The sequence below is a fragment of the Mycobacterium scrofulaceum genome, from assembly GCF_002086735.1.
GTDB classification, from domain to species: Bacteria; Actinomycetota; Actinomycetes; order Mycobacteriales; family Mycobacteriaceae; genus Mycobacterium; species Mycobacterium scrofulaceum.
Map to the genome: position 1 here is coordinate 1 of NZ_MVIJ01000033.1, position 57,191 is coordinate 57,191.

At 69.1% G+C, this 57,191-nt stretch carries 55 protein-coding genes and 1 pseudogene (1 of these 56 running past the window's edge); 22 read left to right on the forward strand and 34 right to left on the reverse strand.

Annotated elements, in window-relative coordinates; all coding sequences use genetic code 11:
* Positions 1–73: 73 nt before the first annotated feature.
* From BST44_RS19715 to BST44_RS19725, 3 genes are read right to left on the reverse strand one after another with little or no spacing between them, the layout of a single operon-like run.
* The gene (locus BST44_RS19715) at positions 74–430 is read right to left on the reverse strand and encodes a DoxX family protein (protein ID WP_083178788.1); all 357 of its coding nucleotides are present in this window, start codon (positions 428–430) and stop codon (positions 74–76) included.
* A 9-nt stretch (positions 431–439) separates the two neighbouring features.
* Complete coding sequence (locus BST44_RS19720) at positions 440–1,585, reverse strand: SPFH domain-containing protein (RefSeq protein ID WP_083178789.1); 1,146 nt, start codon at positions 1,583–1,585, stop codon at positions 440–442.
* A gap of 36 nt (positions 1,586–1,621) precedes the next feature.
* A complete protein-coding gene (locus tag BST44_RS19725) occupies positions 1,622–2,059 on the reverse strand; it encodes an NfeD family protein (protein WP_083178790.1) in 438 nt (145 codons plus the stop codon).
* A gap of 57 nt (positions 2,060–2,116) precedes the next feature.
* Here BST44_RS19725 and BST44_RS19730 point away from each other — a divergent pair, with 57 nt between their 5' ends.
* A complete protein-coding gene (locus tag BST44_RS19730; protein ID WP_083178791.1) occupies positions 2,117–3,046 on the forward strand; it encodes an Rv1486c family protein in 930 nt (309 codons plus the stop codon).
* A gap of 4 nt (positions 3,047–3,050) precedes the next feature.
* Here BST44_RS19730 and BST44_RS19735 read toward each other — a convergent pair whose 3' ends face one another.
* From BST44_RS19735 to BST44_RS19775, 9 genes are all read right to left on the reverse strand, one after another.
* Entirely contained in the window at positions 3,051–4,061 is a 1,011-nt protein-coding gene (locus tag BST44_RS19735; protein WP_083178792.1) for a ferrochelatase, read from the reverse strand.
* 22 nt (positions 4,062–4,083) lie between these two features.
* A complete protein-coding gene (gene inhA, locus BST44_RS19740) occupies positions 4,084–4,893 on the reverse strand; it encodes an NADH-dependent enoyl-ACP reductase InhA (protein WP_083178793.1) in 810 nt (269 codons plus the stop codon).
* Between the two features lie 45 nt (positions 4,894–4,938).
* Positions 4,939–5,706: a 3-oxoacyl-ACP reductase FabG1 gene (fabG1, locus tag BST44_RS19745; protein WP_083178794.1), complete on the reverse strand. Its 768-nt coding sequence runs from the start codon at positions 5,704–5,706 to the stop codon at positions 4,939–4,941.
* 175 nt (positions 5,707–5,881) lie between these two features.
* Positions 5,882–6,889: a VWA domain-containing protein gene (locus BST44_RS19750; protein ID WP_083178795.1), complete on the reverse strand. Its 1,008-nt coding sequence runs from the start codon at positions 6,887–6,889 to the stop codon at positions 5,882–5,884.
* Positions 6,886–7,797 (reverse strand): DUF58 domain-containing protein, encoded by a 912-nt coding sequence (locus tag BST44_RS19755; protein ID WP_083178796.1) that lies wholly within the window; start codon positions 7,795–7,797, stop codon positions 6,886–6,888. The genes BST44_RS19750 and BST44_RS19755 overlap by 4 nt, the downstream gene beginning before the upstream one ends.
* A gap of 38 nt (positions 7,798–7,835) precedes the next feature.
* Complete coding sequence (gene moxR1, locus BST44_RS19760; protein WP_083178797.1) at positions 7,836–8,969, reverse strand: chaperone MoxR1; 1,134 nt, start codon at positions 8,967–8,969, stop codon at positions 7,836–7,838.
* 152 nt (positions 8,970–9,121) lie between these two features.
* Positions 9,122–9,856 (reverse strand): NlpC/P60 family peptidoglycan endopeptidase RipB, encoded by a 735-nt coding sequence (ripB, locus tag BST44_RS19765; RefSeq protein ID WP_083178798.1) that lies wholly within the window; start codon positions 9,854–9,856, stop codon positions 9,122–9,124.
* Positions 9,857–9,866: 10 nt separating this feature from the next.
* Positions 9,867–11,303: an NlpC/P60 family peptidoglycan endopeptidase RipA gene (ripA, locus tag BST44_RS19770; RefSeq protein WP_083178799.1), complete on the reverse strand. Its 1,437-nt coding sequence runs from the start codon at positions 11,301–11,303 to the stop codon at positions 9,867–9,869.
* A gap of 240 nt (positions 11,304–11,543) precedes the next feature.
* Positions 11,544–12,086, reverse strand: a complete 543-nt coding sequence (locus tag BST44_RS19775; protein ID WP_083178839.1) for an Rv1476 family membrane protein — start codon at positions 12,084–12,086, stop codon at positions 11,544–11,546.
* Between the two features lie 229 nt (positions 12,087–12,315).
* Here BST44_RS19775 and BST44_RS19780 point away from each other — a divergent pair, with 229 nt between their 5' ends.
* Positions 12,316–15,132 carry an aconitate hydratase gene (locus BST44_RS19780; protein ID WP_167380231.1) on the forward strand — a complete coding sequence of 939 codons (2,817 nt, stop codon included), beginning with the start codon at positions 12,316–12,318 and terminating at the stop codon, positions 15,130–15,132.
* 12 nt (positions 15,133–15,144) lie between these two features.
* Positions 15,145–15,726, forward strand: a complete 582-nt coding sequence (locus BST44_RS19785) for a TetR/AcrR family transcriptional regulator (protein ID WP_083178800.1) — start codon at positions 15,145–15,147, stop codon at positions 15,724–15,726.
* Between the two features lie 13 nt (positions 15,727–15,739).
* On the opposite strand, the gene BST44_RS19790 is transcribed toward BST44_RS19785, so the two are convergent.
* The 3 genes from BST44_RS19790 to BST44_RS19800 all read right to left on the reverse strand — a co-directional run bounded on the left by BST44_RS19790 (position 15,740) and on the right by BST44_RS19800 (position 18,488).
* Positions 15,740–15,937: a helix-turn-helix domain-containing protein gene (locus BST44_RS19790; protein WP_083178841.1), complete on the reverse strand. Its 198-nt coding sequence runs from the start codon at positions 15,935–15,937 to the stop codon at positions 15,740–15,742.
* Positions 15,938–16,028: 91 nt separating this feature from the next.
* Complete coding sequence (locus BST44_RS19795; RefSeq protein ID WP_083178801.1) at positions 16,029–17,657, reverse strand: ABC-F family ATP-binding cassette domain-containing protein; 1,629 nt, start codon at positions 17,655–17,657, stop codon at positions 16,029–16,031.
* 21 nt (positions 17,658–17,678) lie between these two features.
* A complete protein-coding gene (locus BST44_RS19800; protein ID WP_083178802.1) occupies positions 17,679–18,488 on the reverse strand; it encodes an enoyl-CoA hydratase in 810 nt (269 codons plus the stop codon).
* A gap of 149 nt (positions 18,489–18,637) precedes the next feature.
* Between BST44_RS19800 and BST44_RS19805 the strand changes: the two genes are divergently transcribed.
* The gene (locus BST44_RS19805) at positions 18,638–18,937 is read left to right on the forward strand and encodes a hypothetical protein (RefSeq protein ID WP_083178803.1); all 300 of its coding nucleotides are present in this window, start codon (positions 18,638–18,640) and stop codon (positions 18,935–18,937) included.
* A gap of 36 nt (positions 18,938–18,973) precedes the next feature.
* Here the strand turns inward: BST44_RS19805 and trxA are convergent, their stop codons facing one another.
* Positions 18,974–19,327 carry a thioredoxin gene (gene trxA, locus BST44_RS19810; protein ID WP_007171854.1) on the reverse strand — a complete coding sequence of 118 codons (354 nt, stop codon included), beginning with the start codon at positions 19,325–19,327 and terminating at the stop codon, positions 18,974–18,976.
* Between the two features lie 278 nt (positions 19,328–19,605).
* Here trxA and BST44_RS19815 point away from each other — a divergent pair, with 278 nt between their 5' ends.
* The 3 genes from BST44_RS19815 to BST44_RS19830 all read left to right on the forward strand — a co-directional run bounded on the left by BST44_RS19815 (position 19,606) and on the right by BST44_RS19830 (position 23,152).
* Positions 19,606–21,432 carry an acyl-CoA dehydrogenase gene (locus BST44_RS19815; protein WP_083178804.1) on the forward strand — a complete coding sequence of 609 codons (1,827 nt, stop codon included), beginning with the start codon at positions 19,606–19,608 and terminating at the stop codon, positions 21,430–21,432.
* An 87-nt stretch (positions 21,433–21,519) separates the two neighbouring features.
* On the forward strand, positions 21,520–22,305 hold the full coding sequence (locus BST44_RS19825; RefSeq protein ID WP_208619842.1) for a DUF5666 domain-containing protein: 786 nt from the start codon (positions 21,520–21,522) through the stop codon (positions 22,303–22,305).
* 109 nt (positions 22,306–22,414) lie between these two features.
* Positions 22,415–23,152 (forward strand): DUF5666 domain-containing protein, encoded by a 738-nt coding sequence (locus BST44_RS19830; RefSeq protein WP_083178844.1) that lies wholly within the window; start codon positions 22,415–22,417, stop codon positions 23,150–23,152.
* A gap of 31 nt (positions 23,153–23,183) precedes the next feature.
* Here the strand turns inward: BST44_RS19830 and BST44_RS19835 are convergent, their stop codons facing one another.
* Genes BST44_RS19835 through BST44_RS19865 form a run of 7 tightly spaced genes read right to left on the reverse strand, consistent with a single transcriptional unit; the run spans position 23,184 to position 29,518 of the window.
* On the reverse strand, positions 23,184–23,531 hold the full coding sequence (locus BST44_RS19835; protein ID WP_083178805.1) for a metal-sulfur cluster assembly factor: 348 nt from the start codon (positions 23,529–23,531) through the stop codon (positions 23,184–23,186).
* The gene (gene sufU, locus BST44_RS19840; RefSeq protein ID WP_142274587.1) at positions 23,506–24,006 is read right to left on the reverse strand and encodes a Fe-S cluster assembly sulfur transfer protein SufU; all 501 of its coding nucleotides are present in this window, start codon (positions 24,004–24,006) and stop codon (positions 23,506–23,508) included. The genes BST44_RS19835 and sufU overlap by 26 nt, the downstream gene beginning before the upstream one ends.
* Positions 24,003–25,250, reverse strand: a complete 1,248-nt coding sequence (locus tag BST44_RS19845) for a cysteine desulfurase (protein ID WP_083178807.1) — start codon at positions 25,248–25,250, stop codon at positions 24,003–24,005. Before BST44_RS19845 ends, sufU begins: the two co-directional genes overlap by 4 nt.
* 2 nt (positions 25,251–25,252) lie before the next feature.
* Positions 25,253–26,074: a Fe-S cluster assembly ATPase SufC gene (gene sufC, locus BST44_RS19850; RefSeq protein WP_083178808.1), complete on the reverse strand. Its 822-nt coding sequence runs from the start codon at positions 26,072–26,074 to the stop codon at positions 25,253–25,255.
* Positions 26,071–27,258, reverse strand: a complete 1,188-nt coding sequence (gene sufD, locus BST44_RS19855) for a Fe-S cluster assembly protein SufD (RefSeq protein WP_083178809.1) — start codon at positions 27,256–27,258, stop codon at positions 26,071–26,073. The genes sufC and sufD overlap by 4 nt, the downstream gene beginning before the upstream one ends.
* A complete protein-coding gene (sufB, locus tag BST44_RS19860) occupies positions 27,258–28,706 on the reverse strand; it encodes a Fe-S cluster assembly protein SufB (protein ID WP_083178810.1) in 1,449 nt (482 codons plus the stop codon). Before sufB ends, sufD begins: the two co-directional genes overlap by 1 nt.
* Complete coding sequence (locus BST44_RS19865; RefSeq protein WP_208619843.1) at positions 28,703–29,518, reverse strand: helix-turn-helix transcriptional regulator; 816 nt, start codon at positions 29,516–29,518, stop codon at positions 28,703–28,705. Before BST44_RS19865 ends, sufB begins: the two co-directional genes overlap by 4 nt.
* A 68-nt stretch (positions 29,519–29,586) precedes the next feature.
* On the opposite strand from BST44_RS19865, the gene mptB reads away from it, so the two are divergent.
* The 5 genes and pseudogenes from mptB (at position 29,587) to BST44_RS19885 (ending at position 34,164) form a co-directional block, all read left to right on the forward strand.
* Positions 29,587–31,308 (forward strand): polyprenol phosphomannose-dependent alpha 1,6 mannosyltransferase MptB, encoded by a 1,722-nt coding sequence (mptB, locus tag BST44_RS19870; RefSeq protein WP_083178845.1) that lies wholly within the window; start codon positions 29,587–29,589, stop codon positions 31,306–31,308.
* Between the two features lie 2 nt (positions 31,309–31,310).
* Positions 31,311–31,385: pseudogene (locus tag BST44_RS31710) on the forward strand (16S rRNA (guanine(966)-N(2))-methyltransferase RsmD); the annotation flags it as partial.
* Positions 31,382–32,317 (forward strand): ABC transporter ATP-binding protein, encoded by a 936-nt coding sequence (locus BST44_RS19875; RefSeq protein ID WP_083178812.1) that lies wholly within the window; start codon positions 31,382–31,384, stop codon positions 32,315–32,317. The pseudogene BST44_RS31710 and the gene BST44_RS19875, both read left to right, overlap by 4 nt.
* Entirely contained in the window at positions 32,314–33,093 is a 780-nt protein-coding gene (locus BST44_RS19880; protein ID WP_083178813.1) for an ABC transporter permease, read from the forward strand. Before BST44_RS19875 ends, BST44_RS19880 begins: the two co-directional genes overlap by 4 nt.
* 117 nt (positions 33,094–33,210) lie before the next feature.
* Positions 33,211–34,164 carry a COX15/CtaA family protein gene (locus BST44_RS19885; RefSeq protein WP_083178814.1) on the forward strand — a complete coding sequence of 318 codons (954 nt, stop codon included), beginning with the start codon at positions 33,211–33,213 and terminating at the stop codon, positions 34,162–34,164.
* On the opposite strand, the gene BST44_RS19890 is transcribed toward BST44_RS19885, so the two are convergent.
* A complete protein-coding gene (locus BST44_RS19890) occupies positions 34,114–34,755 on the reverse strand; it encodes a DcsG N-terminal domain-containing protein (RefSeq protein WP_083178815.1) in 642 nt (213 codons plus the stop codon). The two genes, BST44_RS19885 and BST44_RS19890, sit on opposite strands and share 51 nt — an antisense overlap.
* Before the next feature lie 19 nt (positions 34,756–34,774).
* On the opposite strand from BST44_RS19890, the gene BST44_RS19895 reads away from it, so the two are divergent.
* On the forward strand, positions 34,775–35,749 hold the full coding sequence (locus BST44_RS19895) for a quinone oxidoreductase family protein (protein ID WP_083178816.1): 975 nt from the start codon (positions 34,775–34,777) through the stop codon (positions 35,747–35,749).
* Between the two features lie 100 nt (positions 35,750–35,849).
* Here the strand turns inward: BST44_RS19895 and BST44_RS19900 are convergent, their stop codons facing one another.
* Positions 35,850–36,833 (reverse strand): heme o synthase, encoded by a 984-nt coding sequence (locus BST44_RS19900; RefSeq protein WP_083178817.1) that lies wholly within the window; start codon positions 36,831–36,833, stop codon positions 35,850–35,852.
* Positions 36,834–37,091: 258 nt separating this feature from the next.
* Between BST44_RS19900 and tkt the strand changes: the two genes are divergently transcribed.
* From tkt to BST44_RS19930, 6 genes are read left to right on the forward strand one after another with little or no spacing between them, the layout of a single operon-like run.
* Positions 37,092–39,182: a transketolase gene (gene tkt / locus BST44_RS19905; RefSeq protein WP_083178818.1), complete on the forward strand. Its 2,091-nt coding sequence runs from the start codon at positions 37,092–37,094 to the stop codon at positions 39,180–39,182.
* Positions 39,183–39,197: 15 nt separating this feature from the next.
* Entirely contained in the window at positions 39,198–40,316 is a 1,119-nt protein-coding gene (tal, locus tag BST44_RS19910; protein ID WP_083178819.1) for a transaldolase, read from the forward strand.
* Positions 40,313–41,857 carry a glucose-6-phosphate dehydrogenase gene (zwf, locus tag BST44_RS19915; RefSeq protein ID WP_083178820.1) on the forward strand — a complete coding sequence of 515 codons (1,545 nt, stop codon included), beginning with the start codon at positions 40,313–40,315 and terminating at the stop codon, positions 41,855–41,857. Before tal ends, zwf begins: the two co-directional genes overlap by 4 nt.
* Before the next feature lie 49 nt (positions 41,858–41,906).
* Entirely contained in the window at positions 41,907–42,818 is a 912-nt protein-coding gene (gene opcA, locus BST44_RS19920) for a glucose-6-phosphate dehydrogenase assembly protein OpcA (protein WP_083178821.1), read from the forward strand.
* Complete coding sequence (pgl, locus tag BST44_RS19925) at positions 42,815–43,561, forward strand: 6-phosphogluconolactonase (protein WP_083178822.1); 747 nt, start codon at positions 42,815–42,817, stop codon at positions 43,559–43,561. The genes opcA and pgl overlap by 4 nt, the downstream gene beginning before the upstream one ends.
* A 27-nt stretch (positions 43,562–43,588) precedes the next feature.
* Positions 43,589–43,978, forward strand: a complete 390-nt coding sequence (locus tag BST44_RS19930; RefSeq protein WP_083178823.1) for an ATPase — start codon at positions 43,589–43,591, stop codon at positions 43,976–43,978.
* A gap of 20 nt (positions 43,979–43,998) precedes the next feature.
* Here BST44_RS19930 and BST44_RS19935 read toward each other — a convergent pair whose 3' ends face one another.
* Genes BST44_RS19935 through secG form a run of 3 tightly spaced genes read right to left on the reverse strand, consistent with a single transcriptional unit; the run spans position 43,999 to position 47,914 of the window.
* Positions 43,999–44,811: a DUF1206 domain-containing protein gene (locus tag BST44_RS19935; protein WP_083178824.1), complete on the reverse strand. Its 813-nt coding sequence runs from the start codon at positions 44,809–44,811 to the stop codon at positions 43,999–44,001.
* A 16-nt stretch (positions 44,812–44,827) separates the two neighbouring features.
* Positions 44,828–47,635 carry a phosphoenolpyruvate carboxylase gene (gene ppc / locus BST44_RS19940; protein ID WP_083178825.1) on the reverse strand — a complete coding sequence of 936 codons (2,808 nt, stop codon included), beginning with the start codon at positions 47,633–47,635 and terminating at the stop codon, positions 44,828–44,830.
* A 45-nt stretch (positions 47,636–47,680) separates the two neighbouring features.
* A complete protein-coding gene (gene secG, locus BST44_RS19945; protein WP_040624202.1) occupies positions 47,681–47,914 on the reverse strand; it encodes a preprotein translocase subunit SecG in 234 nt (77 codons plus the stop codon).
* Positions 47,915–48,100: 186 nt separating this feature from the next.
* Between secG and BST44_RS19950 the strand changes: the two genes are divergently transcribed.
* Positions 48,101–48,787 carry a PAS and ANTAR domain-containing protein gene (locus tag BST44_RS19950; RefSeq protein ID WP_083178846.1) on the forward strand — a complete coding sequence of 229 codons (687 nt, stop codon included), beginning with the start codon at positions 48,101–48,103 and terminating at the stop codon, positions 48,785–48,787.
* A gap of 4 nt (positions 48,788–48,791) precedes the next feature.
* Here the strand turns inward: BST44_RS19950 and tpiA are convergent, their stop codons facing one another.
* The 6 genes from tpiA to BST44_RS19980 all read right to left on the reverse strand — a co-directional run bounded on the left by tpiA (position 48,792) and on the right by BST44_RS19980 (position 55,831).
* Entirely contained in the window at positions 48,792–49,577 is a 786-nt protein-coding gene (tpiA, locus tag BST44_RS19955; protein ID WP_083178826.1) for a triose-phosphate isomerase, read from the reverse strand.
* Positions 49,574–50,812 (reverse strand): phosphoglycerate kinase, encoded by a 1,239-nt coding sequence (locus tag BST44_RS19960; RefSeq protein WP_083178827.1) that lies wholly within the window; start codon positions 50,810–50,812, stop codon positions 49,574–49,576. Before BST44_RS19960 ends, tpiA begins: the two co-directional genes overlap by 4 nt.
* Before the next feature lie 13 nt (positions 50,813–50,825).
* Complete coding sequence (gene gap / locus BST44_RS19965; protein WP_083178828.1) at positions 50,826–51,845, reverse strand: type I glyceraldehyde-3-phosphate dehydrogenase; 1,020 nt, start codon at positions 51,843–51,845, stop codon at positions 50,826–50,828.
* A 134-nt stretch (positions 51,846–51,979) separates the two neighbouring features.
* Positions 51,980–53,401 (reverse strand): phytoene desaturase family protein, encoded by a 1,422-nt coding sequence (locus BST44_RS19970; protein WP_083178829.1) that lies wholly within the window; start codon positions 53,399–53,401, stop codon positions 51,980–51,982.
* Positions 53,398–55,218, reverse strand: coding sequence for a DUF3556 domain-containing protein (locus BST44_RS19975; RefSeq protein WP_083178830.1), 1,821 nt, complete (start codon positions 55,216–55,218; stop codon positions 53,398–53,400). Before BST44_RS19975 ends, BST44_RS19970 begins: the two co-directional genes overlap by 4 nt.
* 154 nt (positions 55,219–55,372) lie before the next feature.
* Positions 55,373–55,831 carry a hypothetical protein gene (locus tag BST44_RS19980; RefSeq protein WP_083178831.1) on the reverse strand — a complete coding sequence of 153 codons (459 nt, stop codon included), beginning with the start codon at positions 55,829–55,831 and terminating at the stop codon, positions 55,373–55,375.
* 191 nt (positions 55,832–56,022) lie between these two features.
* On the opposite strand from BST44_RS19980, the gene BST44_RS19985 reads away from it, so the two are divergent.
* Positions 56,023–56,832 (forward strand): lysophospholipid acyltransferase family protein, encoded by an 810-nt coding sequence (locus tag BST44_RS19985; protein ID WP_083178832.1) that lies wholly within the window; start codon positions 56,023–56,025, stop codon positions 56,830–56,832.
* A gap of 69 nt (positions 56,833–56,901) precedes the next feature.
* Positions 56,902–57,191, forward strand: partial view of an acyl-CoA ligase FadD12 gene (fadD12, locus tag BST44_RS19990; RefSeq protein ID WP_244184883.1) — the start only. Its footprint extends 1,276 nt past the window's final position; the window shows 290 of its 1,566 coding nt (coding positions 1–290); its start codon is at positions 56,902–56,904; its stop codon lies off the right edge, out of view.

A 57,191-nucleotide genomic window follows, 5' to 3' on the forward strand; every position in this document is an offset into this window, starting at 1 on the left:
GTTCACTCGATACAGGCAACCCACGTCCGATTGCAGCCCGAGGCCTTCGGCCTCACGCCGCCCCCCATACCGTCTAGCCGCGGTCGGGCCCCTTCGCCGTCATCACCGCGAACGTGGCCAGGAAAACCGCCGCCGGGAGCGCGTTGACGGCCTTGTCGCGCACCCGGATGTGCGCACCCAGCGCGAGAACGAAATAGACCGTCAGCATCGCCGTCGTCACCCGCGCCAGCGCCGGGAAGCGGGTGACCGACAGCAGGCCCACGGCGGCGGCCGCCTTCACCACCGGCAGCACGGGCCGCACGTTCTCCGGCAGCCCGACGTCGTCGAGGACCTTCTTGATGGGGGCCACCTGGACACCGCACGCCACCGCGTCCACGGCGTGGAAGACGCCGAGCGCCGCGTAGGTCTTCGGCGAAGTGAAAACGCTCATGGAGCAATCCTATTGGCCCAACTGCGGCGGCGCCCCCGGCGGTGTGCCGTCCACCGGCTGGCGGGCGATCGCCTCGGCCTTGGCCACCGCCTGCGCGATCGCCGGGTCGGTCTCGGTGGAGAACCAGTCGGCGACGTCGGCGTCGTCGTCGGCGCTGCGCTTGGGTGCGTCCTCGACCGGCGACGGCTCGAACCGGAACACACCGTCCTCGCCCGGGGCGCCCAGCAGCTTGGTGAAGCCCTGCAGCGCCGCGTTGAAATCGCTGGGCACGACCCAGACCTTGTTCGCGTCGCCGCGGGCCATCTCCGGCAGCGTCTGCAGGTACTGGTAGGCCAGCATCTCCGGGGTGGGCCTGCCGGCCTTGATCGCGGCGAATGTCTTCTCGATGGCCTTGGCCTGCCCCTGCGCCTGCAGGTACGCCGCGGCGCGCTCGCCCTGGGCCCGCAGCATGCGGGACTGCCGCTCGGCCTCGGCCGCCAGGATCGCCGCCTGCTTGGCGCCCTCGGCGGCCAGGATCTGCGCCTGCTTGTTGCCCTCGGCCTCCTTGATCGCGGCCTCGCGCATGCCTTCGGCGGTCAGGATCATGGCCCGCTTCTCGCGGTCGGCCTTCATCTGCTTTTCCATCGAGGCCTGGATGGACGGCGGGGGGTCGATGCTGCGCAACTCGACCCGCGCGACCCGCAGGCCCCAGCGACCGGTCGCCTCGTCGAGCACGCCGCGCAACTGGCCGTTGATCTGGTCGCGGGAGGTCAGCGTCTGCTCCAGCGTCATGCCGCCCACCACGTTGCGCAGCGTGGTGGTGGTCAGCTGTTCGACGCCGACGATGTAGTTGCTGATCTGGTAGACGGCGGCCTGCGGATTGGTGACCTGGAAGTAGACCACGGTGTCGATGTTCAGCGTCAAGTTGTCCTCGGTGATCACCGGCTGCGGCGGGAACGACACCACCCGTTCCCGCAGGTCCACCCGGGCACGGACGCGGTCGATGAACGGCACCAACAGCGTCAGCTGACCGCTGACCGTCCGGCTATATCGGCCCAGCCGCTCGATCACCGCGGCCTCCGCCTGCGGAATCAGCGCGACGGACTTGGCCACCACCACGATGGCGAAGATCACCAGGACGACCAGCAACACCAAACCAGCAACCGCACCTTGCACCCGAGTTCCTCTCTCTCACAGCGTCTCTCGCGGCCATCAAGGACCGCTCTTGAACACCACCGCCGTGGCGCCGTCGATCTGCAGGACGGTCACCGACTCCCCCGGTTCGTACACGTCGGCCTCGTTGAGCGGCCGCGCCGTCCACACCTCGCCGTCGAGCTTCACCTGGCCCTCGTCCCGGGAGATCCGCTCCAGCACCAGTGCGTTCCTGCCCTCCAGCGCCTCGATGCCCACCTGCGGCACGCGCGCCGGTGTGAGGCGGCGGCGCAGCGCGGGCCGAACCAGCACCAGCAGCAGCACCGAGACGATCAAAAACACGGTTCCGTCGGCCCAGACCGGCCAGTCCGTCAGCCAGCTGGTGATTGCCGCCGCCAGCGCACCGCCGCCGAGCATCACCAAAAACAGATGCCCGGTAAGGGCCTCCGCACCGGCGAGCACCAGCGCGAATATTAGCCAAAGCACCGCGGCGTGCATGCGGCCAGAATACGCGTGATCCGCCTTTGCCGGGCAAAACAACTACACTGCGGAATCGTGTGGTGTCCCAGTGTCTCGCTGTCCCTGTGGGCCAACGCCTGGCTCGCAGGCAAGGCCGCGCCCGACGACGTCCTCGACGCGTTATCAGTATGGGCGCCAAAGCAATCGGTCACCGCGTATGATGCGGTCGCCGCCGGCCACACCGGGCTGCCGTGGCCCGATGTGAACGACGCCGGGGCGGTGACGCTGCTGCAGACGCTGCGCGCCGCGGTCGGCCGGTCGGCACCCGGCGCGGACGGGTGGGGCCGCCTGTGCGGGACGATCAACGTGCTTTTGCCGGTGCCCGGCGACGTGCGCGGGCTGGCGCCCGGCACGCAATTCGAGCGTGACGCGTTGGCCGCCGGCGAGGCGATCATCATCGCCAACCCCCACGATCCCGCCGCCGCCGTCGGGCTGGTCCCCGAGTTCTGCTACGACGACGAGGAGGACTTCCCCGAACTGTGCGCGCTGTCCTGGACGGTGTATTCGCTGCCGGGCGCGCCGGTGCTCGACCACTACGAGCTCGGGGATGCCGAATACTCGCTGCGGTCGGCGGTGCGGTCGGCCGCCGACGCGCTCGGCGCCGTCGGGCTGGGTTCGGCCGCCGCCGACATCGACGATCCCCGCGGGCTCGTCGAGCAGCTGCTGGAATCCGCACGGCAGCACCGCGTTCCCGACCATGCGCCGTCGCGCGCGTTGCGCGTGCTGGAGAACGCCGCGCACGTCGACGCCATCATCGCGGTCAGCGCCGGGCTCAGCCGGTCACCCGACTCACCCGAGCGGTTCACCGCGCCCATCGTCGCGGGGCCCGAACCGTTCGGGACTCAATCGTCTTCGGAGGCCCGCATCGCCAGCGACGCGCTGCGGCCGCTGACCGCCGTGGTGCGTTCGGCACGCATGGCCGCCGTCACCGCGATCCTGCACTCGGCCTGGGCCGACTGGTCGTGACCCGTTAGGCGCATTGGGCCGCAACGCAGTGCGGCGGACGGCACGGCGCGCCGTTCACGCCGGCCAGACAACCGGGCACCGGGTCGCTGCCGCTCACCCGCGCCGGCGGGCGCCCGGTGCGCATCTCGTCGATGAGATCGGCGGCCAGCCGGGCGAATCGGCGGTCGGCGTTGGGCGTGGCGGCCCGGGCGAAAGCCACCCCCGCCGCGTCGGCCTGCGCCCGCAACTCCTCGTCGAGATCCCACACCACCTCGATGTGGTCGGCGACGAACCCGACCGGGCAGACGATCACGGCCTCGGTGCCCGAGGCGGCCAGCCCAGCGAGATGGTCCTCGACGCTGGGCTCGAGCCACGGCACCTGCGGCGGTCCCGAACGCGACTGCCACGCCAGGTCGTAGTCGGCGTACCCGGCGGCGGCCGCGACAAGCCTTGCGGCGTAAGCGACTTGGCGGCTGTAGAGCTGCGGGCCGAGGCGCTGGTCGGCGGCCACCGGGACGGAGTGGGCGGTGAACACCAGCCGCGCGCCGGCGGGCACGGTCCGCGCCGCGGCCGCGACGGCCTCGGCGAACATCTCGACGAAGAGCGGGTGATCGAAATAGCGTCGCAGCTTGACCAGCTCGGGTGCGCCCGGCCCCGCGGCCTCGCGCGCGCGGGCGATGTCCTCGGAGTACTGCGTGCAGCCGGAGTAGCCGCTCCACGCCGACGTGGTGAATACCGCGGCGCGGCGAACGCCGTTGTCGCGCATGGCCGCAACCGTGTCCTCGACATAGGGTTCCCAGTTGCGGTTGCCGAAGTAGATCGGCAGGTCGAGTTCCGCCCGTAGCTCGGCGATCAGCGCGCGGTTGATCCCGTTGATCGGCGACACCCCGCCGAAATGCAGGTAGTGCTGCGCGACGTCGTCCAGGCGTTCGGGCGGCACGTTGCGCCCGCGGGTGACGTTCTCCAGGAACGGCCGCACCTGGTCGGGCCCTTCCGGCCCGCCGAAGGACAGCAGCAGGACGGCGTCGAATTCCATTTGGGCTAGCGCAATTCCGCTTTTAGAGCAACTGGGTGCTGGCGCCGCCGTCGGCGAAGATGATGGTGCCCGTGGTGGCGGGCAGCCAGTCCGAGAGCACGGCGCACACCGTCTTGGCGACGGGGGTGGGGTCCTTCATGTTCCAGCCGATCGGCGCGCGCTGGTCCCAGCCCTCTTCGAGCAGCTGCATCTGGGCGCCGGCCTCCTCGCCGAGTGCACCGCCGACGATCGCCGACATCGCCAGCGTTCGGATAGGCCCCGCCGCAACGAGATTGGACCGTACCCCGAACTTGCCGGCCTCGCGGGCGACGAACCGGTTGACCGATTCCAGCGCGCTCTTGGCCACCGTCATCCAGTTGTAGGCGGGCATGGCGCGGCTGGGGTCGAAGTCCATCCCGACGATCGACCCGCCGGGGTTCATGATCGGCAGCAACGCCTTGGCCAGCGAGGCGTACGAGTACGCCGAGATGTGGATGCCCTTGGAGACGTCCTCGTAGGGCGCGTCGAAGAACGGGTTGATGCCCATCCCGGTCTGCGGCATGAAGCCGATGGAGTGCACCACGCCGTCCAGCTTGTTGCCCTCACCGATCTCGGCGGTGACCCGCTCGGCCAGGGTCTTCAGGTGCTCCTCGTTCTGCACGTCGAGTTCGATCAGCGGGGCCTTCTCCGGCAGCCGGTCGGCGATGCGCTGGATCAGCCGCAGCCGGTCGAATCCGGTCAGCACCAGCTGCGCCCCGGCTTCCTGGGCCGCCTTGGCGATGTGAAACGCGATCGACGAGTCGGTGATGATCCCGCTGACCAGAATCCGTTTGCCGTCGAGCAGTCCTGCCATGTCCGTCCTTCAATGTCGGGGTTGACGTCCTTGTCGTGGTTGAACTCAGTGGCCCATGCCCATGCCGCCGTCGACCGGGATGACCGCGCCGGCGATGTAGCCCGCATCCTCGGACGCCAGGAAGCTGACCGCCCCGGCGACGTCCTCGGCGGTGCCGACGCGCTTGGCCGGGATGAATTCCAGTGCGCCCGCCTGGATCCGCTCGTCCAGCGCGCGGGTCATCTCGGTGTCGATGTAACCCGGGGCGACGACGTTGGCGGTCACGTTGGCCTTGGACAGCTCGCGGGAGATCGAGCGGGCCATCCCGATCAGGCCGGCCTTGGCGGCCGCATAGTTGGCCTGGTTGCCGATGCCCCACATGCCGGACACCGACCCGATGAAGATGATGCGGCCGAACCGCTTGCGCTGCATGCTGCGCGAGGCCCGCTGGGCCACCCGGAATGCCCCGGTGAGGTTCGCGTTGATGACCTCGGTGAAGCGCTCCTCGGTCATCCGGATCAAGAAGGCGTCCTTCGAAATGCCGGCGTTGGACACCAGCACCTCGACCGGACCCTGGTGCTCCTCGACCTCTTTGAACGCGCGGTCGACGGCCTCGTTGTCGGTGACGTCGCACACGACACCGAACAGCCCTTCGGGCGCCCCGGAGCCGCGGTGCGTGACGGCCACCTTGTGGCCGTCGGCGGCCAGCCGCTGTGCGATCGCCAGACCGATCCCCCGGTTTCCGCCCGTCACGAGGACCGAGCGGGACACGAAGGCGGGTTTGCCGCCGTCGGCGGCACTTTCGGTGGTGTTCTCGGTGGCCGTGTCAGTCACCCCGTCAACCTATCGCCTGGGGTTGGCCTGGTTGAAATCTCCCCCTGGGATGTCGCCCGCGTCACGCTGGTGTGACGCTGGGGGGCAAGCGTGACGCTCGAGGCAGCGAGCGTGAAGCTACCGCGAAAAATCTGGCCGAATCTCGCAATAGCTGCACACTCGGCGAGAGAAACCGCTAAGTCGGCAGGCGGCGGTTGATGAGCAGCGCCGCCAGCGCGGCCAACGTCAGCACCAGCGCACCCAGCCGGACCCAGCCCACGCTGGCATCGCCCTTGATCGTCTCGTAGCCGATCTGCTGCTGCAGCGTCGCGTACACGGATTTCAGCTCCTGCAACGAGGCCGCGTTGTAGGCGTTGCCGCCCGAGAGCTGGGCCACCTTCTTCAGCGTCTCGTCGTCGACGGGGACCGGCTGGCGCTGGTCGTTGATCTCGACGAAGCCATACGGCGTGCCGAACGAGATCGTCGAGATCGGCACGCCCTGGTCCTTGGCGGTGCGCGCCGCGGTGAAGGCGCCCTTCGGGTTGTCCGGGTTGGTCGGCATCGTCTCCTTGCCGTCGGAGAACAACACGATGCGCGCGGGCGGCGGCGCGTCGCCGCCGCCGATCACCGCGCCGACCGTGGCGATGGCCTGCAACGCGGTGAAGATGCCCTCGCCGGTGGCGGTGCGGTCGGCGAACTGCAGCTTGTCCAGGGCGCGCTTGGTCGAGTCGCGGTTGGTGGTCGGCGACACCAACACGGTCGCGGTCCCCGCGTAGGCGATCAGCCCCAGGTTGATGCCCGGGGTCAGCTCGTCGGCGAACTGCTTGGCCGCCTCCTGCGCGGCCGCCATCCGGTTGGGCTGCACGTCGGTGGCGCGCATCGACTGCGACACGTCGATCACCAGCATCACCACCGCGCGGTTGCGGGGAATGCGGACGTCGTTGGTCGGCCCCGCCATCGCGATGGTGAGCAGCACCAGCGACGCCACCAGCAGGATCGCCGGCACGTGCCGCCACTTGGGCGGCCGCTTGGGGGCGACGCTTTCCAGCAGCTCCATGTTGGCGAACCGCAGCATCCGCCGCTGCCGCGCCAGCTGCATCACGATGTAGAGCGCGGCCAGCCCGGCGACGATTAAGAGGAACAGGAAGAACCACGCATGTTCGAAGCCCGACAACGACATCGGGCCCAGCAGCGGCAATGTCACTGCCGCCCCGCCAATGCACCGCGCCGGCGGGACTCGACGAAGCGGACGATGTCGGCGATCCAGTCCCGGTCGGTGCGCAGGGTCAGCACCGGGGCCCCGCAGCTGCGGATGGTGCGCGCCACCTCGGCGCGGTGCGCCGCGGCAGCCTTGGCGAAGTCGTCACGCAGCTGGGCGTCGATGGTGAACTCGCGGGTGACGCCGGACTCGGCGTCCTGCAGCACGACGTCGCCGATGTCGGGCAGCTCGACGTCGCGGGGGTCGAGCACCTCGATGGCCAGCACCTCGTGCCGCGCCGCGATCGCCCGCAGCGGGCGCATCCAGTTGATCGGACCCAGGAAGTCGCTGATGATCACCGCCATGCCGCGGCGGCGTTCCGGTCGCCGCAGCGCGTCGATGGCCGTCGCCAGATCCCCGCGCACCCCGACCGGCGCCCTGGGGGTGGTGGCGATGGTGCGCAGCAGCGTCTGCTCGTGCTGGCGCCCGGAGCGCGCCGGGACCCGGACCATGGTCTGGCCGTTGGCGATCAACGCCCCGAGCCGGTTGCCGCCGCCGCTGTTGAGGAAGGTGATCGCCGCCGCGGCCGCCACCGCCAGGTCGCGCTTCTCGCACCCGACGGTGCCGAAGTCCAGGCTCGCCGACATGTCCACCACCAGCCACGTCTCCAGCTCGCGGTCGGCGATCATCTGCCGGACGTGGGGGTGCATGGTGCGCGCGGTGACGGCCCAGTCCATCCGCCGGACGTCGTCGCCGGGCTGGTATTCGCGGGACTCCCCCGGCTCCGAGCCCGGCCCCGGGATCAGGCCGAGGTGGTCGCCGTGCAGGACGCCGTCGAGCTTGCGCTTGACCGTCAGTTCGAGTTGCCGCAGCGCCGCCGCCAGCTTCGGGTCCACGATCTGCCCGCGCTGCATCGATGGCGGATGTGACACCGCCGGCTGCTGGGGCTGCGTCACCGACCGCTGGCCGCGCCGGCGGGCTGCATCACCGGGGGCACCGATTGCCCTTGCTGCGGAATGGCGTTGACCTGCGGCAGGGCAACGGTCTGCAGGACCCGGTTGATGACGATCTCCGGCGAGATCTCGTCGGCGAGGGCGTCGTAGGTGAGCACCAGGCGGTGCCGCAGCACGTCGGGGATGACGTCCACGACGTCCTGCGGGATGACGTAGTCGCGGCCGCGCACCAGCGCCAGCGAGCGGGACGCGGCGATGATGCCCAGCGAGGCACGCGGGGACGCACCGAACGAGATCCAGCTCTTGACGTCGTTCATGCCGAGCTGCTCGGGATGGCGGGTGGCGGTCACGACGCGCACCACGTAATCGACCAGCGCGTGGTGGACGAAGTTGTTGGCCGCGATGTCCTGCAGCCGCAACAGGTCGCCGGTGTTCAGGATCTGCTTGGGCTCCGGCGGCCGCACGCCCATCCGGTAGATGATCTCCCGCTCCTCTTCGGGCGAGGGGTACCCGACGTTGATCTTGAACAGGAAGCGGTCGCGCTGCGCCTCGGGCAGCGGGTACACGCCCTCGTGCTCGATCGGGTTCTGCGTGGCCATCACCAGGAACGGGTTGGGCAGGTCGAAGGTCTTGCCACCGATCGACACGTGCCGTTCCTGCATCACCTCCAGCAGCGCCGACTGCACCTTGGCCGGCGCGCGGTTGATCTCGTCGGCGAGCAGGAAGTTCACCACCACCGGGCCGAGCTCGGTGTCGAACTCCTCTTTGCCCTGCCGGTAGATGCGGGTACCGATGATGTCGGTGGGCACCAGGTCGGGCGTGAACTGGATGCGGGCGAACGTGCCGCCGACGACCTTGGCGAAGGTCTCGACGGCCAGCGTCTTGGCCACGCCGGGAACACCCTCGAGCAGCACGTGCCCCTTGGAGAGCAGGCCGACGAGCATCCGCTCGACGAGCTGGTCCTGGCCGACGATGATCCGCTTGACCTCGAAGATGGCCCGCTCCAGGGTGTGCACCTCGGCGGCCAGGCCGTTGCCGCCGCCGGACGGCGCTTCATGGGCCGGCGCGCCGGCAGGACCTCCCGGGCCCGAGTAACCGCTGGCGCCCGGAGGCGGCCCACCTGCTGCTGTCATCAATAACCCTCCACAGCTCATTCGGACACGACTGCTTGCACCACCACTGTCGTGGGGCCGCGACGTGCCCGCGTCCAACTATTCCAGGCCCGCCGGATTCCGTCGACGCTGGTGGTTCGCCCCCGGGATACGGCCGGGCGGGCGGACCTGGATCAGTACTCGATGATCCTAGTCAGGAACGGCGTCATGCCGGGCTTGCGAACCGGGCTGACGGTGACGTGACCGGCCAGGCTGGACGCCTCCAGCATCTGGCCGTTGCCCAGATACATCGTCACGTGCTGGCCGCCGTTCGGGCCGTAGAAGATGAGGTCGCCGCGCCGGGCCTGGTCCTGCGGGATGTGCCGGCCGGCGTTGTACTGGTCGCCGGAGAACCGCGGGATCAGCACCCCGACGCCGGCGAAGCCGTACCGCATCAGGCCCGAGCAGTCGAACCCGGTGATGTTGGCGCCCTCGCCGACGCCCTTGCTGGGGCCGTCCAGCGATCCGCCGCCCCAGGAGTACGGGACACCCATCTGCGATCCCATCCGCTTGATCACGTACTCGATGGCCTGCCGGCCGTAGACGCGCGGGATCTTGCCGCCGGGGTTGGTGGGGGCGGCCGCGGTGGGCGCGGGATCGCCCAGGATGTTGATTCCGAGGCCGCCCAGGAATTGCCTGCCCAGGTTCATCGTCGTTTGGGTGGCCTGCGCGGTGGCCTGCAGCGAGGCGTTGGCGACGGCAAGCGGGTCCCCGGGGGCGCCGGCGCTGATGGTCGCCGGCAGGGTGGGGTCCCACCCGCCGGGGTCGGCCGTGGCGACGGGCGTCGGGGCGGCGACAGACAGCGTCAGCCCGGCCACCACCGCGGTGATCCAGGCGAAGTTGATGAGACGAATCCGCTTGCGGCGCATGGCTCCCCGTTCAGTATTCGATGTAGCGGACGACGTAGGGGGTCATGCCGCTGGTGCGCACCGGCGCGACGCGGACCTTCAGCCCGATGTCGGGCGCCTCGAGCATCTGGCCGTTGCCCAGGTAGATCGTCACGTGCTGGGACCCGCCCGGCCCGTAGAAGATGACGTCGCCCCGGCGCATCTGCGAGGACGGGATCTTGCGGCCCAGGTTGTACTGCGAGCCCGAGTAGTGCGGCAGCTTGATGCCCACCCCGGCGAACGAGTAGAGGACCAGGCCCGAACAGTCGAAGCCGGTGATGCCGGCGCCGGAGTCGATGCCCTTGCTGGGGCCGGCCGCGTTGCCGCCGCCCCAGGAGTAGGGCACGCCGATCTGTGATAAGCCGCGCCGGATCACGTATTCGCTGGCCTGCCGCCCGTACACCCGCGGGATCCGCCCGGCCGTCGCTCCCGGGGACGCGTTGGTGATGCCGGTGTCGTCGGGCTTGAGGATGCCGAGTTGCTGCAGGAAGTTGCGGCCGAGCCCGGCGGTGACCTGGGTCGACGTGGCCGAGATGCCCAGCACCTGGTTGATCACCGCGATCGGGTCGCCGGGAACGTTGGCGCTGGGGATCATCGGCAGGGTCGGGTCCCAGACGCCGTCCCACCGGCGCGCCCCGCCCTGCGGCGCCGGGGCGCCCGACGAGCCGGTCTCCCACCGGTCCCCCGACGCCGGTGCGGCGGGCCCGCCCCGGCCGGCCGACCATTCCCGTTGCGCCGCTTCGAGTTTGGCCTGCGCCTCGTCGCGCTCGGCGGCCAGGCGGGTGATTTGCTGGCGCTGTTCGTCGAATTTGCGCCTGGAGTCGGTCAGTGCCGCCACCGCGGCGTCCTGGCTGCCCTTGGCGTCGGCCGCGGCCTTGTCGGCCTTCTGCTTGGCCAGCCGTGCCGCCGACTCCCTGTTCACCTGTTCGGTCCGCGCCCGCTGCAGCTTGGCCATCACCGTTTGGGAGCTCGCCGAAAGGGTCTTGGCGGCGGCTTCGGTGGCGATGATGTCGTCAGGGCTGGCGGCGGTCAGGTAACTGCTCGACGGGCCGTTCATATAGGTGGCCGCCGCGAAGGTGTCGAACCGCTGTTGCGCCGCGGCGATCGCGGCGTTGGCGTCCTTGACCGCCTGCTGGCTGGCCTCCAGGTCGTGTTGGGCCGCGGCGGCGTTGTCCCGCGCGGTCTCGACGTCGACCAGGGCCTTGTTGACGCTCTCCTGTTCCGTCTGGATTTCGGCGCCGAGATTTTCCAGCCGCTGGTTGGCCTTGGCGACGTTGGCGATCAGCCCGGCCAGGCTGTCGGCGGCGGGATCACCGTGCGCCAGGCCCGGCGTGCAGAGCAGCAGTGCCACGCTCAGGACCGAGGGCACGACCGGCCGGACCAGCCTCGCGACCGGCCGCGCAGCGGAGCCCCGGCGTGTGCGTCTCATTCGACTCAGGTCTCCTACGGCTCAACGCGACGGGCGGCGCCGGCCACAGAGTTCACTAACGGCGCCAAAGACAACACCAGCATCATTTGCTCCGTACGTCACACTATTGGGCGTGCAAACGCTCCACAGAAATCGCACTCTCTACGTGCGTTTAATGTGACCGAACGGTGACCTACCGTGTTTGCCGTTGAGCCCGCCCCAGCGACGGCCGACCGGACCGGCGGAGCCGGATACGGGTGGCTAAGCCGTGTTGGTGGGCGTCACTTCCTGCGCTCCCGGCGAATCCGTCGGCGTTGCTGGGCGCCGGCAGCGCACCTGCAGGACGCGCGTCGCGACGGCCGCCGCGAACACGGCGAGCAACAGGAAGATGGTCAGCCCGGTCCAGGGGAATTCCGGCGTGCTGAGCTCGTTCACGAAGTGCTGCGCCGAGACCACCGGATTGCCCGTCTTGGCGATGTCCTCGCCGGCCTCCAGGGTGACGCGCGGGAACTGGGTGCTGTAGCAGCCGACGTAACTCGGGCTCAGCGTCAGAACGGTGGCGTCGTGATAGTCGGCGCCGACGACGGTGGAGATGTCGCGCAGCGGGGTGTCGTTCGGGGGGTTGTGGTCGAGCAGCACGATCTTGAGGTTGATGCCCTTGGCGTGGGCCTCGTCGACGATGTGCAGCAGACCCGGCATATCCGCCGCGGGCGCGCTGACACCGGTGGCGGCGACCTGGGCCTTGACCGCGGTCATGTCGACGTCTTGCGGGATGTAGACGGGTAGCACCGGGTGCGACGTCATGGTTCCCTCCTGCTCCACCGTCACGCTGGCGTGGCGCTCGGCCACCGCGGTCACTCTAGCGTGACGGTCGCCGCGCATTCGGGGGTCGCGGGGGGTTTAAACCACCGACTCAGGCGACAAGACTGGACCTACGGGCGCCCCGTCATAATGCAGGACAAGCGTACTGTTAAAGTAGCACCGCACCGCCGGCACGGCCCGTCGGCGGGAGAACTTAATCCCGGGAGTTGAAGTGACCAAAGAAGATTCTGTGAACTCGTTCGGAGCACGCGACACCCTCGAGGTCGGCGACAAGAGCTATCAGATCTACCGTCTCGACGCCGTCCCCAACACCGAGAAACTCCCCTACAGCCTCAAAGTCCTCGCCGAGAACCTGCTCCGCAACGAGGACGGCAGCAACGTCACCAAAGACCACATCGAGGCCATCGCGAACTGGGATCCCAAGGCGGAGCCCAGCATCGAGATCCAGTACACGCCCGCCCGGGTCGTGATGCAGGACTTCACCGGGGTGCCGTGCATCGTCGACCTGGCCACCATGCGGGAGGCCATCGGCGACCTCGGCGGCAAGGCGGAGAAGGTCAACCCGCTGGCGCCGGCGGACCTGGTGATCGACCACTCGGTGATCGCCGACCTGTTCGGCACCGCCGACGCCTTCGAGCGCAACGTCGAGATCGAGTACCAGCGCAACGGCGAGCGCTACCAGTTCCTGCGGTGGGGCCAGGGCGCTTTCCGCGACTTCAAGGTGGTGCCGCCGGGCACCGGCATCGTGCACCAGGTCAACATCGAGTACCTGGCCAGCGTGGTGATGGAGCGCGACGGCGTGGCGTACCCGGACACCTGCGTGGGCACCGACTCGCACACCACCATGGTCAACGGCCTGGGCGTGCTGGGCTGGGGCGTCGGCGGCATCGAGGCCGAGGCCGCGATGCTCGGGCAGCCGGTGTCGATGCTGATCCCGCGGGTCGTCGGGTTCAAGCTGACCGGTGAGATCCAGGCCGGCGTGACCGCCACCGACGTCGTGCTGACCGTCACCGAGATGCTGCGCAAGCACGGCGTGGTCGGCAAGTTCGTCGAGTTCTACGGCGAGGGCGTGGCCGAGGTGCCGCTGGCCAACCGCGCCACCCTGGGCAACATGAGCCCCGAATTCGGCTCCACCGCAGCGATTTTCCCGATCGACGAGGAGACCATCTCCTACCTGCGGTTCACCGGCCGCTCCGAGGAGCAGCTGGCGCTGGTCGAGGCGTACGCCAAAGAGCAGGGCATGTGGCACGACCCCAAGCACGAGCCCGCCTTCTCCGAATACCTCGAACTCGACCTGTCCGACGTGGTGCCGTCGATCGCCGGGCCGAAGCGCCCGCAGGACCGGATTCCGCTGTCGGACGCCAAGTCCACCTTCCGCGGTCAGATCGGCGACTACGTCGGTGACGACCCCGACAAGAAGGAGTACTCCAAGCTCGACGAGGCGGTCGACGAGTCCTTCCCGGCCAGTGACCCCGGGGCGCTGGAGAACGGTCACGCCGACGACGCACCGAAGTTCGAATCGGCCGCGGCACATGCCAAGGGCCGAGTCAGCAGCCCGGTTCGTGTCAAGTCCGAGGACCGCGGCGAATTCGAACTCGACCACGGCGCGGTCGTCATCGCCGCGGTCACGTCGTGCACCAACACCTCCAACCCGGAGGTGATGCTGGGTGCGGCGCTGCTGGCCCGCAACGCCGTCGAGAAGGGCCTGAGTTCCAAGCCGTGGGTCAAGACCACGATGGCGCCCGGCTCCCAGGTGGTCCACGACTACTACGACAAGGCCGGCCTGTGGCCGTATTTGGAGAAGCTCGGCTTCTATCTGGTCGGCTACGGCTGCACCACGTGCATCGGCAACTCGGGGCCGCTGCCCGACGAGATCTCCAAGACGATCAACGACAACGACCTGTCAGTGGCCGCGGTGCTGTCCGGCAACCGGAACTTCGAGGGCCGGATCAACCCCGACGTGAAGATGAACTACCTGGCGTCGCCGCCGCTGGTGGTCGCCTACGCGCTGGCGGGAACCATGGACTTCGACTTCGATCAGCAGCCGCTCGGGACAGATAAAGAGGGCAACGACGTCTACCTGAAGGACATCTGGCCGTCGCAGAAGGACGTCTCGGACACCATCGCCTCGGCGATCAGCCAGGAGATGTTCACCAAGAACTACGCCGACGTGTTCAAGGGCGACGAGCGGTGGCGTAACCTGCCCACCCCGAGCGGCAATACCTTTGAGTGGAACCAGGATTCGACGTATGTTCGCAAGCCCCCGTACTTCGAGGGGATGTCCGCCGACCCCGAGCCGGTCAAAGACATCGAAGGCGCCCGGGTGTTGGCGCTGCTGGGCGACTCGGTGACCACCGACCACATCTCCCCCGCCGGCGCTATCAAGCCCGGCACCCCGGCCGCGCAGTACCTCGACGAGCACGGCGTCGAGCGCAAGGACTACAACTCCTTCGGTTCGCGGCGCGGCAACCACGAGGTGATGATCCGCGGAACGTTCGCCAACATCCGGCTTCGTAACCAATTGCTCGACGACGTCTCCGGTGGCTACACCCGCGACTTCACCCAGGACGGCGCCCCGCAGGCGTTCATCTACGACGCGGCGCAAAACTATGCGGCGCAGAACATTCCGCTGGTGGTGCTGGGCGGCAAGGAGTACGGCTCCGGGTCGTCGCGGGACTGGGCGGCCAAGGGCACGCTGCTGCTGGGCGTGCGGGCGGTCATCGCCGAGTCGTTCGAGCGCATCCACCGCTCCAACCTGATCGGCATGGGCGTGATCCCGTTGCAGTTCCCCGAGGGCAAGTCCGCCAAGGAACTGGGGCTGGACGGCACCGAGGTGTTCGACATCACCGGCATCGAGGCGCTCAACGACGGCAAGACGCCAAAGACGGTGCGCGTCACGGCAACCAAGGAGTCCGGCGATCCGGTGGAGTTCGACGCCGTGGTGCGCATCGACACCCCCGGCGAGGCCGACTACTACCGCAACGGCGGCATCCTGCAGTACGTGCTGCGCAACATGTTGAAGTCTTAGCCGTCACCGCCGGTGCCCAAAGTCAGCGAGGACCATCTGGCGGCGCGCCGCCGCCAGATCCTCGACGGCGCTCGCCGCTGCTTCGCCGAATACGGCTACGACAAGGCCACGGTGCGGCGGCTGGAGACGGCCATCGGAATGTCGCGGGGTGCGATCTTCCACCACTTCCGCGACAAGGACGCGCTGTTCTTCGCGCTGGCGCACGAGGATGCCGAGCGGATGGCCGACGTGGCGTCGCGCGAGGGCCTCATCCAGGTGATGCGCGACATGCTCGCCGCGCCCGATCAATTCGACTGGCTGGCCACCAGGCTGGAGATCGCACGCAAGCTGCGCAACGACCCGGACTTCAGCCGCGGTTGGGCGGAGCGGTCGGCGGAACTGGCCGCGGCGACGACCGATCGGTTGCGCCGGCAGAAGGAGGCGCACCGGGTGCGCGACGACGTTCCCGGCGACGTGTTGCAGTGCTATCTGGAGTTGGTGCTCGACGGGCTGGTGGCCCGGCTGGCCTCGGGCGAAGACCCGCGGCGGCTGTCGGCGGTCCTCGACCTGGTGGAGAAGTCGGTGCGCCGCAACGATTCTGGGCCGCAGGAATAGCTGCGCCCCGGCGCTACACCCGCGCGGATCGCGAGGTGTGGTTGGGACCACCGCGGGCGCGCATCGTGGTGCCCGCCTGCAGCAGCATGCTGTGAATCGATCCGTATGACCTGCCGGTGGACGCGACCAGCGTGCGGATGCTGGCCCCGCCCTCGTAGGCGTTGCGCAGCTCGAACAACAGCTGCTCGCGGGTCTTCTTCGACCTTTGCAGTGTCCTTTTCATGGATGCCCTCCGCGCCCGAACACGATCGCAAGCACCCAGAGTAGGAACCCGCCGCCGGCCGCGGGCGATTTCGAACAAATCAGGCGAGCTCGATCAGGTCCCGGTATTCGGCGGACCAGAAATCCTCGGTGCCGTCGGGCAGCAGCACGACGCGCTGGGGGTCGAGGGCCTCGGCCGCCCCGGGATCGTGCGTCACCAACACCACCGCACCCTGGTAGCTGCGCAGCGCGTCGAGGACCTGCTCGCGCGAGGCGGGGTCGAGGTTGTTCGTCGGTTCGTCGAGCAGCAGGACGTTGGCGGTGGACGCCACCAAGCCGGCCAGCGCGAGCCGGGTCTTCTCGCCGCCCGACAGGGTGCCCGCCGGCTGGTCGAGTTGCGGTCCGCTGAACATGAACGCGCCCAGCAGGCCGCGCAGGTCCTGCTCGCCGGAGTCGGGCGCGGCGTGGCGGATGTTCTCCCAGACGCTGGCGTCGTTGTCGAGGGTGTCGTGCTCCTGCGCGAAATAGCCCATCCGCAAACCGTGTCCGGGCTCCAGGCCGCCGGTGTCGGGCTCCTCGGTGCCGGCCAAGAGGCGCAGCAGCGTGGTCTTGCCGGCGCCGTTCAGCCCCAGCACCACCACCCGCGAGCCGCGGTCGATGGCCAGATCGACACCGCTGAACACCTCCAGCGACCCGTAGGACTTGCTCAGCCCCTTGGCGACCAACGGCGTGCGCCCGCACGGTGCCGGGATGGGGAACTTGATCCGGGCCACCTTGTCGGCGACCCGCTCGTCGTCGAGCGCGGCCATCATCCGGTCGGCACGGCGCAGCATGTTCTGGGCGGCAACGGCTTTCGTGGCCTTGGCGCCCAGCTTGGCGGCCTGCGTGCGCAGCGCGGCGGCCTTGCGTTCGGCGTTGGTGCGCTCCCGGCGGCGCCGCTGCTCGTCGGTGGCCCGGGCGTCGAGGTATTTCTGCCAGCCCATGTTGTAGACGTCGACCTCGCCGCGCACGGCGTCCAGGAACCACACCCGGTTCACCACGTCGGCGAGCAACTCGACGTTGTGGCTGATGATCACCAGCCCGCCGGTGTGCGACCGCAGGAAGTCCCGCAGCCAGCCGATCGAATCCGCGTCCAGGTGGTTGGTCGGCTCGTCGAGGAGCAGGGTGGTCGAGGACCCCGCACCGGTGTCGGACGCCGCGAACAGGATGCGCGCCAGCTCCACCCGGCGGCGCTGGCCGCCGGAGAGCGTGCGCAGCTTCTGGGTCAGCACCCGGTCCGGCAGGCCAAGGCTCGCGCAGATGCGGCTGGCCTCGCTCTCGGCGCCGTAGCCGCCCAACGCGACGAACCGCTCCTCCAGCTGTCCGTAGCGGCGGATGGCGCGGTCGCGGGCGTCGTCGTCGGCGACCTCGGCCATCAGCGCCTGCTGTTTTTCCAGGTCGGTGAGCAGAACGTCGAGGCCGCGGGCCGAGAGCACGCGGTCGCGGGCCAGCACCTCGAGGTCGCCCTCTTTGGGATCCTGTGGCAGGTAACCGATTTCACCGGCGCGCGCGACCGACCCGGCGTAAGGCTCGGTCTCCCCCGCCAGGATGCGCAGGGTCGTGGTCTTGCCGGCGCCGTTGCGGCCGACCAGCCCGATCCGGTCGCCGGGCTGCACGCGCAGGTCCGGGCCGTCGGGTGAGAGCAGGATGCGCGCACCAGCGCGGACCTCGAGGTCCGTGGCCGTGATCACATCGTCTCCCTCGTGTCGTGGCTACTTGTCGTCGGTGAACACCGGCGGGCGTCGCTCCGCGCGCGCGGCAACCGCCTCTTCGAAGTTGGCGGTGAGCAGACGAACGAACAGCTGACCCAAGCCTTCGGCTTGCATGTGCCCTTCCAGGCTACCGGCGTCCAGGCCACTCCACAGTGTGCGCTTGGTCAACTCGATTCCCGGCCGCGAGAACGCGGCTATCCTCGCCGCGATCGCGTAGCAGGTGTCCAGCAGCTGCTCGTCGGGCACCTGGCACGACACCAGCCCGATGCGCTCGGCCTCCTCGGCGGTGACGTCGCGGCCGGTCAGCATGATTTCGAACGCCCGCGAGGAGCCGATGGCCCGGGGCAGCAGGTAGCTCAGCCCCAGTTCGCTGGCGGTCAGCCCGTTGTTGATGCCGGCCGCGCGAAAGTACGCACCCGTGGCGGCGACCCTGATGTCCGCGGCCAGCGCCAGACACAGCCCGCCGCCGATGGCCGGGCCGTTGACCGCGGCGATCACCGGCTGGTGCAGGCGCCGCAGCCCCAGGATGACCTCGTCGAGTACCTCCATGGAGCGCAGCGCATACGTCGGGCGGGTCAGCCCCTCGACGTGCGGCACCGAGCCCGCGGACTTGTGGTCGGCACCCGACGAGAACCCCCGCCCCGCCCCGGTCAGCACGACGACGCGCACCGAATTGTCGTATCTGACCTTCTCCAGCGCCTCCTTGAGCGGCACCATGACGTCGAACGCCATGGAGTTCATCCGCTCGGGCCGATTGAGGGTTATCAGCGCGACGCCGGGCCGCGGGTGCTCTACCAGTACCAGACTCACTCAAGCAACCTAGCGCGTGCCGGCGGACGGCCCGGCCGCTGGCGGGATCCTCTAGTTTCGGGCTCACGGTTTGGAGAGGGCTCCAAGTTTGCCGGCGACGGCGGCCGGGTAATCATGACCGCCCCTCGCTTTAGCTTTTAAGGAAGCTCATGCTCAGAGCACGCATCGACAGCTTCAAAGAGGATTGCCTGCTGTTCGTGGGCGCGCTGGCCGCTCTGCCCGCGTCACAGTTGGGCCTCAAATCGTGCGCCGCCACCAGGGCGGAGACCGAGGGACCTCGCAGCGGGTCCGCTTCCGGCGAGGCGCTGTCGGCCGCGGTGGGCGCGTGGGTTGCCACTCCCACGAACGGGGCGGCTTGGACGCCGCGCGCTCGCCAGCCGCATGCCTTGCGGTCGCACGATTCGGCGCGCGTCACGGCGGCAGAGGGCACGCGACTTCCGACCCCGTGACCGTCCACTGGGACGGCGGGTCGCCACGGGACGGTTCTATTCGCCTTGCTCGGCGATCGCCGCGTCGACGTCGAACGCCTTGACTTGCTGCACCAGGTCTTCGAGGGCGGCCGGCGGCAGCGCCCCCGGCTGGTTGAAGAGCAGTTTGCCCTTCTTGAAGGCCATCAGCGTGGGGATCGAGCGGATCTGGGCGGCGGCGGCCAACTGCTGTTCGGCCTCGGTGTCGACCTTGGCGTGCACGATGTCGGGGTGCTTCTCCGAGGACGCCTGGAAAGTGGGCCCGAACTGGCGGCACGGGCCGCACCAGGACGCCCAGAAATCGACGAGCACGATGTCGTTGCCCTCGATGGTTTCGTTGAACTTCTCAGCAGTGAGATCGAGTGTTGTCACATTTGCCGTAACGCCGGAACGCGGCGTGATGTTCCCGGGCAGGAACCCGCCGCGCTCGGGCGACGCCGGCACACAGACCGGGGGGCCGGGCTCAGCCGGGCCCCGTTTCCGGGTATGCCTCGCGCGCAACGGAAGCGGGCATGCGCCCGGTTCGCCGCGACGACATCGGCGCGTAACCCGCCCGCGGCCCGCCGTAGGTTACGGTTGCGTACGTTTTCCCACGTCGGACACACTGAGACGGACGATCCGCCGCCTCGGAGACCAGTGAGGGAATCGCGTTGGGCCACTACATCGCTAACGTCCGTGATCTCGAGTTCAACCTCTTCGAAGTGCTCGGCGTGGGCGCCGTGCTGGGCGACGGACGCTTCAGCGACCTCGACGAGGAAACCGCTCGAACCATCCTCGAAGAGGCCGCCCGCCTGGCCGAGGGCCCGGTGGCGGAAACCTTTGCCTTCGCCGACCGCAACCCGCCGGTCTTCGACCCGGCCGAGCACTCGATCAGCGTGCCGGACGAGTTGGCCAAGACCGTGCACGCGATCAAGGAGGCCGGTTGGTGGCGGCTGATGCTGGACGAACAGATCGGCGGCATGGCCGCCCCACCGCCGCTGGCATGGGCGGTGAACGAGATGATCATCTGCGCCAACCCTTCCGCGAACTTCTTCTGCCTCGGACCGTTGATGGCCCAGGCCCTCTACGTCGAGGGCAACGAAGAGCAACGGCGCTGGGCGGCCGAGGGCGTGGAACGCGGCTGGGCGGCCACCATGGTGCTCACCGAACCCGACGCGGGCTCGGACGTCGGCGCCGGCCGCGCGAAGGCCATCGAGCAACCCGACGGCACCTGGCACATCGAGGGGGTCAAGCGGTTCATCTCCGGTGGTGACGTCGGCGACACCGCCGCGAACATCTTCCACCTGGTGCTGGCACGGCCGGAGGGCGCCGGACCGGGAACCAAGGGGCTGAGCCTGTTCTATGTGCCGAACTTCCTGTTCGACCCCGACACCTTCGAACTCGGGCCCCGCAACGGGGTTTTTGCCACCGGGCTGGAACACAAGATGGGCATCAAGTCCTCCCCGACATGCGAAATGACCTTCGGCGCAACCGATGTCCCCGCCGTCGGGTACCTCGTCGGCGACGTGCACAACGGGATCGCGCAGATGTTCACCGTGATCGAGCACGCGCGCATGACGATCGGCGTCAAGGCCGCCGGGACGCTGTCCACGGGCTACCTGAACGCGCTGGCCTTCGCCAAGGAGCGGGTGCAGGGCGCGGACCTCACGCAGATGGCGGACAAGACCGCGCCGCGGGTGACGATCATGCACCACCCGGACGTCCGCCGCAGCCTGATGACGCAGAAGGCTTACGCCGAAGGTTTGCGGGCGTTGTACATGTACGCCGCCGCACACCAGGAAGACACGACGGCACAACATGTTTCGGGAGCCGATCACGAGATGGCGCACCGCGTGGACGACCTCCTGCTGCCGATCGTCAAGGGCGTGAGCTCGGAGCGGGCCTACGAAGTCCTGACCGAGTCGCTGCAGACGCTCGGCGGTTCGGGCTTCCTGCAGGACTATCCCCTCGAGCAGTACATCCGGGACGCCAAGATCGACTCGCTCTACGAGGGCACCACGGCCATCCAGGCGCTGGACTTCTTCTTCCGCAAGATCGTCCGCGACCGCGGCCAGGCCCTGCAGTTCGTGACGGCCCAGATCACCGCGACGATCGACGCCTGCGACGAGGCGCTCAATCCGCAGGCGCTGTTGCTGCAGACCGCGCTCGACGAGGTCACGGCGATGACCGGCGCGTTGACCGGCTACCTGATGTCCGCCGCCCAGCACCCCACCGAGATCTACAAGGTCGGACTGGGGTCGGTGCGGTACCTACTCGCGGTCGGCGATCTGCTCATCGGCTGGCGGTTGCTGGTGCAGGCCGGCGTCGCGCACGCCGCACTGGCGGACGCTGCCGGAGACGACGCGGCGTTCTATCGGGGCAAGGTCGCGACCGCGGCGTTCTTCGCCAAGAACGTGCTGCCGAGGCTCGCGTCGCTGCGCAAGGTCATCGAGTCCATCGACGACGACGTCATGCGCGTTCCCGAGCAGGCGTTCTGACCGTCCCGCGCGTTACACACAGGTTACGTACAGCTTCAACCGGTAATACCCATTCCGTCGGGTCCAACCACGATGGGAGAAACGTTGATGTCTGCCAGCTGTCCAACCCCCCGGCTCACCCGGGTCGCAGTCCTCGGGGTCGCCGGGGTCGCCGCGCTGTCCCTCGCCGCGTGCGGTTCGTCCAACAAGTCGAGTCCGACCACGTCGACGTCGACGTCCACGTCGGTGGTGACGTCGACGACCACATCGCCGGGACCGGCCACCGGCGAAGCCAAGGTCAGCGGCATGATCGCGTCGGTGGCGGGCAACTCGATGCAGGTCACCAAGCAGGACAACTCCACCGCCGCGGTGAACTTCACCTCCACCACCAAGGTCACCGAGACCACGCCCGCCGCGCTGACCGACGTCACCTCGGGCAGCTGCGTGACCGTGCGGCCCGCCCGGGAAGCCCAGGGCGGTCAGCCCGTCACCGCGGCGTCGGTGAAGGTCAGCCCCTCCGTCAATGGGGCGTGCCCGGCCAAGCCGACGGCGCAGAGTCCGAGTTCCCCCACGCCGCCGCCCCCGGGGTCACCGGCGCCGGCCCCGAAACCGGCCGCCATCCGGGGTTCGGTCGCCTCGGTGGCGGGTAACACGATCAACGTCACCGGCACCGACCCCAGCGGCAACACGACGCAGACGGCCGTGACGGTCGACGACAAGACGAAGTACATGAAGCAGTCCTCCGCCACCACGGACGCGATCGCGCAGGGTAAGTGCGTCTGGGCGCGCGGAACGATGGACAACGGGGGCGCGCTGCAGGCCACCAGCATCAACGTCCGGCAGGCCACCGACGGCAAATGCGGCAAGCCCAAGCCTCCCGGGCAGGGCGGCTGATCGCGGCCCCGGACGCTGAGATCACCGTCACACCAGGTGAGCGCGGTTGTGACAACCGCGCTCACCTGGGTATCCGCTGTCGATTGACCGCGCGATCGGAGACGTGACGATGCCCGCCAGTTCGGTAAGCCCCCGGCTCGCCCGGCTCGCGCTCGTGGCCGTGGTGGCGGTGATCGCGCTGTGCGTCGCAATGTGCCGTTCGAACGACACAAAACCCACGAGTCCCGCCAAGCCGGCGGTGACCCCGGCGGCCGCCGCGCCGGCGCCGAACGCGGCGCCGCCGCCCGCGCCCCCGCCCGCGGGCAAGGACCACGTCGAGGGGCTGATCGAGTCGGTGTCGGGCGGCACGATCGAGCTCCGCACCCGAAGCGGGAGCGCGACGGTGGACTTCGCGCCGTCCACGCGGGTCGTGCAGGTCGCCCCGGCCAAGCTGACCGACGTCACCCCGGGCAGCTGCGTCAACGTGCGCGCCGCCCCGCAGAGCGCTCCGACCGGTGGCGCGATCACGGCGCAGTCGGTGACGATCACCTCCGCCGTCGACGGCAGGTGTCCGCCGCCTGCCGGCTTCTACGGCACGGTCACCTCGGTCTCCGGCGACACCATCGGGGTCAGCGGCATCGGTCCGCAGGCGGCCCCCACCAACGTGACGGTCGCCAACTCGACGTCATACCAGCGGCAGACGCCCACGGGCGTCCAGGCGATCGCCCACGGGAAATGCATGGGGGCGCAGGGAATTCAGGACGCCGGCGTGCTGCACGCGGCCACGATCAGCCTCCAGACGTGCCCGCCGATGGGGCATCCGCACCACCACCACCTCCACCTGCCGCACCTGCCCTTCCACCTTTAGCACCACTAGGCGGAGGGGGCCTGGATCAGCCTCAGACGGTGAAGCCGAGGGCGCGCAGTTGTTCGCGGCCGTCGTCGGTGATCTTGTCCGGGCCCCACGGCGGGTTCCACACCCAGTTGATCCGCAGGTCGTCCACCAGCCCGCTGCTGACCAGCGCGCTGCGTGACTGGTCCTCGATGACGTCGGTCAGCGGGCAGGCCGCCGAGGTCAACGTCATGTCGATCAGGGCCACGGTCCCGTCGTCGCCCTCTTCCACGTTGAGGCCGTAGACCAGTCCGAGATCGACGACGTTGATGCCCAGCTCGGGGTCGACGACGTCGCGCATCGCCTCCTCGAGGTCGGCAAGAAATTCGTCACCCGGTGCGGCGGTCTCGCTCATCCTTCTCCTCCTCGAAGTCCGCGCCCCTGTCCGAGCAGGCTTGGGCCAGCGCGTCTTTGAACGCCATCCAGCCCAGCAGCGCACATTTCACCCGGGCCGGGTATTTCGCGACGCCCGCGAACGCGATCCCGTCCCCCAGAACGTCCTCGTCGCCCTCGATGGTGCCGCGGGAGGACACCATGTCGGTGAACGCCGCGACGGTGCGCAGCGCCTCGGGCACCGTTTGACCGATCACCTGCTGGGTCAGCACCGAGGTGGCCGCTTGGCTGATCGAGCAGCCCTGCCCGTCATAGGAGACGTCCGCGACGCGCCGCCCGTCGTCGGAGAGCGCGACCCGCAGGGTCACCTCGTCACCGCAGACCGGGTTCACGTGGGAAACCTGCGCGCCGAACGGCTCCCGCAGGCCGCGGTGCTGCGGATGCTTGTAGTGATCGAGGATCACGTCCTGATACATCTGCTCGAGGCGCACTGTCAGTCTCTCCCAAAGAATTCGAGGGCCCGCCGCACGCCGGCCACCAGACGCTGGACCTCCTCGGCGGTGTTGTACACCGCGAACGACGCCCGGGCGGTGGCCGCCACGCCGAACCGGCGATGCAGCGGCATCGCGCAGTGATGCCCGACGCGCACCGCGACACCCTCGTCGTCGAGCACCTGCCCGACGTCGTGCGCGTGCACACCGTCGACGACGAAAGAGACCGGCGAGCCACGGTTTTCCATCGCGGTCGGCCCGACGATCCGCACGCCGTCGATGCTTGACAGGCCGTCGATGGCCGCGGCGACCAGCGCCCGCTCATGCTCCTCGACCGCCGCCATGCCGATGGCGCCGAGATAGCGTGCCGCCGCGCCCAACCCGACCACTTGGGAGGTCATCGGTGTGCCGGCCTCGAACCGTTGCGGCGCCGGCGCATACGTCGACGACTCCATGGTCACCGTCTCGATCATCGACCCACCGGTCAGGAACGGCGGCAGCTCCGAGAGCACCTGACGTCGGGCGTAGAGCACGCCGACCCCATTGGGGGCCAACATCTTGTGCCCGGAGAACGCGGCGAAGTCGACGTCGAGCGCGTGCAGGTCGACCGGCTGGTGCGGCACCGACTGGCAGGCGTCCAGCACCGTCACGGCGCCCACCGCCTTGGCGCGGCCGACCAGTTCGGCCACCGGCGCCACCGCGCCGGTCACGTTCGAGTGATGGCTGAAGGCAACGATCTTCACGCGCTCGTCGAGTTCCAGCGAGTCCAGGTCGATGCGCCCGTCGTCGGTGACGCCGTACCAGCGCAGCGTGGCGCCGCTGCGACGGGCCAGCTCCTGCCACGGGACGATGTTGGCGTGGTGTTCGAGCTCGGTGGTGACGATGACGTCACCCTCGCCGACGGCACGGTCAAACCGCTTGTCCCCCAGCACATATGACGCCAGGTTGAGCGCCTCGGTGGCGTTGCGGGTGAACACCAGCTCGTCGGCACCGGCGCCGACGAACGCCGCGATGTCGGCGCGGCCCTGCTCGTAGGCGTCGGTCGCCTCCTCCATCAGCTGATGCGCCCCGCGGTGCACCGCCCCGTTGGAGGTGATCAAAAACTCGCGCTCGGCATCGAGCACCTGCAGCGGGCGCTGAGACGTCGCCCCGGAATCCAGGTACGCCAACTGCTTTCCGCCGCGCATGGTGCGCTTCAGGATCGGAAAGTCGGCGCGGATGGCGTCGACGTCCAGGGGTGTCGGGGTCATGCTTACGCCCCCGCGGCCGCCGCTCGCGGCGAAGCCGGGCGCAGGGGGTCGTCGCCATCGGTCTGGGTGAAGCGCACGTAGCCGTGCTCCTCGAGTTCGTCGGCCAGCTCCGGACCGCCGGACTCGACGATCCGGCCGCCGACGAACACGTGCACGAACTGCGGGCGGATGTAGCGCAGGATCCGGGTGTAGTGCGTGATGAGCAGGATGCCCCCGTGCTCGGACTCCGCATAGCGGTTCACGCCCTCGCTGACCACCCGCAGCGCGTCGACGTCCAGCCCGGAGTCCGTCTCGTCGAGGATGGCGATCTTGGGCTTGAGCAACCCCAGCTGCAGGATCTCGTGGCGCTTCTTCTCGCCGCCGGAAAACCCTTCGTTGACGCTGCGTTCGGCGAACGCCGGGTCGATGTCGAGGTCCGACATGGCGGCCTTGACCTCCTTGACCCAGTGCCGCAGTTTCGGCGGCTCGCCGCGGACGGCGGTGGCGGCGCTGCGCAGGAAGTTCGACATCGACACGCCGGGCACCTCGACGGGGTACTGCATGGCCAGGAACAACCCGGCGCGGGCGCGCTCGTCGACGCTCATCTCCAGCACGTTCTGGCCGTCCAGCGTGATCGACCCGGACGTCACCCGGTATTTCGGGTGACCGGCGATCGCGTAGGACAGCGTGGACTTGCCCGAGCCGTTGGGCCCCATCACCGCGTGCGTCTCGCCGGACTTCACGGTGAGGTTGACGCCGGTGAGGATCGGGATCTCGCGGCTGCCCTCGGGGGCGTTGGGGTCTTCGACGCTGACGTGCAGGTCTTTGATCTCGAGTGTGGTCATAGGGCTGTTTTCTTCTCCGTGATTTCCAGTTCGTGTTCGATGGCCGCGGTCAGGCGTTCCCGGAGCTCGGGTACGGCGATCTTGGAGATGATCTCGCCGAAGAAGCCGCGCACCACCAGCCGGCGGGCCTGGTCTTCGGGTATGCCGCGGGCACGCAGGTAGAACAGTTGCTCGTCGTCGAATCGCCCTGTGGCACTGGCGTGCCCGGCGCCGACGATCTCACCGGTTTCGATCTCCAAGTTGGGCACCGAGTCGGCGCGCGCGCCGTCGGTGAGCACCAGATTGCGGTTGACCTCGAAGGTTTCGGTGTCGGTGGCCTCGGCGCGGATCAGCACGTCGCCCACCCAGACGGTGTGCGCGTCGGGGCGCTGCGAAGCCGGATCTCCCTGCAGCGCACCCTTGTACAGCACGTTGGACTTGCAGTTGGGTTGCGCGTGGTCGACCAGCAGCCGCGACTCGAGGTGCTGCCCGTCGTCGGCGAAGTACAACCCGAGCAGCTCCGCGTCCCCGCCCGGACCGGTGTACCGCACGTTGGCCGACATGCGCACCACCTCGCCGCCCAGGGTGACGGCCACGTGCCGCAGCACCGCGTCCTTACCCAGCCGGGCGTGCTGTGCGGACAGGTGCACCATGTCGTCGGCCCAGTCCGCGATCCACACCACGGTCAGCCGGGCGGCGTCGTCGACGATGAATTCGACGTTGTCGGCGTAGGTTCCGCTCCCCCGATGGTCGATCACCACGACCGCCTCGCCGAGTTCGGCGACGCTGATCTGCAGGTGCCCGTACGCGACCGCGCCGGCCCCGGGGCCGGTCACGGTGATGTTGACCGGTTCGGCGATCTGCGTGTCGCGCCCGACGCTCACCAGCGTCGCGGAATTGAACGACGAAAACGCTTGCGCGGCAACCCTGTCGGCGGGCACACCGCCACGGCCCAGCCGCTCGTCGCCGCGCCGGATGGTTTCGACCCGCACGCCGGGCTGTTCGCTGACGTCGATCCGCGCCACGCCCGTGGCCCGCGCGGAGCCGTCGTGCAGGCCGCGCAGCCGGCGCAGCGGGGTGAACCGCCAGATTTCGTCGCGCCCACTGGGCACCTCGAAGGCGTCCACGTCGAAGGACGCGAACAGCTCGCCCTTGTTGGCCGCGGCGAGGGCCGAACCCTCAACCGCCTCGGTAAATCCCGTCACTAGCCGACCGCACCTTCCATCTGCAGCTCGATCAGCCGGTTGAGCTCGAGGGCATATTCCATCGGCAGCTCCTTGGCGATCGGCTCGACGAAGCCGCGCACCACCATCGCCATCGCCTCGTCCTCGGTCAGGCCACGGCTCATCAGGTAGAACAGCTGGTTGTCGCTGACCTTGGACACGGTGGCCTCATGCCCCATCGTGACGTCGTCCTCGCGGATGTCGACGTAGGGGTAGGTGTCGCTGCGGCTGATCGTATCGACCAGCAGCGCATCGCATTTCACGCTGGATCGGGACCCGTGCGCGCCCTTGTTCACCTGGACCAGGCCGCGGTAGGACGTACGGCCACCGCCGCGGGCCACCGACTTGGAGACGATGTTGCTCGACGTGTTCGGCGCCAGGTGCAGCATCTTGGCGCCGGCGTCCTGGTGCTGGCCCTCGCCGGCGAAGGCGACCGACAGGACCTCGCCCTTGGCGTGCTCCCCGGTCATCCAGACCGCCGGGTATTTCATGGTCACCTTGGAGCCGATGTTGCCGTCGACCCACTCCATGGTGGCGCCCGCTTCGGCGCGGGCCCGCTTGGTGACCAGGTTGTAGACGTTGTTCGACCAGTTCTGGATGGTGGTGTAACGGCAACGTCCGCCGGGCTTCACGATGATCTCCACCACCGCCGAGTGCAGCGAGTCCGACGTGTAGATGGGCGCGGTGCAACCCTCTACGTAGTGCACGTAAGCGTCTTCGTCGACGATGATCAGCGTGCGCTCGAACTGGCCCATGTTCTCGGTGTTGATCCGGAAGTAGGCCTGTAGCGGGATGTCGACGTGCACGCCGGGCGGGACGTAGATGAACGATCCGCCACTCCACACCGCGGCGTTCAGCGCGGAGAACTTGTTGTCGCCCGCCGGGATGACGGTGCCGAAGTACTGCTGGAAGAGCTCGGGGTGTTCCCGCAGTCCCGTGTCGGTGTCGAGGAAGATGACGCCCTGGGCCTCCAGGTCCTCGCGGATCTGGTGGTACACCACCTCGGACTCGTACTGGGCGGCCACACCGGCGACCAGGCGCTGCTTTTCGGCCTCCGGGATGCCCAGCCTGTCGTAGGTGTTCCGGATGTCCTCGGGCAGGTCATCCCAGGAGGCGGCCTGCTTCTCGGTGGAGCGCACGAAGTACTTGATGTTGTCGAAGTCGATGCCCCCGAGGTTGGAACCCCACGTCGGCATCGGCTTGCGCTCGAAGATGCGCAACGCCTTCAGGCGCGTCTGCAGCATCCAGTCGGGCTCGTTCTTCTTGTCCGAGATGTCGCGGACCACCGCCTCGGACAGCCCGCGCTGGGCGCTGGACCCCGCGACGTCGGTGTCGGCCCAGCCGTAGCCATAGCGGCCCAACGAGGCGATCGTCTGCTCCTGGGTCAACGGCTCGGCCGTTGCCTTCTGGGCCTCTGGCGTGAGGGTCATAGCGACGCTCCTTCGATGCTCGTGGTGTCGGTGCGGCGCGGGCTGGGCGCCTTCGAACTAGGGACAGTGAGGGGCACGTGAGTGGTGCAGGCGCAGTCCCCGTTGACGATGGTCGCCAACCGCTGCACGTGGGTTCCGAGCACCTCGGCCATGGCCTGCTGCTCGGCTTCACACAACTCGGGGAATTCCTCGGCGACGTGCGACACCGGGCAGTGGTGCTGGCAGATCTGCACGCCGTGGATCGGGCCGCCGACCCGTGTCGTGGTGGCGACGTAGCCGGCCTTGGTCAGCGCGCCGGCAACCCGTTCGGCGGCCGCCTCCACCTCGGTGTCGCCGGCGCTGTCCGCCGCCGGCACACCGGCCAGGATCGCGTCGATGCGGCGCCGGGCGAATGCGCGCACGGCGTCCTCCCCGCCAATCTCCCGCAGCTGCCGCATCGCCGCCGACGCCAGGTCGTCGTACGCGTGGTCGAGCTTGGCCCGTCCCGCGGCGGTCAGCCGGAACCGCTTGGCGGGGCGGCCGCGACCCACCTGCTGCCAGGCCGCGGCGGGCACCGACTCGGCGTCGCCCGCCTCGATCAATGCGTCGAGGTGACGCCGGACGCCGGCCGCCGCCAGCCCGAGCCGATCGCCGATCTCGCCGGCGGTGATCGTCCCGGACTCCAGCAGCAGGCGCACGATGGCGCGACGGGTGTGACCATCCCGCGCCGCGGCGGCCGCCGCGCCCACGGCAGCGTCGTCGAAGCCGGTATGGATTTTCACAACACCAGTGTGACGCAATTCCGGGGATCGGTCTACCAAGGGTGCCCTGATCGGGCGTTGCGCTGGTCACAGTCGGGTTGGAAACCGAGCCCGGCGACCCCGGCGGCTACGCTGCTCTGATGGCAGCCCGCCACCACGCGCTGAGCTCGTCGATCGCCAGCTTGCATGGCGACGAGCAGGCGGTGGGCACGCCGCTGAACGAGACCGAACTCACCGCGCTGCAGCGGACCCGCCTCTTCGGCGCGACCGGCACCATCCTGATGGCCATCGGCGCGCTCGGCGCCGGGGCCCGGCCCGTCGTGCAGGACCCCACCTTCGGGGTGCGGCTGCTCAACCTGCCGTCCCGCATCCAGACGGTCTCGCTGACGATGACGACGACGGGCGCGGTCATGATGGCGCTCGCCTGGTTGATGCTCGGCCGGTTCGCGCTGGGCGGCAGGCGGATGTCCCGCGGCGACCTGGACCGCACCCTGCTGCTGTGGACGCTGCCTCTGCTGATCGCGCCGCCGATGTACAGCAAGGACGTCTACTCCTACCTGGCCCAGAGCCAGATCTCCCTGGAGGGCCTCGACCCCTACCGGGTCGGTCCGGCGTCCGGGCTCGGGCTGTCGCACGTCTTCACGCTGTCGGTCCCCACGCTGTGGCGCGAGACGCCGGCCCCGTACGGGCCGCTCTTCCTGTGGATCGGCCGCGGCATCTCCGCGATCACCGGGGAGAACATCGTCGCCGCCGTGTTGTGTCACCGGCTGGTCGAGCTGATCGGCGTGGGCCTGATCGTGTGGGCGACCCCGCGGCTGGCGCGGCGCTGCGGCGTCGCCGAGGTCAGCGCGTTGTGGCTGGGCGCGGCCAACCCGCTGCTGATCATGCATCTGGTCGCCGGCGTCCACAACGAGGCGCTGATGCTCGGGCTGATGCTGGCCGGCGCCGAGTTCGCGCTGCGCGGCCTGGACCCGTCCCGCTTCCCGCGGCTGCTGCCCGCGTCGTGGAAGCCCGGCCCCGACTGGGAACCGCTGGGCATGCTGGTCGCCGGGGCGATCCTGATCACGCTGTCGTCGCAGGTGAAGCTGCCCTCGCTACTGGCGCTGGGCTTCGTCACGATGGCCCTGGCCTGCCGCTGCGGGGGCACGCTGAAGGCGCTGCTGCTCTCGGGCGGCGCGATGTCGGCGCTCTCCCTGGCGGTGATGGCCGCCGTCGGCTGGGCCAGCGGGCTGGGGTTCGGCTGGATCTACACGCTGGGCACCGCCAACGTGGTGCGCAGCTGGATGTCACCCCCGACGCTGCTGGCGCTGGGGACCGGGCAGGTCGGCATCCTGCTGGGGCTCGGCGATCACACCACCGCGGTGCTGGGGCTCACCCGCGCCATCGGCGTGCTGATCATCATGGTGATGGTGGGCTGGCTGCTGATCGCCGTCTTCCGCGGGCGGCTGCACCCGATCGGCGGGCTGGGCGTGGCCCTGGGCGTCACCGTGCTGCTGTTTCCGGTCGTGCAGCCCTGGTATCTGCTCTGGGCGATCATCCCGCTGGCCGCCTGGGCGACCCGCAGCGGATTCCGGGCGGCGGTCATCGTGATCACCCTCGTCGTCGGCATCTTCGGCCCGACGGCCAACGGGGACCGCTTCGCGCTGTTTCAGATCGTGGACGCCACGCTGGCCAGCACCGTCATCGTCGTCGCGCTCATCGCGCTGACGTATACCCGCTTGCCGTGGCGGCGGCTCCCGGCCGAGGACGCCGAAACGCCTCCGGAGCCCGCCGGGAGCGAGCCGGCGGCCGAGTCAGCTCACACCACCCGAGCCACCCCTCGTTCAGAGGCGGTACCTGACGCCTACGCTGATTCCACGTGAGCCGCGCCGACGACGATGCAGTGGGGGTACCGCCCGCTTGCGGGGGACGAAGCGATGAGGAGGAGCGGCGCTCGTGAGCTCGGCCGTTCCTGAAACAGTCGTGCGACTGCGCGGGGTGAGCAAGCGCTACGGAACCACCACGGCCGTCGACGATCTCGACCTCGAGGTGCACGCCGCCGAAGTGCTCGCCCTGCTGGGTCCCAACGGCGCCGGCAAGACCACCACGGTCGAAATGTGCGAGGGCTTCGTCCGCCCGGACGCCGGCACCATCGAGGTCCTCGGGCTGGACCCGATCGCCGACAACGCGCGCCTGCGCACCCGCATCGGCGTGATGCTGCAGGGCGGCGGCGGCTACCCCAGCGCGCGCGCCGGCGAAATGCTCAACCTGGTCGCGTCGTACGCCGCGGACCCGCTGGACCCGGCGTGGCTCCTGGACACCCTCGGCCTCACCGACGCCGCCCGCACCACCTATCGGCGGCTGTCCGGCGGGCAGCAACAGCGGCTCGCGCTGGCCTGTGCGCTGGTCGGCCGCCCCGAACTGGTCTTCCTCGACGAACCCACCGCGGGCATGGACGCGCACGCCCGGCTGCTGGTCTGGGATCTGATCAACGCGCTGCGCCGCGACGGGGTGACGGTGCTGCTGACCACCCACCAGCTCAAGGAGGCCGAGGAGCTCGCCGATCGGCTGGTCATCATCGACCACGGCGCGACGGTGGCCGCCGGCACACCGGCCGAGCTGATGCGCACCGGCGCCAAGGACGAGTTGCGGTTCACCGCGCCGCCGCGGCTCGACCTGTCCCTGTTGACCGCCGCCCTGCCGGAGGACTACCGGGCCAGCGAGGTGACGCCCGGCGAGTATCTGGTCGAGGGCCGGGTGGATCCGCAGGTGCTGGCGACCGTGACGGCGTGGTGCGCGCGGATCGACGTGCTGGCCACCGACATGCGCGTCGAGCAGCGCAGCCTCGAGGATGTGTTCCTCGACCTCACCGGCAGGAAGTTGCGGCAGTGACCGAATCGAACGTCTTCCCCGCGGGGACCTTCACCCCCGACCCGCGGCCGAACGCCGTGCCGCGGATGCTGGCCGCGCAGTTCGGCCTGGAGCTCAAGCTGCTGCTGCGCAACGGCGAGCAGCTGCTGCTGACCATGTTCATCCCGATCACGCTGCTGGTCGGGTTGACGCTGCTGCCCTTCGGTTCCTTCGGCCACAACCGGGCCGCCACCTTCGTCCCGGTCATCATGGCCCTCGCGGTGATCTCGACCGCGTTCACCGGCCAGGCCATCGCGGTCGCCTTCGACCGCCGCTACGGCGCCCTCAAGCGGCTGGGCGCGACCCCGCTGCCGGTCTGGGGCATCATCGCCGGCAAGTCGCTGGCCGTGGTCACCGTGGTGTTCCTGCAGGCGATCCTGTTGGGCGCCATCGGGTTCGCGCTGGGCTGGCGGCCCGCCCCGGCGGCGCTGGCGCTGGGCGCGGCGGTGATCGCGCTGGGCACCGCCTGCTTCGCGGCGCTCGGCCTGCTGCTCGGGGGGACCCTGCGGGCCGAGATCGTGCTCGCGGTCGCCAACCTGCTGTGGTTCGTGTTCGCCGGGCTCGGCGCGCTCACGGTGGAGAGCGGGATGATCCCCACCGGGGTGAAGTGGGCCGCCCGGCTGACCCCGTCGGGCGCGCTGACCGAGGCCCTGTCGCGGGCGATGGCCCTGTCGGTGGACTGGTTCGGGATCGTCGTGCTGGCGGTGTGGGGCGCCGTCGCGGCGCTGGCCGCGCTGCGCTGGTTCCGCTTCACCTGATGCCGGCGAGATTGCCGCCATGGTCGTGGTTGGCGTCGCGAGAACAGCCATGACGGCAATCTCGACGTCGGCAGGGCTTACTACAGGGCGTAGTTTTCGTTGGCCTACCATCGGGCCATGCTCGGACGAACGCTGATGCGGCTGGTGGACCTGCTCCCCCACCCGAGCGTGCGCGTCCAGCGCCTCATCGCCGCGGCCGTCATCCTCACCCAGGGCGGCATCGCCGTCACAGGGGCGATCGTCCGCGTCACCGCGTCCGGGCTGGGGTGCCCGACCTGGCCGCAGTGCTTCCCGGGCAGCTTCACCCCGGTGGCTCACGCCGAGGTGCCGCGAATCCACCAGGCGGTCGAATTCGGCAACCGCATGATCACCTTCGCGGTGGTCATCGCCGCGGCGCTGGCCGTGCTGGCGGTGACCCGGGCCCGGCGGCGCAGGGAGATCCTCGTGTACGCGTGGCTGATGCCGATCTCGACGGTGATGCAGGCCGTCATCGGCGGCATCACCGTGCGCACCGGGCTGCTGTGGTGGACGGTGGCCATCCACCTGCTCACTTCGATGACGATGGTGTGGCTGTCGGTGCTGCTCTACGTCAAGGTCGGCGAGCCGGACGACGGAGTGGTGCACCGGCGTGTGCCCAGGCCGCTGCGCGCGCTGACGGCGCTGATCGGGCTGGACCTGACCGCGGTGCTGGTCACCGGCACGCTGGTGACGGCCGCCGGCCCGCACGCGGGCGACCGCAGCCCGACGCGGACGGTGCCGCGGCTCGAGGTGGCCGTCGAGACCCTGGTCCACGCGCATTCGTCGCTGCTGATCGCCTACCTCGCCCTGGTGGTCGGGCTGGGCTTCGGGCTGCTGGCGGTGCACGCAGCGCGGCCCATCCTGCGGCGGCTGACCGTGCTGCTCGCCCTCGTCTGCGCGCAGGCCGCCGTCGGCACCGCCCAGTACTTCACCGGGGTGCCCGCCGCGCTGGTCGCGCTGCACGTGGCCGGCGCCGCGGCGTGCACCGCGGCGACCGCCGCGCTATGGGCCTCGATGCGAGAGCGGGCCCAGCCCGAGCCGTTCGCAGGCTGACTCCACGGCCAGCGCGAAGTCGCGCTCGGCGCGCTCGCGGGTGCCGGCGTCCAGGCGTGACCAGCCCAGCGACGGGGCGACGAGGTCAAGCCCCACCAGCCGGTCCCCGGCCACATCGGCACGCGCGTAGAGCAGTTCGCGCGCGGTGATGCCGGCGCGGCTGGCGGCCGCCGCAAGCGCGGCGCGGCCGACGTCCCACGCCTCGAACTCCGGCTCGACCGGCCAGGCGTGTGACTGGTCGCCGCCCAGGAAGATCAAGGCCGCCTGCGCCGGCCCGTCGGGCAGCGTCGGCACCCCGTCGTGCTCGAGGTCCCGCAGATACCGCGCATCGAGGTTCCACGCGACGGCGCCGGGCGGGTTGAGCAGGTGGCGCACGCGCCGGGTCCAGGCCACGAACTCGTCGCGCCGGCCGACGGCGTTCCCGATGCCGCGCAGGATCACCAGGTCTGCGTCCAGGGTTTCCGGGTCGTCCCAGGCCAACCAGCGGGCGTGCAGCCCACGCGCGCGCAGCGCGGGCACCAGCCCGGCATCGTCGCCCGCCCCCGCCAGCACGATGCGGGGATGGAAGACGTCCGGACGGGCGAGTTTCATGCCCGGGCATGATAAGCACATGCACGCAATCGAAGTCAGCGAAACCGGCGGCCCCGAGGTGTTGCGCTACGTCGACGCGCCCCGACCCGCCCCGCGGGCCGGCGAGGTGCTGATCAAGGCCGAAGCGATCGGCGTCAATTACATCGACACCTACTTCCGCTCGGGCCAGTACCCGCGCGAGCTGCCGTTCATCCTCGGATCCGAGCTGTGCGGCACCGTCGCCGAGATCGGTGACGGCGCCGACGGCTTCCGCATCGGCGACCGCGTGGTCAGCGCGTCGGCGTCCGGCGGCTACGCCGAGTTCGCCGCTGCCCCAGCGTCCTTGACGGCTCATGTGCCGGACGGGGTGAGTTCGGAAGTGGCGGCGTCGGTGCTGCTGAAGGGCCTGACGGCGCACTACCTGTTGAAGTCGGTGTACCCGGTGCAGGCGGGCGACACGGTGCTGGTGCACGCCGGCGCGGGCGGGGTGGGGCTGATCCTGACGCAGTGGGCGCATCTGCTCGGCGCGCGGGTCATCACCACGGTGTCCACGCCGGAGAAGGCGCGGATGTCCAGGGCGGCCGGCGCCGACGAGGTGCTGTCCTACCCCGACGACGCGGACGAATTCGGCCGGCGGATTCGCGAACTCACCGACGGAGCGGGCGTCGAGGCCGTGTACGACGGCGTCGGCGCCAGTACCTTCGATGCCAGCCTGGCCAGCCTGGCCGTGCGGGGCACGCTCGCGTTGTTCGGCGCGGCCAGCGGACCCGTCCCGCCGTTCGACCCGCAGCGCCTCAACGCCGCCGGCTCGGTGTTCCTGACCCGGCCGTCGCTGGCCCACTTCATCCGTACGGGCCAGGAATTCAGCTGGCGCGCAGAGGAATTGTTCGACGCGATCGCCGGCGGTGCGATCAACATCGAGGTCGGCGGGCGCTATCCGCTCGCCGAAGCCGCGCGCGCCCACCAGGACCTGCAGGGCCGCAAGACCGCCGGCTCTATCGTGCTGCTGCCCTGAACCGTTGTCAGTGACCGTTGCCAGTGACGCCGAGTGTGGGGCGTGGGGACGGATTCGAGGCGGATCTCGTACCTAGGGCCCACGGTCGGCGGGAACGGCGTCAGAACAGGTGCGGCAGCCCGATCACCGAGTCGACCGCCAGCGCGCAGAACACCACCGCGAGGTAGTTGTTCGACTGTAGGAACAACCGCAGCGGCTTGACCGGCTCGCCGGCACGCACCCCGGCGTAGAGCTGGTGGGCCATCGCCAGGAACCACACCCCGGCGACCACCGCGACCGCCGCGTACAGCCAGCCGGTGGCCAGCGCCAGCGCCAGCGTCGTCGCCACCGTCAGCCAGGTATAGATCAGGATCTGCTTGGTGACCTGACGCTCGGTCGCCACGGCGGGCAGCATCGGGACACCGGCCGCCTTGTAGTCCTCCTTGTAACGCATCGCCAGCGCCCAGGTGTGCGGCGGCGTCCAGAAGAAGATGATCGCGAACATCACCAAAGCAGGCCAGCCGATGGTGCCGGTGACCGCCGACCAGCCGATCATCACCGGCATGCAGCCGGCCGCGCCGCCCCACACCACGTTCTGCGAGGTGCGGCGCTTGAGCAGCAGCGTGTACACGAACACGTAGAAGGCGATGGTGGCGAGCGCCAGCAGACCGGACAACAGGTTGGTCGTCCACCACAGCCAGCAGAACGAGGCGACCGTGAGCGCGAGTCCGAACACCAACGCGTTTCGGGTCGGCACCGCCGCGCGGGCCAGCGGACGGCGCGCGGTGCGCTTCATCACCTTGTCGATGTCGGCGTCGGCCACGCAGTTGAGCGTGTTGGCTCCGCCCGCGGCAAGCATCCCGCCGATCAAGGTGTTGAGGATCAACAGCGGGTTCACGGTCCCGCGGTGGGCCAGCAGCATGGCGGGTATCGCGGTCACCAGCAACAGTTCGATGACCCGGGGTTTGGTCAGCGCCAAATAGGCCATGACCGTGCCGATAGCCCGGTTCGTCCGCGGGGCGGCATCCGGCCCGGATCGCCGCCGGGCGGCACTTGCCACTCGGCTCGGTAATTGGCTCGGGGCGACGCGCCCGCGAACGCTCACGCAATAACTCCTTGGGGTCGCAGCAGCGCGCAGCATCTACTACACACGATGGTAGACCGCGGGCCGGTGATGGCCCGCCCGCAGGGTCCATTCACCCAGGTTTCTCCCAGATATCCGAACTGAATGTTACGGGCCGACAAGCACCGCGTAATTTTCACACCAGCCGGCGGCGGGTACCCGAAATCCTGCACTGCAAGAGCCGGCCCTCCCGCACTAGGGTGGGATTGATCAGCTTGATGACCCACAAGGACTGAGTCTGTGACCACACTCGAAGAGATCTCGACGCTGACCCAACCGCACCTCCCCGACGACTGGTCCGAGATCGACTCGACCGCCGTCGACACCATTCGGGTGCTGGCCGCCGACGCGGTCCAAAAGGTCGGAAACGGACATCCCGGAACGGCGATGAGCCTGGCTCCGCTCGCTTACACCCTGTTCCAGCGAACGATGCGACACGACCCCAGCGACACCCACTGGCTGGGCCGCGACCGGTTCGTGTTGTCGTGCGGGCACAGCAGCCTGACGCTGTACATCCAGCTCTACCTGGGTGGCTTCGGCCTGGAACTGTCCGACATCGAGTCGCTGCGCACCTGGGGTTCGAAGACGCCCGGGCACCCGGAGTTCCGCCACACCAAGGGCGTTGAGATCACCACCGGTCCGCTCGGGCAGGGCCTGGCGTCGGCGGTGGGCATGGCGATGGCGTCGCGCTACGAGCGCGGCCTGTTCGACCCCGACGCGGCCCCGGGCACCAGCCCGTTCGATCACTTCGTCTACGTGATCGCCTCCGACGGCGACATCGAGGAGGGCGTGACGTCCGAGGCGTCGTCGCTGGCGGCCGTGCAGCAGCTGGGCAACCTGATCGTGTTCTACGACCACAACCAGATCTCGATCGAGGACGACACCAACATCGCGCTGTGCGAGGACACCGCCGCGCGTTACGAGGCCTACGGCTGGCACGTGCAGCGGGTGGAGGGCGGCGAGAACGTCGTCGGCATCGAGGAGGCCATCGCCAACGCCAGGGCCGTCACCGACCGGCCGTCGTTCATCGAACTGCGCACCATCATCGGCTACCCGGCGCCCAAGCTGATGAACACCGGCAAGGCGCACGGCGCGGCGCTGGGCGACGAGGAAGTCGCGGCCGTCAAGCAGATCCTGGGCTTCGATCCGGAGAAGAAGTTCGAGGTGCGCGACGAGGTCATCGCGCACACCCGCAAGCTGGTGGACCGGGGCAAAGAGGCCCAGGAGCGCTGGCGAGTCGAATTTGAATCCTGGGCGCAGCGCGAACCCGACCGCAAGGCTCTGCTGGACCGGCTGACCGCCGAGGAGTTGCCCGACGGCTGGGACGCCGACGTCCCGCGCTGGGAACCGGGCGACAAGGCGCTGGCCACCCGCGCGGCGTCCGGCAAGGTGCTCAACGCCGTGGGGCCGAAACTTCCCGAGTTGTGGGGCGGCTCGGCCGACCTGGCCGGCAGCAACAACACCACCATGGATAATGTGAAATCCTTTGGCCCGCCGTCGATTTCGACCAAGGACTACACTGCGGACTGGTACGGACGGACGCTGCACTTCGGAGTGCGCGAGCACGCGATGGGGGCCATCCTGTCCGGCATCGTGCTGCACGGCCCCACCCGGGCCTACGGCGGCACATTCCTGCAGTTCTCCGACTACATGCGCCCGGCGGTGCGGCTGGCCGCGCTGATGGACATCGACACCATCTACGTGTGGACGCACGACTCGATCGGGCTCGGCGAGGACGGGCCGACCCACCAGCCGATCGAGCACCTCGCGGCGCTGCGCGCCATCCCGAAGCTCTCGGTGGTGCGCCCGGCCGACGCCAACGAGACCGCCTACGCCTGGCGCACGATCCTGGCCCGCGGCAACGGCAGCGGCCCGGTCGGGCTGATCCTGACCCGTCAGGGCGTGCCGATCCTGGAAGGCACCGACTACGAGGGCGTCACCCGGGGCGGCTACATCCTCGGCGACGAGGGCACCGAGGACCCAGACGTCGTGTTGATCGCCACCGGCTCGGAGGTTCAGCTCGCGGTCGAGGCGCAGAAGCTCTTGGCGGACAAGGACATCGTCGCGCGGGTGGTGTCCATGCCGTGCGTGGAATGGTTCGAGTCGCAGCCCGAGGACTACCGCGACAGCGTGCTGCCGCCGTCGGTGTCGGCCCGGGTGGCCGTCGAGGCGGGCGTCGCGCAGCCCTGGCACAAGCTGGTCGGCGACACCGGCAGGATCGTCTCGATCGAGCACTACGGCGAATCTGCCGATTACAAAACGTTGTTCCGGGAATTCGGTTTCACCGCAGAAGCCGTCGCGGCCGCCGCGGAACAGGTAGTGGATAACTGAGAAAGGGTGATTCACATGACTCAGAACCCTAACCTCGCGGCGCTGTCCGCCGCGGGAGTATCCGTTTGGCTGGACGACCTGTCGCGCCAGCGGCTGCAGTCGGGCAACCTGCAGGAGCTGATCGACACGAAAAGCGTTGTGGGGGTGACCACCAACCCGTCGATCTTCCAGAAGGCGCTGGCCGACAGCGATACCTACAACGAGCAGATCGCCGAGCTGGCCGAGCGGGGCGCCGACGTGGACGCCACCATCCGCACGGTCACCACCGACGATGTTCGCAACGCATGCGACGTGCTGCGCCCGCAGTGGGAGGCCTCCGACGGCGTCGACGGCCGGGTGTCCATCGAGGTGGACCCGCGCCTGGCCGCCGAGACCGACAAGACCACCGCGCAGGCCGTCGAGCTGTGGAAGATCGTCGACCGGCCGAACCTGTTCATCAAGATCCCGGCCACCAAGGCCGGCATTCCGGCCATCACCGCCGTTCTGGCGGAAGGCATCTCGGTCAACGTCACCCTCATTTTCTCGGTCGAGCGGCACCGCCAGGTGATGGACGCCTACCTCGCCGGCCTGGAGAAGGCCCGCGAGGCGGGGCACGACCTGTCCAAGATCCATTCGGTGGCATCGTTTTTCGTTTCGCGAGTGGACACCGAGGTGGACAAGCGGCTGGAAAAGATCGGCTCCGAGGAGGCGCTGGCGCTGCGCGGCCAGGCCGGGGTGGCCAACGCGCGGCTGGCCTACGCGGCCTACCAGGAGGTGTTCGAGGGCGGCGATCGCTACGAAGCGCTCAAGGGCGCCGGGGCCCGCGTCCAGCGTCCGCTGTGGGCGTCCACCGGCGTCAAGAACCCCGACTACTCCGACACCCTCTACGTCACCGAACTGGTCGCGCCGAACACGGTGAACACCATGCCGGAGAAGACGATCGACGCCGTCGCCGACCACGGTGAGATCAAGGGTGACACCGTCACCGGCACCGCGTCGGCCGCCCAGGAGCTGTTCGACAAGCTGGACGCGGTCGGGATCGACCTGACCGACGTGTTCATCGCGCTGGAGAACGAGGGCGTGGAGAAGTTCGTCGAGTCGTGGTCCGAGCTGCTGGAGGAGACACAGAAGCAGCTGGGTTCCGCCTCGAAATGAGTCCGGCTCGTACCGCAGCACGATGGCATAACCCGCTACGGGACAAGCGCGACAAGCGGCTGCCGAGGATCGCCGGCCCGTGCGGCATGGTGATCTTCGGCGTCACCGGCGACCTGGCCCGCAAGAAGGTGATGCCGGCCATCTACGACCTGGCCAACCGCGGGCTGCTGCCGCCGAGTTTCTCCCTGGTGGGCTTCGCCCGCCGGGACTGGGAGACCCAGGATTTCCGCAAGGTGGTCTACCAGGCCGTGAAGGATCACTGCCGGACGCCGTTCCGGGAGGAGAACTGGGAGCGGCTCGCCGAGGGATTCCGTTTCGTCCCGGGCTCTTTCGACGACGACGAGTCGTTCGCCCGGCTGGCCGAGACCCTGGACAAGCTGGATGCCGAGCGCGGCACCGGCGGCAACCACGCCTTCTACCTGGCGATCCCGCCGAAGTCCTTCCCGGTGGTGTGCGACCAGTTGCACCGGTCCGGGCTCGCCCGCCCGCAGGGCGATCGGTGGAGCCGGGTGGTCATCGAGAAGCCGTTCGGGCACGACCTGGAGAGCGCGCAGGCCCTCAACCATGCCGTCAACGCGGTCTTCCCCGAGGAGGCGGTGTTCCGCATCGACCACTATCTGGGCAAGGAGACGGTGCGCAACATCTTGGCGTTGCGGTTCGCCAATCAGCTGTTCGACCCGATCTGGAATTCGCACTACGTCGACCACGTCCAGATCACCATGGCCGAGGACATCGGATTGGGTGGGCGCGCGGGCTATTACGACGGTATCGGCGCCGCCCGCGACGTCATCCAGAACCACCTGATGCAGCTGCTGGCGCTGACCGCGATGGAGGAGCCGGTCAGCTTCAACCCGGCGGCGTTGCAGACCGAGAAGATCAAGGTGCTCTCGGCGACCCAGCTGGCCCAGCCCCTCGACGAGACCACCAGCCGGGGCCAGTACACCGCCGGCTGGCAGGGCGGCGAGAAGGTGGTCGGGCTGCTCGACGAGGAGGGGTTCGCCAAGGACTCCACCACCGAGACCTTCGCCGCCATCACGCTCGAGGTCGACACGCGCCGCTGGGCCGGCGTGCCGTTCTATCTGCGGACCGGAAAACGCCTGGGCCGCAGGGTGACCGAGATCGCGCTCGTCTTCAAACGCGCCCCGCACCTGCCGTTCGACGCCACCATGACCGACGAGCTGGGCGCCAACGCCATGGTGATCCGGGTGCAGCCCGACGAGGGCATCACGCTGCGGTTCGGTTCCAAGGTGCCGGGCACCGCGATGGAGGTCCGCGACGTCAACATGGACTTCTCCTACGGCTCGGCGTTCGCCGAAGAGTCGCCGGAGGCCTACGAACAGCTGATCCTCGACGTGCTGCTGGGCGAGCCGTCCCTGTTCCCGGTCAACGAAGAGGTCGAATTGGCCTGGCAGATCCTGGATCCCGTGCTGGACAACTGGGCGGCCGACGGCAAACCCGAGCCGTACGAGGCGGGCACCTGGGGACCGGAGTCCGCGTTCGAAATGCTGCGCCGGACCGGGCGCGAATGGCGGCGGCCGTGATGATTCCCGCCGTCGACGATGCAGAACCGCGTGACGAGGAGCGGCGCACGTGATTATCGACATGCCCGACACCACCACCACCGCGGTCAACAAGAAGCTCGACGAACTGCGGGAGAAGGTCGGCGCCGTGACCATGGGCCGGGTGCTGACGCTGATCATCGCGCCGGACAGCGACGCCATCCTCGAGGAGTCGCTCGAGGCGGCCAACAACGCCAGCCACGAACATCCCAGCCGGATCATCGTCACGATGCGCGGCGACCCGTACGCCGACGAGCCCCGCCTGGACGCGCAGCTGCGCGCGGGCGGGGACACCGGTGCCACCGAGGTGGTGATCCTCAACCTGTCCGGGGCGCTCGCCGGACACGCAGCCAGCGTGGTCACCCCCTTCCTGCTGCCCGACATCCCGGTGGTGGCGTGGTGGCCCGACATCGCTCCGGCCGTTCCGGCCCAGGACCCGTTGGGCAGGTTGGCGATCCGGCGCATCACCGACGCCACCAACGGAAGCGATCCGTTGTCGGCGATCAAGGGCCGGCTGCCCGGGTACACCGCCGGCGACACCGATCTGGCCTGGGCCCGCATCACCTACTGGCGGGCGCTGCTGACGTCCGCGGTCGACCTGCCGCCCCACGAACCGATCGAGTCGGCACTGGTGTCCGGCCTGAAAACCGAACCGGCGCTTGACATTCTGGCGGGCTGGCTGGCCAGCAGCATCGACGGCCCGGTGCGCCGGGCGGTCGGCGAGCTCAAGGTGGAACTCGTGCGCAAGAGCGAGACCATCGTCTTGAGCCGGCCCCAAGACGGCAGGACGGCGACGCTGAGTCGCACCGCCAAGCCGGAGGCCCTGCTTCCCTTGGCGCGCAGGGAAACCGGCGAGTGCCTCGCCGAAGACCTGCGGCGGCTGGACCCCGACGAGATTTACCAGACAGCGTTAGAAGGCATTGAGAAAGTGCAGTACGTGTGAGCACCATCATCGAGGTTTTTCCGGAAGCTCAGGCCCTCGTCGAGGCCGCCGCGAGCCGCTTGGCCGACAGCATCCGCACCGCGGTGGCGGCCCGGGACCGGGCGCTGGTCGTGCTGACCGGCGGCAGCAACGGCATCGGGTTGCTCAAGTCCCTGGCGGGGCATGACATCGCCTGGCCCAAGGTGCACCTGTTCTGGGGCGACGAACGCTACGTGCCCGAGAACGACGACGAACGCAACGACAAGCAGGCGCGGGAGGCGTTGCTGGACCGCATCGACATCCCGTCCAGCCATGTGCACACGATGCCCGCCAGCGACGGGGAGTTCGGCACCGACCTCGCCGCCGCGGCGCTGGCCTACGAACAGCTCCTGGCGGCCAATGCCGCGCCCGGCCAACCGGTTCCGAATTTCGACGTGCACCTGCTGGGCATGGGCCCGGAGGGCCACATCAACTCCCTGTTCCCCGACACCCCGGCCGTGCTGGAGACCGGCCGCATGGTGGTCCCGGTCGAGGACTCCCCCAAGCCGCCGCCGCAGCGAATCACGCTGACCCTGCCCGCGGTTCAGCGTTCCCGCGAAGTCTGGCTGATGGTGTCCGGTTCCGCGAAGGCCGACGCGGTGGCCGCGGCCATCGGCGGCGCCGCGCCGGTCTCGGTGCCCGCCGCCGGGGCGATCGGCCGGGAAACCACGCTCTGGCTGCTCGACGAGGAGGCCGCGGCCAAGCTGCCGTCCCGCCCCGGCTGACCCCCGCCCGGTCGCGTCCGGGTCATAATGACGGTCATGGCAGACAGAACCGTGCGCGGCGGCCAAGAGCGGAGCCGGATCAAGACCCTCACCCAGGCTGCGTTGAACGCCGACAAGACGGTGGAGCAGGTCGAAGACGTCCTCGATGGCCTGAGCACGACCATGAAGGAGCTGAACGCATCCCTGTCGGCCCTGAACGCCACGGTCGAACGCATGGAGAGCGGGCTGGACCACCTGGACGGCACCCTGTCGCGGCTCGACGACCTGGCGCGGCGGCTGATCGTCCTGGTCGAGCCGGTGGAGGCGATCGTCAGCCGGATCGACGAGATGGTCAAGGTGGGCGAGACGATGATGACCCCGCTCGCGATGACCGAGCACGCGGTGCGTGGTGCTCTGCACCGGCTGCGCAACCGCTGAGCCGCCGCCTTACATCCGCCCTACATCTTGGTGGACCGGGCCATCACGAAGCTGTACAGGCCGTAGGTGATGATCCCGGCGGCGGCGGCGATCAGCAGCGCGGCGCCGTAGGGCTGAGCCCCGAGCGTCTTGAGCGCGCCGTCGAGACCGGTCGCCTTCTTCGGTTCGGAGCGGCAGGCCGCGACGATCACCAGGGCACCCGTCAGGGCGATCACGACGCCCTTCCCGATGTATCCGGCCACGCCGACCCGCCGCACCAGGTCACCCGACTCCCCCTTGAGATCGTCGACGAAGTTGCGGCTGGCCCCCTTGTAGATGTGGTAGCCACCGACCGCGACGATGACCACCCCGCCGGCGACGAGCGCGACGGTGCCGCCGGTCGTCGCCATCAGGCGCGCGCTGATACTCGAATTCTGTTGATCGGCAGGCCTTCCCGCGCCCCGGGCGAACCCGAACGCGGAGTACGCGAAGGCCAGGTAGACCGCCGCCAGTCCCAGCGCCTTCGCCCGCGACGACGCGTCCGACGACGAGCCCGTCGAGTCGCGGTCGCATGACCGGCCGAGGGCGGTCTCGACCAGCCGCCACAGGCCCATCGCCAACAGGGCGCCCGCGGCGATCCAGAGCGCGAGCGGGCCGCCCGGTTTGGCCGCCAGGGTGGCCAGTGCGCCGGTCTGGTCGGCCGTGCCGCCGTCGCCGCAGGCGACGCGGATGGCCAGGTAGCCGACGATCAGGTGCAGCACCCCGTTGACGACGTAGCCGACGCGGGCCAGCCGTTCGAAGACGCCGTTCTGGGCCAATTCGGCCGCGGTGCCAGGCGACACGATGTCCGACATGGCCTAGGTATGCCCGTCACCCACTGTTCCGTAACGCGCTGGCCAATCCGTTCATCGTCAGCAGGATGCCGCGCTGCACCAATTCGTCGTCGTCGCCGGAACGGTAGCGGCGCAGCAACTCCACCTGCAGGTGGTTCAGCGGCTCCAGGTAGGGGAAGCGGTTGAACACCGACCGCGCCAGCGCGGGGTTGTCGGCCAGCAGATCGTCCTGACCGGTGATGAGCTTATGCATCGCGATGGTCCGCCGGTGCTCGTCGACGATCTTGTCGAACACCCGGTCCCGCAGCTCCTCGTCCTCGACCAGTTCCGCGTACCGGGCCGCCAGGCCGAGGTCGCTCTTGGCCAGCACCTGCGCCATGTTGGACAGCACGCTGCGGAAGAACGGCCAGCGCTCGTACAGCTCGTGCAGGATTTCCACCCGCTCGTCCTCGCTCTGGGGTCCGGCGGCGATCCACTGTTCGAACGCCGTCCCGGTGCCGTACCAGCCGGGCAGCATGACGCGGGATTGGCTCCACGCCAGCACCCAGGGGATGGCACGCAGGTCCGAGATCGACGACGTGGGTTTGCGCGACGTCGGGCGGCTGCCGATGTTGAGCGAACCGATTTCGCTGACCGGCGTGGAGGCCATGAAGTACTCGACGAAACCCGGTGTGTCGTGCACCAATTCGGCGTAGGCGCGCTGCGCCAGGGTGGCCACCTCGTCGAGCACCGCGTAGGCCGGTTCGGCGGCGTCGCCCAGCCCCTCCACATCGAGCAGCGTCGACTCCAGCGTGGCCGCCACCAAGCTCTCCAGGTTGCGCCGGGCCGCCTGCGGCTCTGCGTACTTGGCGGCGATCACCTCGCCCTGCTCGGTGAGCCGCAGCGAGCCGTTCACCGCGCCCGGCGGTTGCGCCAGGATGGCCTGATAGCTGGGCCCACCCCCGCGGCCGACGGTCCCGCCGCGACCGTGGAAGAGCCGCAACCGGATTCCGGTCCTGCGGGCCACCTCGACCAGGGCGAGTTCGGCGCGGTAGACCGCCCAGCTCGACGCCAGGTAACCGCCGTCCTTGTTCGAGTCGGAGTAGCCGAGCATCACCTCCTGCCGGCCGCCCTGCGCGTCGGCTACCGCCCGGTACAGCGGCAGCTCCAGCATCGCCTCCAGGATGGCCGCGCCGTTGTGCAGATCGTCGATCGTCTCGAACAGCGGCGAGATGGCCACCGGGCAGTACGGTTGCGGCCCCGAGGCATCCAGCAGCCCGCCCTCTTTGAGCAGGATCGCCACCTCCAGGACGTCGGACACCGAGCGGCACATGGAGATGACGTAGTTCGGTACGGCGGCCGGTCCGTACCGCCCGACGGCGTCCGCGGCCGCGCCGACGACCTCGAGTTCCTTGCGGGCCAGGTCGGTCAGTTGGGAGCGATCACCGACCAGGGGGCGGCGGGTGGCCAGCTCGCCCGCCAGCAGCGCGACGCGCTCGTCCTCGGGCAGCGAGGCGTAGTCCGGGTGCACCCCGGCCCACGCCAGCAGCTCCCCCACCACCTCTTCGTGCACGTCGGAGTTCTGCCGCATGTCCAGACCGCACAGGTGAAACCCGAAGACGCTCACGCCTTCTCGCAGCAGGGCCAGGCGGTCGTCGGCCAGCAGCGCGCTGCCATGGGCGCGCAGCGACTCGTCGATCGTGTCCAGGTCCGCCCGCAGTTCGGCCGGGGCGGAATAGGGCGCCAGGCCGAGGTCCAGCTCGTGTTGCGGGCGGCGGTCCAGGATCTCGGCGCCCGTCGCGGTGAGCCGGGCGCGGATCACCCGCACCGCCCGCCGGTACGGCTCGTCGGCGCGCGCCTTCTCGCCGCAGCCCTCGGCCAGGTCCGCCAACGCGGGCGTGACGGCGACCAGCCTTGCCGACATCGACAGGTCCTGCTCGAGCGCGGTCAGTTCGGCCAGGTAATGCGACAACGCGGTGAAAGCGGCGCTGCCGGTGGCCTGGCGCACCACGTCGCCCGTCACGTTCGGATTGCCGTCCCGGTCACCGCCGATCCAGGAACCGGGCGCCACGATCGGCGCCGCGAGCAGGCCGGTGTCGGGCCAGCGCGCCCGCAGCGCGTCGCGGACCTCGGCGTTGACCTGCGGGATGACCTGGAAGAACGCGGCGGCGTAGTAGCGCAGCCCCACCTCGATCTCGTCGGTGATCTGCAGCCGGGACAGCCGGATCAGCGCCGTCTGCCACAGGGTGAGGACCTGGCGGCGCAACTCGCGCTCGATGTCGCGGCCGTCGTCGGTCTCGGTGTGCCCCTCCGCATGCAACCGCATCAGCTGGGTGATCCGGTGCTGGGTGACGAACACGGTGCGCCGGCGGGTTTCGGTGGGGTGGGCGGTGATCACCGGTGAGATCAGGGCACCGCGCAGCGCATCGGCCACCGTGGCCGAATCGAGTTCGGCGCCATCGAGTTTCGCGTAGGTTGCGGCCAGGCTGCTGTCCTGCGGCGGCTCGCCCGCCGCGACGTGAATCGCGCGGCGGCGCTCGCGGTGGATGTCCTCGGCCACGTTGGCCAGCAGCGCGAAGTGGCTGAACGCGCGGATGACCGGGATCGCACGGTGGATGTCGATGCCATCGAACATCCGCGCCAGCTCGGCCCGGTCGATCTCGGAGCGGCGCACCCGGAACGACTCCACCCGGGCGCGCTCGACCAGATCGAAGACCTCGTTCCCGTTCTGCTCGCGCACGGTGTCGCCCAGAATGGCGCCCAGCAGCCTGATGTCGGCACGCATCGGCTCGGTGGCCTCGCGACCGACCAGCGTCCGTTGCACGGCGCCGATCGGTTCCAGCGCGATGTCGGAAACGTCAACCATGTGTCCCAGTATCGGTGCGGATCACGTGGTCCGCCCGCCGACGCGTCACCGGTATTTGATCAGCAGGGCCACTCCGATGATGGAGACCAGCCAGATGCCGGTGATGAACAGCGTCAACCGGTCCAGGTTCTTCTCCACCACCGTCGAGCCGGAAAGGCTGGACTGCACACCGCCGCCGAACAGCGTCGACAGGCCGCCACCCTTGGCGCGGTGCAGCAGCACCAGCAACACCACCAGCACGCTGGTGACCACGAGGGTGATCTGCAGGGCCAATTCCATGACAGGCAGTTTACCGGGTGCCGATCGCCGCGACGCGGTGCCATCCCTTGGCCCCGGGGGCGTGTGTTAGGGTCAGCAGTGAGATGCTCGGCCGAGCCGTGAAGCGCCTGGCATCGAGCGATTCCTCGCTACAGTCGCTATTGAATTTGCGCACAGTTGCTACGTGCCCGGCACGGGGACGTGGCGATGGTAACCAATTTTGAAGATCTGAACGGCGAAGACCCGGTCGCGCAGGCGTTGGTGGGTGGCGCACCGCAGCGCATGGGGATATTTCGCTTCCACTTCGAGGACGAGCGCTGGGAGTGGTGCGACCAGGTGGCACGGTTGCACGGCTACGAACCGGGCACCGTGACCCCGACGACCGAATTGGTGCTCGCGCACAAACATCCCGACGACCGTAACCAGATCGCCGCGTCCCTCGACGACATCCGGCGCAACCACGGGGCGTTCAGCACCCGTCATCGCATCGTCGACGTCCAGGGCAACATCCACCAGGTGGTCGTCGTCGCCAACCAGCTGCTCGATGCGGCGGGCGAAGTCGTTGGCACCGAGGGCTTTTACGTCGACGTGACGCCGTTGGACCACGAGCAGCAGCAGGCGCTGAACGCCGAGGTGGAGAAGTTCAGCAAGAACCGAGCCGTCATCGAACGGGCCAAGGGCATGTTGATGGTGATCTACGCGATCGACGAGTCGACGGCGTTCGTCCTGCTGAAATGGCGATCCCAGGAAAGCAACGTCAAGCTGCGCCCGCTCGCGCGACAGATCGTCAGCGAATTCCTGGCGCTGTCACGGCGCGACATCCACCCGCTCCGGTCCGCGTACGACGACATCCTCCTGACCGCCCATCTGCGGATCGGCCCGCGCCGCGGCTGAAGCCCTACGGAAGCGGCCCGCCGGCGGCGATCGCCGCCAGCGTCGCGAACTGCTCACCGTCCAGGGACGCCCCGCCGACCAACGCCCCGTCGATGTCCTCGCGGGCGATGATGTCGCCGATGTTCTTGGCGTTCACCGAGCCGCCGTAGAGCACCCGCACGGTGTCGGCGACCTTTGACGAGGCGAGGGACGCCAACGTTGTGCGGATCGCCGCGCACACCTCCTGGGCGTCGGCCGCGCTCGCCACCCGCCCGGTGCCGATGGCCCACACCGGCTCGTAGGCGACGACGACCTTGCCGATCTGCTCGGCGGACAGGCCGGCCAGCGAGCCGCGCAGTTGCTCCTCGCAGTGGTTGACGTGCCCGCCGGCCTCGCGGACGTCCAGGTGCTCGCCGATGCACACGATCGGGGTCAGCTCGTGCTTGAGGGCCGCGGCGGTCTTGGCGGCCACCAGGGCGTCGTCCTCGTTGTGATAGGTGCGCCGCTCGGAATGACCCACCACGACGAAGCTGCAGCCCAGCTTGGCCAGGAACGCGCCGCTGACGTCGCCGGTGTAGGCGCCCGAGTCGTGCTGGGACAGGTCCTGGCCGCCGTAGGTCAGCCGCAGCTTGTCACCGTCGACCAGGGTCTGCACGCTGCGCAGGTCGGTGAACGGCGGCAGGACGGTGACGTCGACCTTGTCGTAGTACTTGTCCGGCAGCGCGAACGCGATCTTCTGCACCAGCGCGATCGCCTCGAAGTGGTTGAGGTTCATCTTCCAGTTGCCGGCGATCAGCGGCTTGCGGCTCACGCGTCTCCTCCACCTGGTTGCGGCTCGCCGAGCACCTCGATGCCCGGCAGCGTCTTGCCTTCGAGGTATTCCAGCGACGCGCCGCCGCCGGTGGAGATGTGCGAGAAGTCGCCCTCCGGGATGCCCAGCGCACGCACCGCCGCCGCGGAGTCACCGCCGCCCACCACGCTGAACGCGCCCTTGCCGGTCGCCGCGGCGATGGCTTCGGCCACACCCCGGGTGCCGGCGGCGAACGCCGGGAACTCGAACACGCCCATCGGGCCGTTCCAGAACACCGTGCCGGCGTTGGACAGCAGCGCCCCGAAACGCTTGACCGATTCCGGACCGATGTCCAGGCCGATCATGTCGTCCGGGATGGCGTCGGCGGCCACCGTCCGCGGCGGCGAGTCGGCGGCGAACCGCTCGGCCACCACGACGTCCTTCGGCAGCCGCAGCACGTCGACGTAGGTGTCCAGCAGCCGGCGGCAGGTGTCGACCATCTCTTCTTCGAGCAGCGATTTACCCACCGAAAAGCCTTGCGCGGCAAGGAAAGTGAAGCACATCCCGCCGCCGATCACGATGCTGTCGGCCTTGGTGGCCAGCGATTCGATGACTCCGAGCTTGTCGGACACCTTCGACCCGCCGAGCACCACCGCGTAGGGACGGGTGGTCGAGCTGGTCAACTGCTCGAGCACCCGGATCTCGTCGGCCACCAGCGTGCCGGCGTAGTGCGGCAGCAGCGTGGCCACGTCGTAGACCGAGGCCTGCTTGCGGTGCACCACCCCGAAGCCGTCGGAGACGAAAGCCCCTCCGGGCGAGACCAATTCGGCCAATTGGCGGGCAAGCGCGAGCCGCTCGCCGTCGTCCTTGCTGGTTTCCCGCGAATCGAACCGGATGTTCTCCAGCAGCAGGACGTCGCCGTCGGTGAGGCCCTCGGCGCGGGCCAGCGCGTCGCCGCCGACGACGTCACCGGCCAGCTGCACGTGCCGGCCCAGCTGCTCACCGAGCGCGGCGGCGACCGGCGCCAGCGACAGCTTCGGGTCGGGCCCGTTCTTCGGCCGGCCGAGATGGGCGCTGACCACCACCTTGGCGCCGGCGTCGACGAGCGCCTGCAACGTCGGCACCGATGCGGTGATCCGCCCCGGGTCGGTGATGACACCTTCCTCGTCGAGCGGGACGTTCAGGTCGCAGCGCACCAGCACGCTCCGTCCCGAAACCCCTTCGGCCAGCAGGTCTTTGAGAGTTTGAACTGTCACGACTGCCTTGGGCTCACAGTGACTTGCCGACCAGCGCGACGAGGTCGACGAGGCGGTTGGAGTAGCCCCACTCGTTGTCGTACCAGGACACCACCTTGGCCTGGTTGTCGATCACCTTGGTCAGGCCGGAGTCGAAGATCGAGCTGTGCGGATCGGTGACGATGTCGCTGGAGACGATCGGGGCGTCGTAGTACTTCAGGATGCCCTTCAGCTTGCCTTCGGCGGCGGCCTTGAAGGCCGCGTTGATGTCGTCGGCGCTGGCGGCCTTGGACAGCTCCGCGGTGAGGTCGGTCACCGAGCCGGTGGGGATCGGCACCCGCAACGCGTACCCGTCGAGCTTGCCCTTCAGTTCCGGCAGCACGAGCCCGATGGCCTTGGCCGCACCGGTCGAGGTCGGCACGATGTTCAGCGCCGCGGCGCGTGCCCGGCGCAGGTCCTTGTGCGGCCCGTCCTGCAGGTTCTGGTCCTGGGTGTAGGCGTGGACGGTGGTCATCAGGCCCTTGACGATGCCGAACTCGTCGTTGAGCACCTTGGCCAGCGGCCCGAGGCAGTTCGTGGTGCACGACGCGTTGGAGATGATGTTCTGGCTGCCGTCGTACTTGTCGTCGTTGACGCCCAGGACGATGGTGATGTCCTCGTCGGTGGCCGGCGCCGAGATGATCACCTTCTTCGCGCCGGCGTCCAGGTGGCCCTTGGCCTTGGCCGCGTTGGTGAACAGCCCGGTGGACTCGACGACGACGTCGACACCCAGGTCGCCCCAGGGCAACGCCGCCGGGCCCTCCCGGACCTCGAGCGCCTTGATCTTGCGCGGGCCCACCACGATGGTGTCCTGGCCTTCCAGGCTGACGTCGAACGGCAGCCGCCCCAGGATCGAGTCGAATTTGAGCAGGTGCGCCAGCGTGTGGTTGTCGGTGATGTCGTTGACCGCCACCACCTCGATGTCGGCGGTGCCCTGCTCCTGTTGGGCCAGGAGGGCCCGGTAGAAGTTTCGTCCGATTCGACCGAAGCCGTTGATGCCCACTCGGACCGTCACTTGATCTCTCCCTGTCTTGGCGATGTCTTTACTGAGCCTGCTGATTACGCGCTCGTGGTCAGCCTAGATCAGCAACCTGCGCCGTTGCCGCCCCGGTTCCCGCCAGCGCTGGTGACGTCAGCGACGCGGCTTGCTCAGCCGCCCTTCTTCAGCCGCCTGAGCGCCGACTCGGCGGCGTGGTAACCGCACAGGCCGTGGATGCCCGCCCCCGGCGGGGTGGACTGCGAGCACAGGTAGACGCCCGGCACGCCGATCGCGTAGGGATCGACGGCGATGCGGGGGCGGAAGATGACCTGCAGCCCGTCGTTCGCGCCGCCGATGATGTCACCGCCGATGAAGTTGGCGTTGTAGGCCTCCAGTTCGGCCGTCCCCTTGCTGACCGTCGCGACGACCCGCTCGGAGAACCCCGGCGCGAACCGCTCGATCTGCGCGACGACGGCGGCGGTGGCGTCGCCGTCGTAGCCGAACGGCACGTGCGCGTACGCCCAGATCGGGTTGACGTTGCCCGCCGAGCGGGACGGGTCGGCCAGGTACTGCTGCCCCACCAGGACGAAGGGGCGGTCGACCATCTTGCCCTGCGCGCGTTGGCGTTCGGTGTCCGCCATCTCGGCGAACGTGCCGCCGAGGTGCACGGTGCCGGCCCGGGCGCAGTCGGGGTTCGTCCACGGGATGTCGCCCTCGATCGCGAAGTCGACCTTGAACGCCGACGAGCCCTCGCGGTAGCGGCGATAGGACCGCGCGATCCGGCCCGGCATCGCGTCGCCGTAGAGGGCCAGCACCGCGGCCGGGCTGAGGTCGAGCATGACGATGTCGGCGTCCGGGATGTCTTTGCGGGCGGCGACCCGCACCCCGGTGGTGACGGTGCCGCCGCACTCGGTCAGGGCGGCCGACAGCGCCCGACTGATCGAGCCGGATCCCCCTTGCGCGACGGGCCAGCCGTAGCGGTGCCCGCTGGCCAGGATCATCAACCCCAGGGAGGCGGTGAGCGGCCGGTCCAGCCGGGTGAAGATGTGCGCGGCGGCGCCGCCGAACAACGCGCGCGCCTGCTCGGTCCGAAACCAGCGGGCCATGGTGGTGGCCGGCAGCACCGCCCGCGGACCGAAGGAGGCCAGGCGAACCGGGTGCCGCGGGATGCCCAGCACCGGGCCCATCAGATCCTCGGCCAGCTCGTCGAATCCCGCCGCCAGGTCCCCGATCGCCCGCCGCCACCGGGTGCCGTCGGAACCCATCCGGGCCACCGTCTCGTCGAGCGACCGGTAGAGCACTCCGGCGCTGCCGTCGTCGAGCGGGTGCGCGCAGTCGACCTCGGGCCACTTCCACTGCAGGCCATGCCGTTGCAGGTCGATCTGCTTCCACAGCGGCGAACCGACGCCCAAGGGATGGAAGGCCGAGCAGTGGTCGTGGATGACCCCGGGCACCGTCAGTTCGCCCGAGCGAGCTCCCCCGCCGACGGTGTCGCGGGCCTCGAGCACCTGCACGTCGACGCCGTTGCGGGCCAGGTGAATGGCCGCCGCCAGGCCGTTGGGGCCGGCGCCGACCACCACGGCCCTGGTCATCGGGCGTTGCGTTCGGTCGAGCCCGGCGAAGCCGGGCGCGGCGGGTCGCCGCCATCGAGGCGCGGCGAAGCCGGGCGGCCGCCGCCATCGATGACATGCACGGGCAACTCGTCACCGGGCTCCGGCCACGGCTGGCGCGCGAGCATGTCCCCGACGTTGACATAGCCTTCCTCGATCAGTCCAGCCTTGGCGTCGAAGATGCGGTACCACTGCTTCTGGATGTGGATCGGCTGTCCCTCGAGGACGATCACCCGCACGTCGCCGTCCTCGAAATGGCAACGGCGCTGCACGGCTTCGAGCAGCTGCTCGTTGTGCAGATGGCCCTCGCCGAAGTTCCAGCCGACGAGCGGCCCGGCGACGATTTCGCCCTCGCGGATCTTGTAATTGGCTTCGTCGTCGATGGCGCGAGGTACCAGGGCGTTGAGCGCGCGGCCGTGCACATGCATGGCCCGGAAGGCGGCGGTCTTGTCCGCCATGATCTCCGCGGTCTCGGGGTCGTAAAGCCGGGCCAGCTGGTTGATGACGAGTGCGGAGCTCTTGACAACCTCGGCGTCGACCCTTTCCTCGGCGCCGGCGCGGAAGCACCACACGCTGGAGGCCCAGTTGCCGGCGTAATACCTCATCGCTGGAAGGAACGAAATCTTCTTGGGGAACATGTTCCCTGCGATCACGATTGCCAGCGCGGCGGTGACGAGGGCCCACAGCAGCGGCGAACGCAGGTCGGTGGCCTGGATCGAGGCGTAGTGCCCGAACAGGTAGAACAGCGAGAAGATGAAGAAGACGTTCCACTCCAACGGAACTCCCATCGGGAGGTTGGAAATGATGTTGAGGTGGAAGATGACCATGAATCCGATCAGGAACCACCGCCACGGGTGATCGCCGGCGAAGAAGACCAGCACCGTCGGGACCACGAATTCGGCTGTGGTGCCGCCGACGTGGGCCATCGCCTTCGGCAACCAGGTGGGACGCAGATCGTTGATGTGGTCGCGGTACAGCATGTGCTTGATCGGGTTGAACAGTTTGGGCCGCAGCAGCGCGTTATTGCTCGTCATCACCGACACCACATACGGGAAGTGGTGGTTGAGCTTGGATGTTGCGGCGCCCCACCACAACAACAGCATGATGAGCTTGTACGCCGCGATCTGATCGGTGAACGGGAAGAAGAACACCAACAGCTTGAGCCAGTAGTGCTCGCCGCGCGCGGCCAGGAAGATGGTCTTGTCGCGCAGGCCCAGCACCGCCAGCGCGACGATCGTCGGGATGACACGGACGGGGTCGATCAGGCCAACGTCACCGGCCGCGGTGGCCGGCCCGCCGTGGCCGGGCGACAGCAGCGCCCACAGCCCGCCGGCCAAAACGATTGCGTACAGGGCGACGTCAACGATGGTGCGGTTGTCACCGGCGGTGAATGGCACCTTTCCAGGCCACGCCGGCAGTCGAATCGTGTTGGGCCGCAACCAGTACAAGATTCCGCCGATGGGCGGCATGAACCGTCCGGTCAGCGGGCCGGACCCACAACCCAGGCCCGTCACCTCGAACAGCAGCGTGAAGACTATGACCTTCTGGTAAACGATCGGCTGCGTCCACCAGTCGGCGATGCGGCCGAGCCCGCCGAGGCCCGGGGTCAGCGAGATGATAGCGGCGGGGACGGCGATGTACACGGCGATCTTGGTCAGGTACAGCAGATACACGGCAGACGGTGTCCCGAAGCCGTGTTCCGCCCAGTGCCGCGTCACGACCTGCAGCCGGGTGGCCCGGGGCAGAGTGGGCCAGGTCTCGCGATCGACGTCGGGAAGGTCCGGTGTCATGAATCCCATGGGCGGCCTCGTTCGGTGTCGGAAGAAACCAGTTGGCCCGTCAAATGTATCGGCACCGCGATGCGGGTGGGGCCGATTTCGCGCGGCTCAGCGCGGCAGCGGTGCCGGAGGGGCGGAAACCGTTGCGCCGCAGGCGAACTCAATCCGGTCCGAGCTACCGGACCGCGGAGCGCGGCCGCGGCGAAAGGCCGGTCGGCTGGCCCTGCGGCCGGGCGAACCGGCGGCGCAACTTCTCGAGCATGTCGTCCAGACTGTCCCGGTCCTGCTCGTCGATAGCGGCCATGCGGCGAAGGTTGCAGACGGCGTCGCCGTCGCCGCCGGCCTGCGCGGCGATGATGGCCTTCTGGTAGTCGTCGAGCCGCTGCTCGATGAGCCTGCGGTTCTGCGAGAGCAAGCGCACGAAGTAGTCGGCCTGGCTCTGGTCCGCCGCGTCCGGGACGGCCGGGTCGGCGTCGCGCGGCGGTGCCAGCGGGGAGCGCCCCTGACCGAGATGGGCAGGTTCGGGCCGGACCACGTTGGCGTGGGAACGGCGGGGGCGCCGGTCACGAGAGTTGATGGGGCGTGCGGCGGCCGCGCGGGCGGTGCGCTCCTGGGACAAACCGGCAACGTCCATCGGATTCCCATTCTCGAGATTTCGCTGAAGGGCGTCGTAACAATAGCGCCAGGACCCGGCCGGCACCATATCCGCAGACGCGGTAAGAGATAAACACCATGACCGCCGACGCGCCCGGGTCGCTACCATCGAGGAACTCGACGCGGCTGGATCAACGTGAAGCGGCCCCGCGGGAGCGTCAAGGGAGGAACGTGACCGACAGCGATCACTTGGATGCCGGCGACATCGGCAAGTTCGACCCGGTATTGACCCAGCGCATGGTGGGCGTGATGCGCCCGTTCTTAAAGGCGTATTTCCGCTCGGAGGTGCGCGGCCTGGGTTCGTTCCCGCCCGGCGGGGCGCTGGTCGTCGGCAACCACTCCGGCGGCATGTTCCCGATGGACGTCCCGATCTTCAGCGTCCACTTCTACGAGAAGTTCGGTTACGACCGGCCGGTCTACACGTTGAGCCACGACATCCTGATGACCGGCCCGACCGGGGAGTTATTCCGGCGCACCGGATACATCCGGGCCAACCGGGAGAACGCGGCCCTGGCATTGCGGTCCGGCGGGGTCGTGATCGTCTTCCCCGGCGGTGACTACGACGCCTACCGGCCCACGCTCTCGGAGAACGTCATCGACTTCAACGGGCGCAAGGGATATGTGCGGACGGCCATCGAGACCGGCGTGCCCATCGTGCCCGCGGTCTCCATCGGCGGGCAGGAGACGCAGCTGTACCTGTCGCGCGGCACCTGGCTGGCCGAGAGGCTGGGCGTCAAGCGTTTGCTGCGCAGCGCCATCCTGCCGCTGTCGTTCGGCTTCCCCTTCGGCTTCAGTGCGGTGATCCCGCCGAACCTGCCCCTGCCCACCAAGATCGTCACGCAGGTGTTGGATCCGATCGACGTCGCCGCCGAATTCGGCGAAGACCCGGACATCGACGAGGTCGACGAGCACGTGCGGTCGGTGATGCAGCAGGCCCTCACGGACCTGGCCGCCAAGCGACGTTTCCCGATCCTGGGCTGAGCCGTGGCCTCTCCGTTGAGTCCCATCAGCGACGCGCTCGGCGTCATCACCACACTGCGGCGCGCCGGCATGATCGCGCCGATGCGGCCCGACCGCTACCTGAAGATGGCCGCGGCCATGCGCCGCGAGGGCATGGGGATGACCGTGGGCTTCGCCAGCGCGGCCCAGCGCTGCCCCGACCGGCCGGGCCTGATCGACGAGCTCGGCACGCTGACCTGGCGCCAGCTCGACGAGCGGATCAACGCGTTAGCCTCGGCGCTGCAGGGATTGCCCTCGGGGACCCCCAAGGTCGTCGGGGTCATGTGCCGCAACCACCGCGGCTTCGTCGAGGCGGTGGTGGCCACCAACCGGATCGGCTC

Excerpts from the sequence above, each read along its gene's own strand:
- BST44_RS19715 (WP_083178788.1), bottom strand. The coding sequence starts at position 430 with ATGAGCGTTTTCACTTCGCCGAAGACCTACGCGGCGCTCGGCGTCTTC.
- BST44_RS19725 (WP_083178790.1), bottom strand. The coding sequence starts at position 2,059 with ATGCACGCCGCGGTGCTTTGGCTAATATTCGCGCTGGTGCTCGCCGGT.
- BST44_RS19735 (WP_083178792.1), bottom strand. The coding sequence starts at position 4,061 with ATGGAATTCGACGCCGTCCTGCTGCTGTCCTTCGGCGGGCCGGAAGGG.
- inhA (WP_083178793.1), bottom strand. The coding sequence starts at position 4,893 with ATGGCAGGACTGCTCGACGGCAAACGGATTCTGGTCAGCGGGATCATC.
- BST44_RS19755 (WP_083178796.1), bottom strand. The coding sequence starts at position 7,797 with ATGCAGCGCGGGCAGATCGTGGACCCGAAGCTGGCGGCGGCGCTGCGG.
- moxR1 (WP_083178797.1), bottom strand. The coding sequence starts at position 8,969 with ATGACAGCAGCAGGTGGGCCGCCTCCGGGCGCCAGCGGTTACTCGGGC.
- ripB (WP_083178798.1), bottom strand. The coding sequence starts at position 9,856 with ATGCGCCGCAAGCGGATTCGTCTCATCAACTTCGCCTGGATCACCGCG.
- ripA (WP_083178799.1), bottom strand. The coding sequence starts at position 11,303 with ATGAGACGCACACGCCGGGGCTCCGCTGCGCGGCCGGTCGCGAGGCTG.
- BST44_RS19775 (WP_083178839.1), bottom strand. The coding sequence starts at position 12,086 with ATGACGTCGCACCCGGTGCTACCCGTCTACATCCCGCAAGACGTCGAC.
- BST44_RS19805 (WP_083178803.1), top strand. The coding sequence starts at position 18,638 with ATGCTCAGAGCACGCATCGACAGCTTCAAAGAGGATTGCCTGCTGTTC.
- BST44_RS19825 (WP_208619842.1), top strand. The coding sequence starts at position 21,520 with ATGTCTGCCAGCTGTCCAACCCCCCGGCTCACCCGGGTCGCAGTCCTC.
- BST44_RS19830 (WP_083178844.1), top strand. The coding sequence starts at position 22,415 with ATGCCCGCCAGTTCGGTAAGCCCCCGGCTCGCCCGGCTCGCGCTCGTG.
- BST44_RS19835 (WP_083178805.1), bottom strand. The coding sequence starts at position 23,531 with ATGAGCGAGACCGCCGCACCGGGTGACGAATTTCTTGCCGACCTCGAG.
- BST44_RS19845 (WP_083178807.1), bottom strand. The coding sequence starts at position 25,250 with ATGACCCCGACACCCCTGGACGTCGACGCCATCCGCGCCGACTTTCCG.
- sufC (WP_083178808.1), bottom strand. The coding sequence starts at position 26,074 with ATGACCACACTCGAGATCAAAGACCTGCACGTCAGCGTCGAAGACCCC.
- sufB (WP_083178810.1), bottom strand. The coding sequence starts at position 28,706 with ATGACCCTCACGCCAGAGGCCCAGAAGGCAACGGCCGAGCCGTTGACC.
- mptB (WP_083178845.1), top strand. The coding sequence starts at position 29,587 with ATGGCAGCCCGCCACCACGCGCTGAGCTCGTCGATCGCCAGCTTGCAT.
- BST44_RS19885 (WP_083178814.1), top strand. The coding sequence starts at position 33,211 with ATGCTCGGACGAACGCTGATGCGGCTGGTGGACCTGCTCCCCCACCCG.
- BST44_RS19890 (WP_083178815.1), bottom strand. The coding sequence starts at position 34,755 with ATGAAACTCGCCCGTCCGGACGTCTTCCATCCCCGCATCGTGCTGGCG.
- BST44_RS19895 (WP_083178816.1), top strand. The coding sequence starts at position 34,775 with ATGCACGCAATCGAAGTCAGCGAAACCGGCGGCCCCGAGGTGTTGCGC.
- tal (WP_083178819.1), top strand. The coding sequence starts at position 39,198 with ATGACTCAGAACCCTAACCTCGCGGCGCTGTCCGCCGCGGGAGTATCC.
- zwf (WP_083178820.1), top strand. The coding sequence starts at position 40,313 with ATGAGTCCGGCTCGTACCGCAGCACGATGGCATAACCCGCTACGGGAC.
- BST44_RS19930 (WP_083178823.1), top strand. The coding sequence starts at position 43,589 with ATGACGGTCATGGCAGACAGAACCGTGCGCGGCGGCCAAGAGCGGAGC.
- BST44_RS19935 (WP_083178824.1), bottom strand. The coding sequence starts at position 44,811 with ATGTCGGACATCGTGTCGCCTGGCACCGCGGCCGAATTGGCCCAGAAC.
- ppc (WP_083178825.1), bottom strand. The coding sequence starts at position 47,635 with ATGGTTGACGTTTCCGACATCGCGCTGGAACCGATCGGCGCCGTGCAA.
- secG (WP_040624202.1), bottom strand. The coding sequence starts at position 47,914 with ATGGAATTGGCCCTGCAGATCACCCTCGTGGTCACCAGCGTGCTGGTG.
- BST44_RS19950 (WP_083178846.1), top strand. The coding sequence starts at position 48,101 with ATGGTAACCAATTTTGAAGATCTGAACGGCGAAGACCCGGTCGCGCAG.
- BST44_RS19970 (WP_083178829.1), bottom strand. The coding sequence starts at position 53,401 with ATGACCAGGGCCGTGGTGGTCGGCGCCGGCCCCAACGGCCTGGCGGCG.
- BST44_RS19975 (WP_083178830.1), bottom strand. The coding sequence starts at position 55,218 with ATGGGATTCATGACACCGGACCTTCCCGACGTCGATCGCGAGACCTGG.
- BST44_RS19980 (WP_083178831.1), bottom strand. The coding sequence starts at position 55,831 with ATGGACGTTGCCGGTTTGTCCCAGGAGCGCACCGCCCGCGCGGCCGCC.